Genomic DNA, 57,671 nt, shown 5'->3' with positions numbered 1-57,671 from the left:
CTTTTCAAAAAAGCCTTGCTTTGGCGGATGAAATCTTCCCAAAGCATTGAAAATATTACGTTGCACAGCTTTTGGCCAGCTTGAACCTTACCTTTGTTGTTCTAAAACAAGTTGGGTATGAGAACTTTTGTATTGATTTTACTTCTTCTTTCTGGTGTGATGGTGTTGGCGCAGGATGCAAAATCCTATACGCAAAAGGGAAGGGAGTTACTGGAAAAACAGGAATATGTTGAAGCGCTATTGAATTTAAATAAGGCTATTGAGCTTGATCCCAACAATGCAGCCGCCTATTACCTGCGCGGAAACATTAAAGCACAATTTGACGATCGTCATGGTGCGATGAAAGACTATAACACGGCATTGGAGAAAAATTCGAAGCTTACAGAAGCTTTCTTTTCAAGAGGCAACATTAAAATGAAACTTCAGGATTATTACGGGGCTATTGATGACTATACGGCCGCCATCGCCTTGAATGAGAATTACATTGATGCTTACTACAACCGCGGTAAAGCCAAACAGTTTTTGCAAGCCTATGAAGATGCGATTAACGATTGTTCAAAGATTATCGCTATCAATAAAAAGAATGTGGATGCCTACTACATGCGCGGTTTGTTGCGCATTGAGTTTGGTGACCTTAAAAATGGCTGTCTTGATTTGAGCAAAGCTGGTGAGTTAGGTGATTTGAAAGCCTACGAGATGATCAAGGAAAAGTGTAATCAAAAAGATCAGGTTAAGGATTAATGGCTTAGTGCATACATTTTTCCGGGAAGGGATTTTACAACTCCATTAAACTCCAACCCTAATAAAACCGAAGCCAACTGACTAACCGGTAGATTCGATTTCCAACTGAGTTCGTCAATCATGGCCGGACTCTTTTCCAATAATAAAGTAAGGATGGTTCGCTCTTCTTCCGAATAGCCATCCAGCGAGAAAGGCGTAACTTTTTTCTTTGTTACTGTTTTTGCGGCCTCCCAATTCATGATGTATTCCAGATCCTTAACTGACGTTATCAGGTGAGCCTTGTTTGTTTTGATCAGGTTGTTGCAACCAGCTGAGTAGGTAATGCCAACACTGCCAGGAAAAGCGAAGACGTCTTTATTGTAGCTATTGGCGATTTCAGCTGTGATCAGCGCGCCACCTTTTTCGGCTGCCTCAACAACAATCAACGCATCCGATAATCCCGCAATGATTCTGTTCCGTTCCGGAAAATTGTGTGCATCGGGCTTTGTTCCAAATTTGTTCTCTGTTAGTAACCCGCCATGCTCAAGCATTTTGGTGGCCGTTTCTTTATGTGCAGCAGGGTAGATCACATCCATGCCGCTGCCCATTATGCCAACGGTAGGTAACTTATGTTTCAATGCTTGCTTGTGCGCTTGTATGTCTATACCATACGCAAGTCCGCTTACAATCAATGCACCATGAGCCGTTAATCCTTCCGCTAGTTTTTCAACTTGCTCTTTTCCGTATGCAGTTGCTTGTCTGGTTCCGACAATGCCAACGGTTTTTGGATTTTCAAGGTCAACATTCCCCTTTACATAAAGCATGGAAGGTGCATCCGGAATTTGCTTCAATCGGGAGGGATATTTTTTATCGGTATAAAATAAAATCTCTACGGATTCTTTCTCGGCACGCCTGATTTCCTTTTCAGCTTTTTCAAATGGTTGTCCTTTGCTGATCGTTTCTGCAATTACTGGTCCAATGCCGGGTATCTTTAGTAGTTTGCCTTTTGGCGTTTTAAAAACTTTTTCAGCAGAGCCACAATAGCTTACCAACTGACGGATGGTGTAATCGCCAATGCCGGATACGAAATGAAGGGCTACAAGGGACAGTCTGTTTTGATCCATTTCAGGCTTAAAATGCAAAAAACTTCCTAAATCCTGACGGACGGAAACAATTTCTATATAAAGTACAGGGATTTTTACTGAATGCGTTCGCGCAGCTCAACCAAAAACCTGCGCACATTCTTCAGAGAATCAATCAGTTCGATTTTATCTTTAACGGAGTTGGAATCATTGCGCAACATTTCCTTGGCTCCCTGAAGGGTAAAGCCTTTCTCTTTCACCAAATGATAAATGGTGCGTACATTATCAATGTCTTCCTTGGTAAACTGGCGATTTCCCTTGCGGTTTTTCTTAGGTTTGATGAGGTCGAACTCAGATTCCCAGAAACGGATGAGGGAAGGAGCAACGTTGAAAATTTCAGCTACTTCTCCGATGGAGTAGTAGAGTTTCTCTATTTCTTTTTCCTTATACGCCATGTGATGAAGCAAAGTAAACAATTAATCCTTTCTGGCCAATACCTTTAGATAGGAAAATCTTCTATTCGTTAAGTGTTATTTTATACACCATAACTGAATGGCCACCACCCTTTTGGGCTTTACCCTGTGCAGTTACCATTAAATACTGATCGTCATCGGTAATTTCCATTCCAACCGGGAAGGAATCAGCCGGAATTTCGGCCACGCGCTTCATGGTTTGGCTGTTTACCACCACAATTTTGCTTTGATTATTCACGCAGGCAAAAATGTACTTTCCGGTTGAGGAGGCTACAATTGTGCGTGCACCACCGCCCACATAACTGCTTTCCCAAGCTGAATTGTCGCGGGTATTTTTGCCGGCATTGGCTAACCGGTTTTCAATAAACTCCTTCCAGTTGGTTTTTTGAATCTGCCCCAATGAGTTGCTGCTTACGACCAGGTCATCCCCAGCGATAATCAGGTGACGGATATTATAATAAGGACTGTAGGTAACGCCCAGGTATTTGTAGTCATTTTCCAGATCAAATACGGCAATACCGCCATCGCCCCCCATACGACCTACCAGTAGGTATTTCGAATCCGGGGTGAACACCGTGCCGCGCAGGCAGTAGCCGCAATTGCTGTCGCGATCCACTTTTACACCGGGTTCAAACTTCACTTCCAGGCGTTTATCCACAATGGCATGATTTACATACTTAAACTGCATCGGGTCGTCACCTTGCGTATCAATAATGCCCAATGTATTATCACCCCAATGTGTTACGGCTACATACCGGCTATCGGGTGAAGCCGCAATCATTTTGGGTAAAATACCGGTAGGCATTACCCGAACAATTTCATCCGTGTCGGTATCAATAATGGCCACAGCTGATGGACTTTCGGCATTGGCATCGTAGCTTCTGCGATAATACGTAACCCATAAAAACTTGCCGTTGTGTGAAAAACAGCTTTCAACCGGTTTACCACTAAAAATATTAAAATCACTTTTTCGGAAACGATATTGATAATCAAAAACGGTATGCTCGCCATCTTTAAAGAGATGTTGATTATCAGCATTGAAGGTATGGCGGATTACTTTCAGTTTTTCGAAAGTCTCTATGCTATACACTACGGTTTCCAATCCTTCCAGCGACTGCACATAGAATTTCTTTTTTTCGGGCAGGTAGTTTACCGACTTAGGTGAATTGATGTCGCGATCGTATTTGTCTTTCGGATGCTTGGTGTTGACCACACGATGTTGAAAACGGGCCACCAGTTCGAGCGAAACAGGAGCTTGTGCAGGCGTTGAGGTTACGCCTATGGTGTTATAAACCAGCTTTTCATCATCCTGCGCTTGAAGTGCTGTGGTGGAGATCAAAAACAGAAGACAAAGGAAAAGTCGCGTAAAATTCATACCAGCCATGTTTTTCAGGCGGCAAAACTACAAAAGAATGGGCGGGGTAGAAAACCGGATTTTTATTCAGCCGGTGCCTTGTACCGGGGGTGTTCAACCAGTTTCTGGTATTCTTTATGATCGAGATCGCGCTGGAAGAAATAAATGGGGTTCACTTGGGTACCGTTATGCAGTACTTCGTAGTGCAGGTGATAGGCTTCGCTTTGTCCGGTGGTACCCACATAGCCAACCAACTGGCCGCGCTTAACCTCCTGACCAAGTTTGAGTTCGTACTTATGCAAATGCGCATAACGTGTTTCATAACCGAAACCATGATCGAGATAAATCACCAGTCCATACGTGTCTGAATAATCCGCACGGGAAACCACACCATCGCCTGTTGCAAAAACAGGTGTTCCTTTTGGAGCTGTCATATCAAGCCCCCGGTGGTCGCGCCAGATGCGTAACAAGGGGTGGAAACGATTTCCAAACGTGGTATGCAGGCGAATCATATCACGATCATGGATGGGTAAGATTGCCGGCCGTGTTGCGCGTTTACTTAGTTGTACATCTGCCTTCAGGCTTAATTCTTCAAACGACTGCTGTTCAACCTGTATTTGGTGCTTTAGCTTCTCCACCCGTTCGTAACCCAATACTACGCGCGGGAATTCTGCTATCGCCTCGAGTTTACGATCTGTGCCCCCCACACCGGCTTCACGAATACTTTCAGAAAGGGGTTGCAGATCCAACAGGGTGCGGTAATATGCATCATCTTTATTGGTGAATACACGTAGGGTATTATAGCCTTCAGTAATTTTCTGCTCAAGTGCCGACCAACGGGCGTGCAGCGATTCATTTTGTTGCTTCAGGTATTGCTCTTCCAACGAAGAAAACTTTTGAAGATACCAATAGGTTAAGGGTAGTGCTGAGAACAATGCCAGAATAAAAAAGATACCGGCCCGTTTTAAAAACTTCTTGCCAGAAGGATAAATGCGCTCATACTGGCAGGTTTCGGGATTATATCGGTAATACAGGTTGGCCATCTTAATCGAGCGCTTGATTTTTTTGTTTGGCTAACTCCTTAAGTGCAGCATATTCGTTGCTGGTGAGTCCTTCAAAGAGGTAATCGATCGGATTTACATGTTTACCATCTTTTAACACCTCAAAATGTAAATGCGGTGAAACAGCTCCCCCCGTCATGCCCACAGTTCCAATCTCGCTGCCTTTGGTTACTGATTGTCCTTGCTTGATGCGGATTTCATCCAAATGATGGTAACGGGTTGTGTAACCATTCCCATGATCAATTTCAATAAAGTTACCCTTGCCCATTTGCAGGTCGCTGTATAACACCTGGCTAATTTTACCAGATGTGCTGGCCACTACAGACGTTCCGCGGGGCGCAACAAAGTCTATACCCGGATGAAGGTAGTTTGCTCCATGAAATGGATGCATGCGCTCCCCAAAACCAGAAGCCAGTCGGGTCAATTCTTTATTCGCTATTGGTTGGAGTGATGGAATGTTGGTGAGTAAGGCAAGACCTTCTTTGTCGACAGTAAGGTTGCTGGCCAGGATGAAATTTGTGTAACGTGCCTTCTTGAGTAAATCGGCAGACTCAGCTTGGGTTTCTTTGTACTGCTTTTTAAAGTTGGTGGTTTCTTGTTGACTGGGCTTGAAAGTAAAATTTTCAAGAAGCCCTGGATGATTGAGGTTACTGGCCAGTTTTTCGAACACCACTTCATCTGCCTGTTGCAGTTGAAACAACGAGGCTTGTACCGTGTTCAACTCGCGTGTCAGTTCTTTATGATGAACCTTTAATACTTTGTTTTCTTGTGCAAGTGCTTTTTCTGTTTCGGTGGTGAAGAGTGAACTATGCAGAAACAACAATCCTACAAACAACCCTCCCGTGAGGCAAAGGTATAGCAACGTTGCACCAAGAATGTTCCGGGTTCGCAGAGGAACCGGTTCATACCGGCAAGTTGTGGGGTTGTATCGGTATTTCAGTTGACGCATTGAGGGTTTAAAAAAATCACTGAAATAAGCGTGTTCTCATCTATTGCCTCTTAATTTTGTGGCCTTGCGGCCTAAAGGGGGCCAATATAGTAAATTAACCGTATTCAGACACGTTTTAGCCAGATGGACTCAGCAACGATCAGACGCCTGTTTTTGGAGTTTTTTGAGAAGAAGAATCACCTGATTGTGCCTTCCGCACCGCTTGTGCTCAAGAACGACCCGACTTTACTGTTCACCAACTCGGGTATGGTGCAGTTTAAGGATTATTTCCTGGGGCACGGCACCCCAAAAAGCAAACGCATTGCCGATACGCAAAAGTGTCTTCGCGTAAGCGGTAAGCACAACGATTTGGAAGAAGTGGGCATTGATACCTACCACCACACCATGTTTGAAATGCTGGGCAACTGGTCGTTTGGGGATTATTTTAAGAAGGAAGCGATTGAGTGGGCGTGGGAATTACTGACAGATGTATACAAACTTCCGAAAGACAGACTTTATGTTTCTGTGTTTGGTGGAGACAAAGGTGATAACCTTCCGGTTGATACCGATGCGATTGCGTATTGGAAAAACATTGTACCGGAAGACCGAATCATTCATGGTAAGAAGAAAGACAACTTCTGGGAGATGGGCGAGACCGGCCCGTGTGGTCCGTGTTCTGAAATTCACATCGACTTACGATCGGAAGCTGAAGTAAAAAAGACAAGCGGCAAAGAATTGGTGAACAACGATCACCCGCAGGTGATTGAAATCTGGAACCTCGTGTTCATGGAGTTTAACCGCAAAGCTGATGGTTCCCTTGAAAAGCTTCCTGCACAACATGTAGATACCGGTATGGGCTTCGAGCGGTTGTGCATGGCCATACAAGGCAAGACATCCACATACGATACCACCGTGTTCAAGCCGCTGATGGATTTTATTTCGGAAGCTGCCGGTGTGAAGTATGGAAGTAATGAAAAAACCGATATTGCCATTCGTGTGTTGGCTGATCACATTCGTGCGGTGGCGTTTGCTATTGCCGATGGCCAGTTGCCTTCGAATACCGGTGCCGGGTATGTCATTCGCAGAATTTTGAGAAGAGCGGTGCGTTATGGCTACACCTTTTTGGATTTCAAAGATCCGTTCCTCTACAAACTCGTTCCGATTTTAGCGGAGCAGATGAAGGATGTGTTTCCTGAATTGCATGGGCAATTAGATTATGTGACCAAGGTTATTCATGAAGAGGAGATTTCGTTTTTGAAAACGCTTGAACGCGGACTAAAGCGATTTGATGCGATTGAAAATGAGTTAAAGAACAAGATTGTTCCCGGTGAACTTGCCTTTGAATTGTACGATACCTTCGGTTTTCCTTTTGATCTTACCTCACTCATTGCACGCGAAAAAGGTTTCTCGGTTGATGAGAAAGGATTTCAGGTTGAGATGCAAAAACAAAAGGAACGCTCCAAAGCTGATGCAGCCAAAGAAACCGGTGACTGGATTTTGGTTGGCGAGGATGAGAAGACCGAATTTATCGGCTACGATTTTCTGGAAGCCGATGTGCGGATTGTGAAATACCGCAAGCTGGTTCAGAAAAATAAGGAACTGTATCAACTCGTGTTTGATCGCACACCTTTCTATGCTGAAAGTGGCGGTCAGGTTGGGGATATCGGATACATCCAACACGGAAGTGAGAAGATATCCGTCATTGATACCAAAAAGGAAAACGAACTGATTGTTCATTTTACTGATAAACTTCCAGCCGATTTATCGGCAGCATTTCATGCTGTGGTGAACGAACGAAAGCGCAAGCTCACCATGAACAATCACTCAGTAACTCATTTGCTGCATGCTGCCCTTCGTGAAGTGTTGGGCAAGCATGTGGAGCAGAAGGGATCCTTGGTGAATGAAAAAATTACCCGCTTTGATTTTTCGCACTTTGCGGCCATGACGCCTGAAGAAATTCAAAAAGTGGAAGATCGGGTGAATGCAAAAATCCGGGAAGACATTCATGCCGATATAAAACAAAATGTACCCATTGATGATGCAAAGAAATTGGGTGCTATGGCATTGTTCGGTGAAAAATATGGCGACTATGTTCGTGTAGTCACATTCGATCCGCAATTCTCGGTTGAACTTTGTGGAGGTACGCACGTACCCTCAACGGGAAACATTGGGTTGTTTAAAATTACTGCGGAAAGTTCGGTTGCTGCCGGTGTGCGTAGAATTGAAGCCATTACGGCAGAAACGGCAGAACAATACGTGCGCAATGAATTGAATCTGCTGGATAGTGTACGCGAGTTATTAAAAAATCCAAAGGATCTGGTAACAGCTGTTAAGAACCTGGCAGAGGAAAAACACACACTGGAGAAAAAGCTGGAGGCAGTAAATCAGGAAAGAGCCAATGCATTAAAAGATGAGTTGGCGAAAAAGGCTGTAGCCGTTAATGGTTCGCACTTAATTATTGAAAAAGTATCGGTACCTAATGCTGATGCGTTGAAGAATATTGCCTATGCTCTACGCAATCAATTTAACGACCTGTTATTGGTACTGGCTGCTGATGTGGACAGCAAACCACAGGTGGCGGTGATGATTGGGGAGAAGTTGATGGAAACAAAAAAGTATCACGCAGGTGAACTGGTAAAAGTGCTGGCAAAAGAAATTGAAGGGGGTGGAGGTGGACAGCCGTTCTTTGCCACCGCTGGTGGGAAAAATATTGCCGGCCTGGATGCCGTAATCATCAAAGCCAAAGAGTTGATTCGCTAGTTTTTAATTTTCAATCATCATCGCAGCAGCTGAAAAATATCAAGCCGTAATCGGATTGGAGGTCCATGCACAGTTATTGACGGCCAGTAAAATCTTCGCGGCAGATTCAACTGCTTATGGTAGTGAACCCAACACGCAAATCAGCGTGATAACATTGGCGCATCCGGGTACATTACCAAAGCTGAATCGCCAGGCAGTGGAACTTGCCGTGCGCATGGGCCTTGCCTGTAAATCGGAGATTGTACGGCACATGATCTTTGATCGCAAGAATTATTTCTATCCCGATCTGCCGAAAGGCTACCAGATTACACAAGACCGCACACCCATCTGCAAAGGCGGTTACATTACCATCGGTGAAGGAGCATCTCAAAAACAAATTGTACTAAACCGCATTCACCTGGAAGAAGATGCCGGAAAATCCATTCACATGGAAAATGAACCCGATACATTGGTGGATTTTAATCGCGCAGGCACCGCGTTGATTGAAATTGTAACAGAGCCCGTCATTCATTCATCTTCTGATGCATATGCCTTGCTAACCGAAATCCGAAAACTTGTGCGTTACCTCGATGTGTGCGATGGCAACATGGAAGAAGGATCGCTGCGTTGTGACGCAAACGTCTCCATCAGACCAAAGGGATCAACGATTTTAGGCAAGAAAGTGGAGATCAAAAACATGAACTCCATCCGTAACGTGCAACGTGCAATCGATTCAGAGATTGAACGGCAGATTGAATTGACGGAGAAAGGTGAGGAGATCATTTCTGAAACACGATTGTTTGATGCAACTTCTGGAAAGACGTACGGCATGCGCACCAAAGAAGAATTGAACGATTACCGTTACTTCCCCGATCCGGATTTAAGTCCGGTTGCACTTTCAGATGAATGGCTGACTGAAATCAAAGCAGCCATGCCTGCACTTCCATGGGAACTGGAGAAAAAATTTATAGAGCAATTCAACTTACCGGCATATGATGCGCGCCTGCTGACGGAAACAAAGGAGTTGGCTCAGTATTTTCTTGAGGTGTGTAATCATACGGATAATTTCAAGGCAGCTTCAAACTGGATTATGGGGCCGGTAAAATCGGCTTTGAATGAACTTACACTAACGGCAAACGATTTTCCTGTTAAGCCTGTTACTTTAGCGGAACTGATTAAACTGGTTGAATCTGGAAAGGTGAGTTTTTCGATTGCTTCGCAGCGAATATTTCCGGAGTTGTTGAAAAATTCAGCGCTGAATCCACTGGATGTGGCACAGCAATTGAATGTGGTGCAGACGAGTGATGAAGATTCCATTCTGCCTGTGATTGATGCGGTTTTGGCCGACTATCCAGATAAGGTGGCAGAATACAAAAAGGGCAAGAAGGGAATTATTGCTATGTTTATGGGCGAAGTGATGAAGCGTAGCAAGGGCAAGGCCGACCCGAAAGTGGCCAATCAATTATTAGTAAAGAAACTGGAAGAAAAATGAAGTATACAAGATTGAGTTTAAGTGTTGTTTTGGTGAGTGTGTTGTTACTGGTGGGCTGTTCCTCCAACGGTCAGCAAGCCAACAAAGGCGATGGCCAAACCGTGACCATACGGGGAAAGGTAGGTTTTCCGCAACAAGGTGGTACCATCACCATTATGGAGATAACGAAGACTGGTGCCGGCTGGCAGGATACCATTAACCTGAAAAGCAATTACACTTTCGAAAAGAAAGTTAAAGTTAAAGAACCGGGTTACTACAAATTGAATTTTTATAACCGTCAGGCGGTAGATCTGATCTTATATAAAAATGATCTTGAAATTAATGTAGATGGAAATGAAGCTTCTGGTTTTTTTGAAGTGAAGGGCTCTCCGGAGATTGAATTCATCAAGGAGGCGCAGCAAACACTGAATGGTGTTCAAAGCTCCCCGGAAGCGCAAAAGCTGATTGCCGATTTCAACAAGGCACAAGCTGCTAATGACCAGCAGTCGATTCTTGCCATTCAAAAGGCGTATCAGAAATTATTATCCGATGCCGGTAATCAGGTTGCAGAAAAGATAAAAAATAGTCCGCCCTCATTGGGTGTGATCAACGTGCTACAGGCGCAGATGCTGGATAAGGATGAATATTTTGATGTGTACTTGGCAACAGCAGAAAAATTAGAAAAAGAGTGGCCTGACTTTGTGCATGCAAAAGATTTTGTTTCGATGGTGGATAAGATGAAAGCACTTGCCATTGGCCAGGTGGCACCTGAAATTTCCTTACCCAACCCGGATGGTCAGGTTGTTCCGTTGTCATCGTTGCGGGGCAAATATGTGCTGGTGGATTTTTGGGCCAAGTGGTGCGGACCGTGCCGCAGGGAAAACCCGAACATTGTACGGGCTTATAATGAATATAAAGACAAAGGCTTCACCGTGTATGGTGTTTCACTCGATCGTTCAAAAGCAGATTGGTTACAAGGCATACAGGAAGATGGCCTTACGTGGACACACGTTTCTGATTTGAAATACTGGCAATCCGAAGCCGCTAAAACCTATAACATTACAGCCATACCTTTCTCCTTATTGCTTGATCCAAATGGTAAAATCATTGCCAAGAACCTGCGCGGTCAGGCATTGGATGAGAAGCTGGAGGAAGTTTTAGGAGGTAAATAATTTTGATGTCCTGCACTGTTGAAGTGCAGGACATCAATTTTTCAGGAGTTAATTAATCCTGACTTTTTGGGTTTCAAATCCAATAAACGAAAAAGAAAGTTCTCCTGAATTTTCTTCTAATGCTAGACTAAAGGTTCCGTCAGCCTTGGATACTGTTCCATACGTTTTACCACTGACTACAATGTTCATTCCTGGTATTGGTTTTCCGTCTTCAGTAGTGACTGTCCCATTTACTATGGTTTTACCATTTTGGTACGATACATCACTGGAGATGATCATCTTTTTTTCCTTGGGAATAACAGTTCCGGTTGAAGCATCATCTGACAGGGTAAATGTAATGGGAATTACGAATTTCTGACGCACAGCTACACCGCGCTGCTTACCAGGATTCCACTTTACGTTAGCTGCTTTGAGGGCTCTGACTGCTTCTTCATCGCATCCAGCACCAATACCTTTAAGAGGTCGGTGGTTAGATGTGCTACCATCAGGCTCAATTATTATCTCAACAAACACCTTTCCTTCAATACCCATTTTAACGGCTTGTTCAGGGAATTTAAGTTCACGATTGATAGCTTCGTACAAAGCGGTCATTCCTCCGATTGGTGAAGCATTCGCTTCAACAACGAGAAACACATCATCATCTGATTTAGTCATATCACCCAGTTGCGATATGGAGTCATCTGTTTTGATGATTAACTCAACACGCTCAGAAATTATATTACCCTTATCATCCATGTTGCGGGTATGGGATGTATGTAAAATCTTGTTTGGATTTAGACTCCGGATTTTTTCTTCGTTAATGGATTCAGCCTCAACATACATCAGTTTAATACCTGGGTTTTCTTTTTTGATCTGTTCAACAACTGGCAACAAATGATCAGGAAAATCTCCGGCAACGGTGGTGGTTTGTGAGAGTCCGTTCATTTCCGCAGCAATCTGATCCTGGCAGGCGATGCCCAGAAACAATACGCTTACAAACAGGAAAACAATCCCTGTTTTCCATTGCTTTACTTTTTGTTTTAAGGTTCGGATCATGGTAATTCGTTTTAAGGTTAGGGAATTATTAAAATGATTGGCCAATACGTATCCGGAAGATTCAATAGCCGAACGGGCCAGCAGGCTGCAGTATTGATCCTGATGTTCACTGCCTGAGGCGACTTCATCGGCTTCAAATTCATGTACCATGCTCATTTCCTTTTTGTAGTAGCTGAGCAATGGATTAAACCAGAACAGTATTCTGACTAGTTCAATCAGCACCATGTCAACCGAGTGCCATTTGCTAATGTGCACATGCTCGTGTTGCAGAATGCGTTGCTTGTCGGCTTCAGTTAGGTTAAAGGCTTTGCTGATGAAAACCAGCTTAAAAAAGGAAAAGGCAATGAATGAAGCGTTATCCACTTCGATAACAGGCTCGTCCGATTTTCCTTTTCGGGCTTCTTGCATCAGCATAATGATCTGATAGACAAACCGTAAAAACAGCAATGCGACTACAGCTCCGTATAACCAAAAGGCCAATTCCCAAAAATTAAAAGTAGGTTGAAGTGCCTCGGCTTGAGTTTGTTCAATGGTTGTGGGCAGCCAATGATCCGGTAAGGTTTCGCTAAGTGTGGGCACTACCTCAGCCGGGGTACCGATGGTGAGCCATGGGAAAAGCAGCGAGAGTAGGAGCGCACCCAATAAATAAAATCTGCGGTAGCTGAATTGGGTTTCCTTGCTTAACAGTGCTTTGTACAAGAGCAGAAACAGCAACAATCCGATGTTGGCTTCTACGATATAGTTTAGCCAGGTGTTCATGGGTTTATTTTTTGGTGTTGATTTCTTTTAATAACTCTTCCAGTTCTTTCGCACTCAGGTTATTCTCTTTGGCGAAAAAGGAAACCAGGTTTTGGAATGAGCCCCCGAAGTATCCTTTCAGCATGGTATTCAGGTAAAAGCGGGTGTACTTTTCCTTTGCAATTAATGGGTAGTATTCATGCGTTTTGCCGTACGCCTTATGTCCTACAAATCCTTTGGTTTCCAGAATACGAATGATAGTAGACACTGTGTTGTAGGCAGGCTTGGGATCGGGCAGGTGATCGATGATATCTTTTACAAAAGCTTTTTCAAGCTTCCACAAAATCTGCATGATCTGATCTTCGGCCTTGGTTAGTTCTCTCATGGTATATTTTTTATTTTTTATCAGCGTATTGAACAGGACTGCATTGTGCAAAATTTTTGGAGTTGGTAAGCGGAAACCGATAGGTCTTGATAAACTCACCCAATAGTTTTTCGAACACCTGTTCTTTTTCGGGATTAATTTCTCCGGGTTTGAAGTTGAACAGGAAATAGGCGATTACTCCATCTTTATTTATATAGATTCGATTGAAGCATCGGATTTGTTTTTCCCATTTGAAGTTGTTGTCGTGAAGAAAATCGCCTAAAGTCTGAAGCATGGAAATATATGCGTGCTGAAATTCTTGCTCTTGACCTGCAAACGCTGCCTGTAATGAATCGCTATGAAGGGCACTTTGGTACAACGAGTCCAATGTTGATATCGAGATACCTTGGTTTATGGCCTTTTGAAATGTTGTAGCCATTCCCTGGCCGAATGAAAATAGGGGGCACAGTAAAGCGAACACAAATAAGTATTGCGTATGAGGTTTCCTCATCATAGGTCAGGTTTTATACTATGTATTTAGGTATAAAACTAAAAATTTAGTTATAAAATCCAAAAGCTTTCCCCACATTTTTTGAAAGCCTGTTCATTAGAAAGCGTTGGTGAAGCAGTAAGCGATAATATTGGCACCCATTTGTAAAGCCTGTTCGTGTTTTTCTACAGGCGTGTTGTGGATGCGCCTGTCTTCCCAGCCGTTGCCGAGATCGCATTCATATGAATAGTAGACAACCAGTCGGCCTTCATAAATCAAGCCGAAACCTTGAGCAGGTTTTCCGTCATGTTCATGAATTTTGGGAAGCCCTTTTGGGAAGTTGAATTTCTGTTGGTAGATGGGATGATCGTACGGAAGTTCTTTTAATTCCAGTTCAGGAAACACTTTCTTGAGTTCTAGTCTAATGTATTTATCCAGTCCGTAGTTATCATCAATGTGTAAAAAGCCACCACCTATCAGGTAGTTTCTTAGGTTAGTCGCTTCCGAATCTGAAAACACCACATTGCCGTGGCCTGTCATGTACACATAAGGGTAGAGGTACAGGTCTTTATTGCCTACTTCAACAATGTCTTCTTCGGGAGCCAACGTGGTTCCGAGTTCACGATTACAAAAACTGATCAGGTTTGGCAATGCAGTTTTATTAGCATACCAATCGCCACCGCCATTGTATTTGAGTTTGGCGATTTTTAGGGATTGGCTAAAACTTTGGAAGCCAATAGCCAGAAGACAGATAATAGCAGTAGCTAATCTCATGAAAAGTAATTGGTGAAAATTACAATCTACAAGTTATTTACTTTATACCTCTTGTCAAATTTCCTGGCGTATTTCCGAAAGGAACTGTCAACCCTAGTATAGGAAAAGCAAATAATTCTCCGCCTGTATCACTGGGTATAACAAGTGCGAAATCAATACCCACCCGCTTAACAATTCGTCTGCCACCAATTGAAAATAGAACGAAAGTTTCATCTCCAGCACCAATGAAATAATTTTCTGTTACAATATACCCGCGTTCACCGGTTCGAATCATTCCGCTGAGTGTGACAGTCGGGGAATTAGACCATTCTCCACCTGCATAGCCGTATCCTAGTCCCAAGGATAAGTTTCTATCTCTTGAACCAAAAGTTGTTACTCCATAGGCGATTCCAAATCCTGTTTCTGGTTCACCCAATACTGTCCCCATTAATGCCCCTGCACCAATATTGAACTTGTCTTCTACAACTGGTATTGAAAATCTAGGTGTTACCCACGCAGGTGTTGGTGCTCCAGCAAATAAAAACAACGGTACAATTCCAGCGCCTATACTAAAATGATCGGATACCCCCAAGCTTACCTGATTAAAGAAAATCCAAATATTCTGATAATAGGCTTCACCTTTTTTTAGGCCATAGCCGTTTGGTTGCCAGAAATACCGTGTTGATTGAGGATTATCAAGCCAGTATTTTCCATCCTTGGAGCGGCCCTTGAGTAGGACTACCATGCTTTTGATGTCAATTTTTTGAATAGTGATTTCGCCTAGTTTTTCAGTTTTCAGTCGTAAGGCTGTTTGGTCCTGATAAGTAATTTGACCGATGTATTCATTTCCATCGCGGGTTTCAATTCTGTATTGTGTTGTATCGGGCAACTCCTGAGCAAATGAGACACAGGATATGCATAAATTGATGGCGATTAAGAAGAGGGTTTTGTTGATTTTCATATGAAAATGGGGGTTGAAACCAAAAATTAGCTAAAAATATGCCAGTTGCATTAAACTAATTACTAAAAGGTTAATCTAAGGGTTGTTTTGAATAGAAATAACCTAATTAATAACTCCTTATGAAAACAACTTCATTCTTTAAAAAAGCATTGACCCTGGTAGCCATCGTCTCACTGGGTGCTGTGATCTCGTGTACGGAAGATGATCTGGCCTTGCAACAAGAGGCAGCTGATGTGGCCGAAGATGCCATTACCGATTATTTCTTTGAAGATGCTGATGATATGACTGGCCTTGTAATGGTGGCTGACAACGGCAGCTATGAGTATGAAGGAGGTCGTATCGCTTCTTCCAGAACCATCCAGATTCAGGGGGATTCCAGAATATGTAATGGTGTGACTATCACAGTCACGATCGATGAGGGATCAACAAATGAGAATCCGTCAGGTACCATTACCATTGATTTTGGCGATGGTTGTCAGGATGTTTTAGGAAATGTCAGGAAAGGAAAAATCATCATTACCTTCTCGGGTAAGAAGTTTTTACCGGGTTCAACTATTGTCACAACTTTCGATGGCTACTCGATCAATGATATCCAGTTAAGCGGTATTCGCACCTTGACTAATATTACAGATAGCAATGTGAGTGCTCCTAAGTTCCGGGTTGAACTTGAAAATGGAAAGGCTATTTGGCCTGATGCAACTGAGGCTACCCGTGAACATTGCTTTGTGAGAACCTGGCAACGCGGTGGCAATCCATCATTAGATGCCATGGTTGTTGATAAGTGCACAAATAATGATAGCTGGCCACATGACTATACTGCAGCTGGTGAAAACCGGAGAGGAAGAGCGTATACCATGACTATACTTGAACCGTTAGTGTACAAGCGTGGTTGTCCGATAGCTGTAGAAGGAGTGAAGCAGTTTGTGGATGTGGCTACCGGTAAAGTGGTAACAGTTGATTATGGTGATGGTGCTTGCGACAGAATCATAACCATTTCAGTTGATGGAAATTCCCGCTCTGTTAACGTAGGAAGAAGAGGCTAATGTGGGTTGGTTTTTAGTGAAAAGTCCTGATCCTGGTCATAGGGATCAGGACTTTTTCTTTTATTTGCTTTTGAAAACCACTGCCATGCAAAACTACCTTGATTTGATGAAGGACATCCTGGAAACAGGTGCCCTGAAGACCGACAGAACCGGAACGGGAACCTATTCTGTGTTTGGTCGTCAGTTAAGGTTTGATTTGAGTGAAGGGTTTCCACTCGTAACCACAAAAAAGCTGCATCTGCGCTCTATTATTTATGAGTTATTGTGGTTTTTGAATGGTGATACCAACATTAAGTACCTGAACGACAATGGCGTAACCATTTGGGATGAATGGGCAGATGAAAACGGAGATCTCGGACCGGTTTACGGACACCAATGGCGTAGCTGGCCTGCACCCGATGGAACGACTATCGATCAGATTTCGAAAGTGATTGATCAAATCAAAAACAAACCCGATTCGCGCAGGCACATTGTTTCAGCCTGGAATCCTGCCGAGGTAGACAAGATGGCCTTACCGCCTTGTCATGCCATGTTTCAGTTTTATGTAGCCGATGGAAAGTTATCCTGTCAGCTCTACCAGCGCTCCGCTGATTATTTTTTGGGCGTGCCTTTTAATATTGCCTCATATGCATTGCTTACCTATATGTTCGCCCAACAATGTGATCTGGAGCCGGGCGAATTTGTTTGGACGGGCGGAGATGTGCATTTGTATACCAACCACATTGAGCAGGCTAAACTTCAACTAACCCGTGAGCCATACCCGTTGCCCAAACTCATTATTAAACGTAAACCTGCCAACATTTTCGACTATGCTTTTGAGGATTTTGAGATCGTCAATTATCAATCTCATCCGGGGATTAAGGCACCCATTGCTGTTTGAGTGAGCCAATACTGCCAATTTTTGAAAAAATACCTCTGTTTGTAATAATTATACCGCAGTAGCGACAAATGGCGTATTCAAACCCGGTATGCACGAGAAAAGCAGTGTTTTTGATATGATTGGTCCCGTTATGATCGGGCCTTCCAGTTCGCATACAGCGGGTGTGGTGCGCATTGCCCGCACGGCCATCCGGCTGCTGGGCGACATGCCCGATGAGGCCCAGATCATCTTTTATAATTCCTTTGCCCGAACCTATGAAGGCCACGGGAGTGACCGGGCCATTATTGCCGGGTTACTGGATTTTAAAACAGATGATAAGCGAATTAAAGAATCGCTTCAATTAGCCAAAGAGAAGGGGTTGAAGTACCAATTCAAATCCATCGGCAACGCCTCAACCATGCACCCCAATACCATCCGACTTATTTTAAAAAAGGGCGATCGGGAAATTGAAGTACTAGGAGAAAGCAAGGGGGGAGGCATTATTAATATTGCCGAAGTAGATGGCTTCAAGGCAGATTTCAGTGCAAGCCTGCATACGCTTGTAATTTTTGCAGATGATGTAAAGGGCAGCATTGCCTTTATCGCCAATATATTGGCTCACGATGATTGTAACATAGCCACCATGTCGGTTTCCCGTAAGGGTAAACATGACGAAGCGTGCCTCGTAATTGAAATGGATTCGGGCATTAAGCCTGTAACATTGGATTACCTGCGGAGTCTAAGGTGGGTTAAGGAAGTGATTTATATACCGGATATTGATTTATAAATATGAGAGGAATTTTATTAGCTGTATTGGTAATGTCAAGTCTGTTTTCATTCAGTCAGCAGACAAAAAAAGTATGGACGTTACGTGAGTTGGTCGACTATGCCGTATCCAGTAACCTAACGGTTAAGCGAGGCAACTATGGTGTGCGCACGGGTGAAATAAACTATCTTCAGTCAAAGATGGCCATGTTGCCTTCGTTGAATGCAAATGGAAACTACGGTTTCAATTGGGGTAGAAATATTGACCCTACTACAAACTTGTTCGTAGAGCAACGAATTAATTCGATCAATGCCAATATCAGCAGTTCATTGTTATTGTGGAATGGCTTTAGGCTATTTTATTCCATGAAGCAAAATGAGGTTGAACTTGAAGCTGTTAATCAAGATTTGATTAAAGCGCGCAACGATGTAATTCTGAATGTGATTACACTTTACCTCACGGTTGTTTTTAATAAAGAGCTCTATGCCAATGCGGAGTATCAATTGAATTCAACAAACGAGCAACTTGAGCGAACCAAAAAGCTTGTCGAAGCCGGGTCTTTACCAAAGTCGGATGCCCTAAACCTGGAGGCACAGCATGCTACCAATGAGTTGAATTTAATTCAGCGCGAAAATGCACTCAACTTATCTTTCCTTCAGTTAAAGCAGGCACTTCAATTGCCAGCGTCTACGGAAATGGATGTTGAATTATTGAATGTTGACCTTAATGATCCGAATATTAATAAATCGGCAGATGAGATTTTTGAAATTGCTGTGTTATCGATGCCTGAAATTCAGGCTGCAAGATTACGGCAAAGAAGCTCGGCATTTGCACTTAAATCGACACGTGGTAATTATTATCCCCGCTTAACATTAAGTGGTTCACTTTCTACACTTTATTCTTCAGCCAGGCAAGAGGCAATTCTGGAAGGGTCAGCAGTTATTCCGAGAGAAATAGGCTATTTGCAAAGCAATCCTGCTGAGTTAGTATTTACCGATGTTGAGGTGAATCAATTTTCATTTCAAACTGTAGGATATGAAGAGCAATTTAGAAACAACCTTGGTAAAGGGCTCGGCTTCAATTTGCAAATACCCATTTTTAATGGCTTGCAAACACGCTCAGCGGTACAGCGGGCAGCCATCAATCGCGAATTAGCGGACATCACGTTGCTTGAAAATGAGAACAGGTTAAGGCAATCTGTTGAGACAGCCTATAACGATGCACTGGCGGCTTCTAAAACATACCAATCGGCACAAAAACAAGTAAGTGCACGGGACGAAGCTTTTCGTATGACCAAGCAACGGTTTGAATTAGGAGCAGTAAATTTTGTTGAATACCAGGTTGCCGAAAATGATTTGTTTCAGGCGCAGTCTGATTTACTGCGAGCCAAATACGATTTCATCTTTAAAAAGAAAATCCTTGATTTCTATCAAGGTCTTCCACTCGAATTTTAATAACCACTACGTTAACGCATAAAGTACATGGCCAAACAAAAGAAAAAGTCAAACAAACTTATCTATATCCTTATCGGAGCAGTAGTTGTACTGTTGTTATTCATAATTATTGGCAGATCGCAAGGCTGGATTGGCAAACCAAAAGATTTGGAGGTTGAGCTTACCAAAGCCAAGCGTACAACCATTGTTGAAAAAGTTAGCGCTTCCGGAACAGTGCAACCGGTTACGGAGGTAAAGTTAGCTCCGGAAGTTTCAGGCGAAATTCGTGAGTTGCACATTGAAGATGGTGATTCAGTTACCCGTGGTGATATGCTTGTTAAGATTCGCCCCGATACATGGCTTTCACAGTTGGAGCGAGCTGAAGCATCACTCAATCAACAGCGGGCCAACCTGGTAGCCTCTGAGGCTGCTTTGTCACGCGCAGAAGCAACCTTTATCAGGGCAGAGCAGGACTTTGAACGTCAGAAAAAATTGTGGAATGAAAAAGTGATATCCGAAGCCGACTGGCAATTGGCGCAACAGAACTTTAAAATAGCTGAAAATGACTTGAAGTCAGCTCGTCAAAATGTTCAGGCAGCCAAGTTTATTGTACGAAGCAGCGAGGCAACCGTAAATGAAGCGCGTGAAAATGTTCGCTTAACCAGTGTGGTAGCACCCATGAATGGTCACGTTTCAAAACTGAATGTAAAGAAAGGTGAACGCGTAGTGGGTACGGCTCAAATGCAAGGAACAGAAATGCTCCGTATTGCTGATTTAAGTGTAATGGAAGTGCGTGTGGATGTTAATGAAAACGATATTATCCGTGTGCACATTGGGGATACCGCGTTAATCGATGTAGATGCATATGCAAACGCTAACCGCCAGTTTAAAGGTTTGGTAACGCACATTGCGAATACAGCAAAGGACAAGGTTTCAACCGATGCGATTACAGAGTTTGAGGTTCGCATACTTATTTTGAATTCATCTTATCAGGATTTGATTGACTCCGGAAAACCCTATCCTTTCCGTCCGGGAATGACTGCCAGCGTTGAAATTCTGGCTAATCGGAAGGAGAATGTTATCTCTGTTCCATTGGCGGCTGTGACCACGCGTGCGAATGAAGAAAATAAGCGCCCTTCGGAGTCGCCTGCAGCCGGAACAAATACACCAAAGCCTGCTGAGAAAAAGCAGGATAAGGTGGTTGTGTTTGTAAATGAAAATGGTGTAGCTAAAATGATTGAAGTGAAGACCGGAATAAGTGATTATGATAATATCGAAATACTTGAAGGTGTAAGTGACAGCACCGAAGTAGTAACCGGTCCATTCCTGGTGGTTTCCAAACGATTGAAGGATGGTGATAAGATCCGTCAGGCTGAAAAGAATAATGCACCTAAGAAGGAAGAAGAAAAGTCTGAATAACAAATTTGGCTTTTATAATTGATATGAACTCCCGGCTTATAGTCGGGAGTTTTTTTATTACCTTTCTGTAAAGGAACGATTATGGTACAGCATCCCTGGCATGAGGTTTCGGTTGGTGTTCATCCACCGGAGCTGGTAAATGGCATTATTGAAATTCCCCGTGGATCACGGGCAAAATATGAAATTGATAAAGATAGCGGTTTGATTAAGCTCGATCGGGTATTGTATGCATCCATGTATTACCCGCTTAACTACGGCTTCATTCCACAAACATTGGGGGAAGATCATGATCCGTTGGATATTGTTGTGTTAACACAAGTATCGGTTGTGCCGCGCTGCATGATACCCTCAAAGGTTATTGGTGTGATGCGGATGATTGATCAAGGCGAGGCGGATGATAAAATTATTGCGGTTGCCGAACAGGATGCCAGTGTAAGTCATATACGGGATGTAAGTGAGTTGCCTGATTTTTTTCGCGTTGAACTAAAGCACTTTTTTGAAAACTATAAAACCCTTGAAAATAAGAAAGTGGTAATTGATGAGTTTCTTGGAAAGTCGCAAGCGTTACCCATTATTGAACGCAGTATTCAGTTGTACAAAGAAACCTATCCTAAAAAATAATTAAGTAGAACGCGAGGGTCAGACTTGATTTTAGTTGAAAAGTTTCTGCAAATAGGCAATTGCCTCCATCATCCACGCGATTCCAACATGAACTAGAATTCCACCCCAGATGCTTCTGGTTTGCAGGGCAATCACACCCAGTATATATCCGCCAAAAATTGAGCTGATCGCTTCGGGCATGGGTTTTCCAAAATGAAGAAAACAATACAGACTGGCCATGGGTAGGATGGCTGATCGGCCAAGTACCGTGGCCATTCCGATGACCAAAAATCCACGATAGAAAAATTCAATACTGACAAAGTTTAGTGCGTAGGCTGTCTCATACATGGTAACCGTAACCCATTCCTGAACATGTAGATACGTGTGTGCGAGGGTAGATGCATACATGGGGTACTGCTTTTGAAAACCCGGAAGAAAGGATGCCGCTACAAGGATAGGCAGCATAATCAGCAGCAATGTGAAATAGGGTTTCAGATCGGGTACGTTTTTGGAGAGCCCATAAAAATTATGTTCATGCTTGTCGTGGAGCACGTAAAACAAAAATAGAGGAAGAATGATATAAATAAGCCCTGATAAGTTGTTCAAAATTTTATATGCTAAAAATGATACCTGGTGGTGAAAGAATTCGTACACCCATTGTTCGAGCAGGAAATTACTTCGGTCAAAACTAATTAGCGTCAGTAGAAGAGAAGATCGTAGCCAAAACGCTGACGTTAGCTTCAGGCTCTTTCCTGAAAGAAAGCGTATCAGGAAAACCGGAATCAGGTAGGCGACTGCATGTGTGAGGAGGTAATACAGAAATTTGGAAAACCCAGTCTGTAAATCGAGAAAGCTATCTTCAAAGTCAAAAGTGTAGTTGAGGACAATGCAAATGGCAAGGAATATGGCAATGGATGTGTATTCAGCCAACCGGAAATCTTCCTGCACATGCTCGCGCAGGTACTGCCATATTTTTTTCATGTCCAGCTTTTGAGGTGCTCGTATACTTTGTGAATCGGTAATCCCATCACATTAAAATATGAGCCTTTAATTTCTTCAATGGCAATCATGCCAATAAAATCCTGTGCGCCATAGGCACCCGCTTTATCGTAGGGTTTGTATTGGTCAACGTAGAACTCAATTTCTTCCTGCTTCAGGTTTCTGAAAGTTACCTCCGTAGTATCGTCAAAACTTTCTTCTCGCTCAGCCGATAAAATACAGACTCCAGTCATGACCAAATGAGTTTTGCCACTTAGCCGCGAGAGCATGGTAATGGCTTCTTTTCGGTCAGCGGGCTTATTCATGATTTCTCCATCAAGAATAACAACCGTGTCAGCGGTAACAATAATCTGGTTGTGAAGCTCTTTCCGGAAGTATTCGGCTTTTTTATTCGCGAGGTATCGCGCAACTTGTTCAACCGGAAGCTCTTCGGGAAAGGATTCCTCTACATCAGGCTTTTCAACAGTGAAAGTAAAACCAGCTTCGCGCATCAGGTATTGTCTGCGTGGAGAGCTGGATGCAAGTACAAGTGGGTGTTTCATAGTAGTTCACTTGAAAATATGTCAAGTAAATATTGAAGCGCTTTTACCCTTTCCTTTGGATGAAATTCTGATTCTTACTTTGTAGCAATCTTTTCCCAACGAAATTCCTGCCCTTGGGTTCGCTTCAAGTAGTAGCTTGAGTTTTTTTAAATCTGATACTAAAGATGGGTATTTCTTGACTAGTTGCTTGACCTGTTTGCCAAAGTTTGTGGTGGAGAGAACTTTATAACTCATTTAGAAGCTGGTCAAGCGTTTTGAGTTTTGATTTACCTCTCTGATGCAACTTCACTTCTTCAAAGGACTCGATTAGTTCACGCATGAATTTCGCTTTTTGCGGATTATCTACCGATTTCACAATCTCCACAAAGTCCAATTGCTTCATCAATTCAAGAAAGAAAACTTTCTTTTTCTTATCCTTTAAGCGCACAACAAATTGTTCCATACCACTTTGTTTACAGGTAAAAATACAGAATTTTTAATTTTCAAAGGGCGAGTATTCAGGAGTTCTGAACTCGTCTTCCTTAATAGAGCTAAACAAAAAGCCACAAATCACCTTCGGATAAAAATAGGTTGACTTTTGCGGCATGGTAGCGCCACTGGCGCAAACTTTCTTTACATCTTCAATGGACACTTCATTAGTGATAACGGCCAGCTGTGCTTCTCCTTTCAATACCTTCTGAAGACAATCAGAGAAACTTCGGTCAAATTGAATGCGCTCACTCTGTCGCTGGTCTTTACCCACAATTCCAAGTGCCTTTTCAATAATGAAATAGTGCATCACCGTTAGGTCCAGACGTTTCACCTCTTCGGGAAATGGCCATGGCATTCGTGATAGCGCCTCGGGTTTCAGGCGCACTTTGTAGTTGCTTTCCGGAAACATCAATCCGAATGCCCACGGCTTACCGAGGATGATTTCATTTAAGGTGTCCGCATCTTCAACAGGCTTAATGATAAAATCATCTTCTAACTTTTTCAGAATCGTATGTTCATCCAGATTTTTCAATCCGTTAATCAGCCGATGGGTGGGGAGTATCCGCAAATCATCTGACTCGGTGTTGGTTAAATACATCAGGTGAAAATTATAACCTTCTTTTCCGGTGTGATTCGGATTGATGCGTTGCATTTTATGCTTGAGTAGCAAGGAACCTTCGTAACGGTGGTGCCCATCAGCCAAAATAATTTTCTTTTCTGTCATCACCTTCATGAACTTATGAATAACGGAAGCATCGTGAATAACAGCCAGTACATCGCGAACCCCCTGGTAATCCTCCGTTTCATAAATCGGAGTTTGAATAGCCTCGTCCATGAGTTTTTCAAGCTGATGCTGCTCATCAGTATACAACCCATGTGTTGCGCTGGCATGAAGCTGTGTTTTTTCAAGCAGCTCAACCCGATCGTTTACGGCTTTCGGAATGGTATTTTCATGACGCAGAATTATCTCCTCATCCCAATCGTACGTACGGATGTGGCAGACAAAACCTTTGCGGCAATATTCGCGCGGTGAGCCTGCCAGTTTAAAGTATTGATAATACACATAGATGGCAGGCAAATTATCCTGAATCACTACGCCCTCTGCTTTCCAACGGTTAAGTAAATTGTTCGCTTCTTCAGCTGTACCTCGGGGTACAGAAAGGTGAATGCTGTTAAATGGATTTTGATACAGTTTTTTGCGTTGTTTTTCAGAAACTACATCGAACAAAGGTGAGGTTAACGACTCAATATCTTTAGTAAACTCCGGGTTGTACCGCCACGCGCGAATGGGTTTTATTTCTGCCACAAGGATTTGCTTTGTATTTTGGGTTAACTATTTACGGGCAAGTCGGTTTCGTTTCCATTTGCTTTCTGTGGCAGCAGTTGTATGGGTTGATGTGTTGGCTGACGTTGGTTTAGCCATGCGTGTGCTAAGAACCGCGGCCAATAATTCTTCATCAGGTTCTGGAACTGCATTCAATACTTCAGGCTTGAAATATTTTTCTACAAACTTGGTATCGAAATTTCCACTTCGGAATGCTTCATGTTGCATCACATACTTGCAAAAGCCGAGCGTTGTTTCAACTCCGGTAATTTCATATTCCTCAATCGCGCGGATCATTTTATCCATGGCCAGTTCGCGGGTTTCGGCATGGCAGATCAATTTGGAAATCATCGGATCATAATAGAAAGGAATACTCATGCCTTGTTCAAAACCATCGTCCACGCGAATGCCGTTGCCTTGCGGCCGTTGATAGGTTTTCAACGTACCGATATCGGGAAGAAAGTTATTGGCCGGGTCTTCAGCATACACGCGCACTTCAATGGCATGACCATGCAGACGTAAATCGTTTTGTGCAAATGGAAGCTTTTCTCCTTCGGCAATTTTGATCTGAAGTTTTACCAAATCAATACCGGTTACCATTTCCGTAACCGGGTGTTCCACCTGCAGGCGGGTATTCATCTCCAGGAAATAGAAATTCAGTTTTTCATCCAGGATAAATTCAACTGTGCCTGCTCCGTAATAGTCGCACGAGCGCGCCACATTAACCGCAGCTTCGCCCATTGCTTTGCGCAGTTCAGGAGTTAATACCGATGAAGGCGCTTCTTCTACTACTTTTTGGTGCCTGCGTTGAATGGAGCACTCGCGTTCAAACAGGTGAATCACATTTCCATGCTTGTCGCCAAAAATCTGGAATTCAATATGACGCGGTTGGGTAACGTATTTTTCAATGAATACGGATCCATCGCCAAACGCAGAAGTGGCCTCGCTTACTGCACGTTCCATTTGCTCCTGAAACTCTCCATCCTTTTCTACAATGCGCATGCCCTTACCGCCACCACCGGCACTGGCTTTGATCAAAATCGGGTAGCCAATCTCTTTCGCTATTTTTCTGGCTTTGCTTACATCATCAATTGGCTCAGATGTACCGGGTACAAGCGGAACATTAAACTTGGCTACTGCTTCCTTAGCAGCGAGTTTGCTGCCCATCAATTCAATTGATTTGGCAGATGGTCCTACGAATATCAATCCGGCTTTTTCAACCTTATGGGCGAAGTCTTCATTCTCAGATAAAAAGCCGTAGCCCGGGTGAATCGCATCGGCTTTTGTTTGTTTGGCTACTTCAATGAGTGTATCCATTTTCAGGTAGGACTCGCTTGAAGGCGGAGGCCCAATACACACGGCCTCATCGGCAAACCGCACATGCAAGGCATTTCGGTCAGCTTCACTGAAAACTGCTACGGTTTTAATACCCATTTCGCGCGCACTGCGCATGATGCGCAAAGCAATTTCGCCCCGATTGGCGACCAGTAACTTGTTGATTTTTCCCATGAAATCGCTCAAAATGCAATGCTAATGAATAAATGGCGTTAGGCCAACCCCTGATAATAATTGAAGGCCTATTGATATTGAAGACTTGCCTATGCGCATTTTTCGTTATTTTTGCCGCAATTTTTAACAACAAACACGCAATGGTCGACTTATTTGAAAAGCTTAAGATGGAAGCCGGTCCGCTGGCCAAATATTCACATTTACCTGACGATTACTTCTTTTTCCCCAAGCTGGAGGGTGATATAGGCCCACACATGAAGTTTAACGGGAAGGATGTGTTGAACTGGAGTTTGAACAACTACCTCGGTTTAGCCAATCACCCGGAAGTTCGCAAGGTTGATGCGGAAGCAGCGGCTCAGTACGGCATGGGCCATCCTATGGGCGCCCGCATGATGTCGGGTAACTCGGTGCATCACATCGCTTTGGAGAAGCAATTGGCTGAATTTATCGGCAAGCAGGATGTGATGTTGCTGAACTACGGCTACCAGGGTGTGGTGTCTATCATTGATGCTATCGTTGATCGTAAAGATGTGATCGTATACGATGCGGAATCGCATGCATGTATTATAGATGGTGTTCGCCTGCATATGGGCAAGCGCTTTGTATATCAGCATAACGATATGGAAAGCCTGGATAAGCAACTGCAACGCGCCACCAAGCTGGCCAACGAAACCGGTGGTGGTATCCTGGTTATCACCGAAGGCGTTTTCGGCATGTCGGGTAAGCAGGGCAACCTGAAAGGCGTTGTTGAGCTGAAGAAGAAATACAATTTCAGACTATTTGTTGATGATGCGCACGGCTTCGGTACCATGGGTAAAACTGGTGCCGGAACAGGCGAGGAGCAAGGTGTTCAGGATCAAATCGACCTGTACTTCTCAACGTTTGCCAAATCGATGGCCAGCATTGGTGCCTTTGTTGGCGGTGATGCCCGCATCATTAAGTTTTTACGTTACTCCATGCGCTCGCAAATCTATGCGAAGAGCTTGCCGATGCCTTTGGTTATTGGAGCCATCAAGCGCCTGGAATTATTACGTACCCGTCCGGAGTTGAAGGATAACCTCTGGAAGATTGTAAATGCCATGCAAAACGGGTTAAAGGAGCGTGGCTTCAACATTGGCACCACTACCTCTCCCGTTACCCCAGTGCTCTTTAAGGGCGGGGTAGGCGAGGCCGCCAATATGGCTATGGACCTGCGTGAGAACTTCAATATTTTCTGCTCTGTGGTGATATATCCCGTTGTGCCTAAGGATGTTATCATGTTTAGGATAATCCCTACTGCGGTGCATACCATGGAGGATGTGGAGCGTACGTTAACCGCGTTTTCGGTGCTGAAAGAGAAGCTGGATAGCGGATTTTACCGCAACGAAGAGCTGGTTGCCGTTACCAAAGTTTAAAAAAGATGCCTTTTCGGCTTGATTTTTAAGGTTTTTAGTTAAATTGGCAATAGAATTTTAACTCGTAACTCTTAAACTCATAGAAAATGCAAAAATTCAATGACCTCAAAAACCTCATTGCTTCATTAGAAGGTGATGCTGACAAGTTCTACGCTAAGGGCAATAGCGCAGCCGGTACCCGCCTGAGAAAAGGTATGCAGGAGCTTAAAAACATGGCTCAGTTGATCAGGTCCGAGGTTCAGGAACTGAAGAACAAAGCTTCTTAAGGATTTACTTCCTGTATAGATTATTTTGGAAAAGGATAGCCTTTCGGGTTATCCTTTTCTGTTTTTGAAACCTTCGTAAGCTTTGGTGATTTTCTTCTTCAAACCTTCCGAAGCCGGTATCAACGGCAACCGCACATGATTTCCACAAACGCCTAATTCGCTTAATAGCTGCTTTATACCTACCGGATTACTCTCCTCATACATCGGCCCGTTTATATCCAGCAATGAAAACTGGTGCTGACTGGCCTTCGCATAGTCTCCGGCAAAGGCGAATTCTTTCATTTTCTTAAAAGGGATTGGCAAGGCATTGGCCAAAACAGAAATCACGCCTTTGCCACCAATCGCGTAGAGCGGAACAGTTAACAAATCATCTCCTGATATCAGCAGGAAATCCTTCGGCATCGATTTGGCAATGCGCATGCACTGCTCCAGGTTCCCTGAGGCCTCCTTAATACCGATGATGTTTTTGTGAGCAGCCAGGCGAAGTGTGGTTTCAGCCGTCAGATTGGATGCCGTACGACCGGGAACATTGTACAGGATGATCGGTAGCGGAGAGGCATCAGCAATGGCTTTAAAATGCTGATAGATGCCTTCCTGTGAGGGTTTGTTGTAGTACGGACTGACCGAAAGAATAGCATCAACGCCTTTTAAATCGGTACTGCGAATCGTATCCAATACAGCCTGCGTGTTGTTGCCACCAATGCCATACACAATAGGAAGTTTAGCGATATTGTTCTTCTTCACAAAGTTCAGCACTTCCAGCTTTTCAGCAGATGAAACGGTTACGGATTCACCGGTGGTACCCATAACTACATAATAATCGACACCTTTTGCAGTATGTGTTAACAGTTTTTTTAATGACTTATAATCAATACCGCCTGTCGAATCGAAAGGTGTTACAAGCGCAACACCGGTTCCGTATAGTTTTTTCATATCACTTCAGTTGTGTGGAGTATTTGTACATGCCATCAATGAGGCTTCTGGTTGTGGAAGTTTCGCTGAGCATGAATTCAAAATAGGGTTGACCATTTTCCCAGTATCCACCCATGCGGCAGCGCGCTTTGCTGCGTGCCAGTATATTCAACATCATGGGATTGGGTTTGGTATCAAGGTAATACAGGTAGTCGAACGGTGTGTTGAAGAATTTCACGGCCGTTTCGGAGGTGAATGCTCCCCAAAAGGAGATTTCCTTTTGGGTGAAGAAATCAAACAGAAACTCGTAGTTGTCTTTGTTGGGTGGTAGATAGGCGATCACTTTCACCTTTTTTCCATCGCGTTCAAGGCGGTGAATGAAATCTTTGATTTCATCATGCTTTTTCTTGTCTTCAATGCTAAACAAAATGCCCACTGTCTGCACCTGGGTATAGGGGATGGAAGCCCGAACAGTTTTATTCCGTTTAAGCTGTGATTTGGTGCGCATGTTTAGAAAACCCATTTTCATTCCCCTTACAATTTTCCGCCCGAAAGTAAAACATTAAAATCAGCTTCTGAAATAATCGGTACACCAAGCTTTTCGGCTTTTTCGCGCTTGGCCGGCCCCATGTTATCGCCCGCCAGCAGGTAATCCAATTTGCCTGAAATGGAGGAGAGTACTTTGCCGCCATTCTTCAAAATGATGTCTTTCAGGTCGTCACGTTCATATTTCTCAAACACACCCGAAATCACGAAGGATTTACCTTCCAATACGTTGCTATCGAGCACCACCTCCTTAATCACCGCTTCAAGGTTGAGCCCAGCCTGTCGCAAGCGCTCAACTTCTTCCCGGTTTTCCGGGTTGCTGAAAAACAGGATCACGCTTTGTGCGATTTTTTCACCCACTTCAGGGGCTTCCAGCAATTGTTCGTAAGAAGCATCCATCAACCTGTCGATGGTTTTGAAATGACGGGCTAATTTTTCAGCCACGGTTTTTCCAACATAGCGTATGCCGATGGCAAACAACACGCTCTCAAATGGCGCCTGTTTGGATTCGCGTATGCCTTTCAGCATGTTCTCGGCCGACTTATCCTTAACCTTATCTAACTGAAGTAAATCTTCTTTTGTAAGAAAGTATAAATCAGATGGTCTGCGCACTAAACCAAGCTCATAGAGTTGTCGGATGGTCTGTTCGCCTAGCGAATCAATATCCATAGCCTTGCGCTGAATAAAATGCTCAATTCGCCCTTTTATTTGTGGCGCACAGCCGTTTATGTTTGGACAATAATGTGCAGCTTCACCTTCTTGTCGCACCAATGGTGTGTTGCACTCAGGGCAACGCGTTATGTAATGTATAGGGTGTGTTTTGCCTTTTCGTTTGGCATGATCCACACCGGTTACTTTGGGAATAATTTCTCCACCTTTTTCAACAAACACATAATCACCAATACGTAAATCCAGGCGATTGATTTCGTTGGCATTGTGCAGGGAAGCACGCTTTACCGTTGTTCCTGAAAGAAACACTGGCTCCAATTCGGCAACCGGGGTGATGGCACCGGTGCGACCAACCTGGTAGGTTACACCGTTTAGTCGTGTGCTGATGCTTTGTGCTTTGTATTTGTAGGCAATAGCCCATCGCGGACTTTTTGCTGTGAAGCCCAGACGTTCCTGTTGTTCCAGGCTGTTCACTTTAATAACAACACCATCGGTTTCAAGCGGTAGTTCTCCTCTTCGGTTTTCCCAATGATCAATGTATTCAAATACCTCTTTTAGCGATTTACATTTTTTATAGGTATCAGAAACATTGAATCGCCATTTCTCAAGATTATGGATTCCTTCTTCATGCGTTTCAATGCCAAGGTCTTCCCCCAACAGGTAATAAGCGAAGCAATCCAGTTTACGTTGCGCCACGATGGAGGAGTCCTGCATCTTCATTGTACCCGATGCCGTGTTGCGCGCGTTGGCATAACGTTCTTCACCAATGTCCTCGCGTTCTTTATTGAGTTGAATAAAAACATCTTTTGGTAGAAACACTTCACCACGCACTTCAAAGCTTTGTGGGATGTTCTTTCCACTTACTTTAAGCGGAATGTTACGGATGGTTTTAACATTGGCGGTAACATCATCGCCACGCACGCCATCGCCACGCGTTACTCCACGAACCAGTAAACCATTTTCATAAATCAAGCTGATGGAAACGCCATCAAATTTAAGCTCGCAAAAATATTCATATGGATCGCCATCCAATCCCTTTGCCACGCGACTATCAAAATCCGTAAGTTCTTCCTGTGAATACGTATTCCCCAGTGATAGCATGGGGTATTTGTGATAAACCGTTTGGAACGCTTTGGTGATCGTTCCGCCCACTCGTTGTGTAGGGGAGTCGGGTTGTTTTAACTCCGGAAATTGTTGTTCAAGCTGCACAAGTTTTCCCAGAAGCTGATCAAACTCAAAATCACTTATTTCCGTCTTATGTTTTTGATAATATAAGTCGTTGTGATAATTAATCTCATCCGTGAGTTTTTGAATTTCCTTCCGGGCTTGGTCCGTTGTCATACGAAATGGCTAACGTCAGGTTATTTACGTGTGGGATCTTCGTAGGCTTTCATTTCAGCCGATAACTCCATCAGGTTATTCTTCCGGTTTATATCGGCCATGCGCATGGAAGGATCAACCTCAAGCTTTGCTATGGATTTTACAGGCTTATTAATCTTCAAGGTGTAGGTCGGGTTTACCCAAGGCCAGGTTTCCAACTCAACACGGGATTGAGTAGTACTTTCAGCTGGCTTATTACCCAGTGTTTCATTCATGGGGATGTAGAACAGCTCGGTTGTGCCATCGGTATACGTTACCAGTAAATCAATCGGCATTGGAAATTCACCAACACGTTCCAAGGTAACGAATGTGGCATCCGTATCACTCAACACATTTTTAATTCCGTAATCAATCCGCTTGGTGGTATTTACCCAGTAACTCAAGTACCATTTTAATTGCATACCGGAAGTTTTTTCCATTACACGGATGAAATCGATAGGCTCCGGATGGCGAAACTTCCACGTGTTGTAGTAGCGTAACATGCCTTTGTAAAAGTTGGCTTCACCGATAATGTATTTTAGTTGATGTAAAAACACAGCGCCCATGCTGTAGGCTGATGTTCCATAAGCGCGGTTGGTTGTAAAGTGATCGGAGTGCTGATTCATGGGTTCTTGCAGTCCGCTTCTTACCAACGCGAAATACCCGTTGTAGCTTCCTCCATGATCGTTCGGCTCGTTTAAAATACTGGCCATGGATTCGTCAGCTGAAAAATCGGTAAAGCCTTCATCAAACCAGGCATACAAGGATTCGTTTGAAGCCAACACACCCTGGTACCAGCTATGCGAAACTTCATGCGCCATTACGCCTACGAGACTGGAAAGTGAACGTTCACCTGTAATCAAGGTGCACATCGCATACTCCATTCCGCCATCACCTCCCTGAATTACGGAGTAAACTTCGTATGGATATTTTCCAAACGTTTTATTCATGAACTGAAAATGCTTGACGGTGTAGTCCTTAAGTCTTTTCCAGTTTTCAGTTGTTTTTTCTCCGGGCTGATAAAAGAAATGAACTTCAGGTCCATCAGGCACCTGCGAAATTTCATGAACATAATCCGGGTCAGCTGCCCAGGCAAAGTCGGTAACGTTTTTTGCGGTAAAATGCCAGGTTAATTCTCCAGAAGGCCGTGATACTTTTGTGCCTGCCTTTTCATATCCATGTCCGATCTTATCCGGGTTTTGTAGCTTACCGGTACCGCCAATTACAAATGCGGGATCAATCGTAATCTTCACATCAAAATCACCCCACACGCCATGAAACTCACGCGCTACGTATTGGTAGGCATGCCATCCCTGAAAATCGTATTCAGCCAATTTCGGATACCACTGTGTCATGGAGTAAGCAATTCCTTCGCGACTGTTTCTTCCGGATCTTCTGATCTGAACCGGCACTTGCGCTTCGAATTTCATGTCGAACGTGGTTTTGGTTTTGGGTAGAATGGGTTTTGCCAGTGTTACTTCTAAGATGGTTCCTTCCACATGGTAGTGGATGTCCTTGCCATCTTGTTTCAGACTTTGTACCCGTTGATACCCGATTTCGTCATCTTTTAATTTTGAAATGCGGTCGGTTACACGTCCATCCGGATCTGCAATATTTCTGGAACGAACATCCATCATGCTGCCCGGTTGAAAGGCATTGAAATACAGGTGGTAGTAAACCTTGTGTAAGGTATCGGGAGAGTTGTTATAATAAACCAGCTTTTGTGTGCCTGTTACTTTATGCGTTTTTACATCCAGGCGTACATCCATGGCATATTCGGCCCGTTGTTGCCAGCGGTAGTCTTGTGCAGATGTTACGGTAATAGAAAGTAGGGTGGCAAAGAGTAAAATCAGTCGGTACATGATTCGTGTGGTTTGATGGCAAAATATCCAAACCAACCGATTTTACAAAGGTGATTTTTTCGTGTTCAGGTTAATGAACCATGAGAGGGAAGCGCTGAGGAAACTGCTCTCAGCCAGGGTTAATGTTTCGCCTGGCAGGGCCTTGGGAATATTATAGGTGTAGCTGAATGAAAAATTCATTTGTTTGTGCCTGACATTCAAGGGGAGCATAATCGCATAGTTCATCACCCCAAAAACGTTACGTGTTTCGATGCGGTACCAGGGTAATCCTTGTCGCACGCGTATGTAGGCTGCAATCCATTCCGCACGTGTAGTAGGAAAAATAATTTCAGAAAAGGTTTCATTTCCCATCAGCATAAACACCGATGGCATGAACGACACTTTGTCGATTTTAAAGAGATTACTCTTCTCCAGCGTTACACCAACAGATGGCATAACCCGATGTACGGAACGTTCGCCAAAGTAGTATGTGTAATCCACACGAAAATTAACAGGATGAAATTCAAGAAAAGGAGAAAGTGTTACTGCATTGCTATAGGGAATGTATTCGTCTTCCAGATTATAAAAATACCGGTCGTAGCTGGCCATAGCCGAGAAGTGCCGGGAAAATGTATGCATGTAACCAGCCGACAGAATGGTGAGGTAGTAGTTGGGTTCGAAATCTTTGCTCCAGAAAAAGGACGCATCGGCAAACAAACCGGATTTATGATAGTAGGAGATACCGGGTGCCAGGCCAAACTGATCAATGCCCAATGTTCGTCCCGCCCATAACACATTGCTGTTGTAGCCTATCCGGAAAGCAAGCTGGGAGTAATCGTTCAATTCATCCAACGTGAGCAGGCTGTCGATAAGTTGGAAGATACTAAGCGAATCGCTGAAGGTTAGGAGTGAATCGGGTTTGGTTAAAAATGCGTCAGTGTCCTGCGCGAAAAGGTTACACGAGGACACTGAAATGATTACTGTACATAACCATAACCTGACGTTAGCCATGCATGTGTTGATCAGTTATTGCGTTGGCGCAAGCGTTGTTCGTTTCGTTCCTGCAACTGCTGTTTGCGTTGTTGTTGCAATTGCCGTTGTTGTATTTGCTGAATTAACAATCTGCGAAAATCATCTTCGGCTTTTTTGAGCGCCATTAGTTTTTGAGCGGGTATTACATCCAGTATTCGTTTGGAGTAATCTTTTTCCAGATCCAGTTCCTGTTGTTTCAACCTCAGCCCCAAATCAACGAGCTCCCGTTCAGTTTCCTCTTTTGGTTTTGAGGTGTTTGGGTTTTTGCGTGCCTGATCAAATTGTTGTTTCAATTCCATGCGTTTGTTCGAGAACTCACGATAGATTGGCCAGAAGCGCTCTGCTTCTTCAGGTGTTAATCCAAGACGATCCGTGATAAAGGCGATGCGTGCAGCCTTAATTTTTTCCTGCGCTCTTGGATCCATTTTGGCAACCTCTTCTTCCTGCGACCAGGCCGGTAGCGTGAAGAGCGCAATGATCATGATGGTGAATATTTTTTTCATAGCACGTTAAAATTCCTGTATGTATAAGTTTGTAAAGTCATCATTTTCCAAATCGAAATTGAAGTACACTTCTTGCTCAATGGCCTCAATGGTTTCGGCATCAAATTCAAAACTCTCGATCAACTCTTCTGTACTCAGTGCATTCATGTCCACCTCATCCAGGTAAGCCACCAGTTGCTCAGTGCTAACTGATGCAAGCATGTCTTCAACCGAGTTGTTTTTCGGCTTGAAAATGAAGATGGCTGCAACGACCACCAGCAGCACTACCGGCAAGGCATATTGTAAGGCGTACCGGAAGTAGGGTTTCGTTTCTGCCTTCGGATTTTTAGCACCAATGCGGGCTTGAATTTTTGAGGGCAGCTTGTCGAAATAGCCATCCGGAACGTCAAAAATGTTCTTTTTCGGTATGTTTTCGAGGTTTTTCATATTTGGTTCTTAGACTAATGTACCGGGTAAAAGTTTAATTCTCAGTCAGGAATTCTTCAATTTTCTTGACGGCATGGTGATAACTGGCCTTTAAGGCGCCCACACTGGTTTCCGTGATCTCCGAGATGTCCTCATACGACAAGTCATCAAAGTATTTCATGTTAAAAACCAGCCGTTGCTTTTCGGGTAATTTCAGGAGCGCTTTCTGAAGTTTCAGTTGAATTTCATCGCCAGAAATGTGTGCGCTGCTATCGAGTTTACCACCTAGTTCTCCCGCCACATCTCCAATAGGAAGAAAGAATCGTTTTTTCTTTTTATCCAGAAAACTCAGGCATTCGTTGGTGGCTATCCGGTAAATCCAGGTAAAAAGCTGGGAATCCTCACGGAAGTTATCAATATACCGATGGATTTTAATAAACACTTCCTGTGTCAGGTCGTCTGCATCATCGTGATCAATAACCATTTTGCGCACGTGCCAATATACCCGTTGCTGATAGGTGCGCACCAGCATGTTGAAGCCGTAGTTCCGCGTTTCCGGGTTTCGGATTTTCGACAAGAGGTCTTTGTCTTCCAAACGGGTTGTGGTTAGTGACGTGCGTTAGACAAAAATAAATGTTTAAGGTTTAAATCGGTTACCCTGAATATTTTGCCAAGGTATCAACCAATAATTCAAACTGTTCTTTGGAATGAGCCGGGAAATTGGCAAACCTTAACTGACTTGCTTTTACTTTTCCATAGCCATCACCGGGTGAGAGTCCGTGAGCTTCGAGAAAGATTTTAATTTTTTCTGTGTGTGTTCCGGTATCGGCAACAATAACCGTTTTCGATTGAAATGCTTTCTCTTGAACGAACGGCTTGATCAGTTCATGTTGTTGTAAAGCATGATACAGAATAGCCGCTTTGTATTCGGTTTCTTTACGGATCATATCAATCCCTCTACGGAGCATATCCTCAATAACTTTTCCCAACAGATATATACCCAACACGTTTGGCGTTTCAGGGGTTTGATTTTTTTTGGTGTGGGTTACCAGACTCGGGATGCTGTGATAGGTGCCAATGGAAATCCCTTTTGCGTGTATTTGTTCGGCTTTCGTCACGCAAGCATCATTCAAAATCCAAACACCAAGCCCTGCAGGTAAACCAAAACCCTTTTGCACAGAAAAATACAACGAATCAATTTTTGCAAAATCGAATTGGGGATAGGGGAGCGAGGATACAGCATCGACAGTGATCAATGAATCTGGATGAGTTTCCCTGAATGAATGAATAAAGTCCATAGGCAGCAACACACCGGTGCTGGTTTCATTATGCGTAATGGCAATCAGTTCGGTTTGCTGTCTATCAGCCGACTTAAATCTTTCGCCTTCCGGCACTTCGGTTTTTGTTGGTTTACGATTTAGTTGTAAAGCAATTTCATAAAAGCGTTTTGAAAAAGCGCCATTTACAAAATGATGACTTTTTTCTTCTACCAGGTTTTGAATGATTCGTTCCCAGATTTCGGTAGCCGATGAAGTGAAGACAATATGGAAATGATCAGGTATCCCCAGGATTTGCCTGATTCCACCGGCAGTATGTTGATAGATTCCTTCAAACGTTTTCGTGCGGTGTGACAGTGAAGGAATGCCCTCGCGAAAAGCCTGACGCATGTGATCTTCTACGGTGAAATAGAGTTGGGAAGGACCGGGTGTGAAATTAACTAAGCCTTTCATGGAAGTAACGCTGCTGCTGATTAGCAAAAAATAAGGTGTTTTTCAATATGGAGAAGCGTTAATCTTTTCCGTTTCTTTGAAGTGAAATCCACTCGGGTTTGGGACACGTTTGCTGAACCTAACAATATTAACAATACCGAGTGAAGCTTTCAGCCAAAATCAGGCCTCACCCCGTCCCGATAGCTATCGGGATCGGGGCCTCGCCCAAAAAGCAGGATAACAGAAGAAGGTTGCGGTTGGGGGCAGCTCAAAACTTGTCTTTTATGGGGTTCAGAAACACCTCACCAAATCGGGTGGATTTTTTTATAGTATCCCTTTTATCTTCTCTGGATCAGCTACAACTAGGTTGAATTCGTTTAGTAGCTGGCAAATATTATCCCAGTTTTTTCTGAAATATTCGTGAAGCTCTTTAAGATTCATGTTGCCAATCTCAAAATGGACAACTTTTGCTTTGTGTTTAGATGTGATGCTTCTATTGAAGAAATCTGAATCTTTTGTGAGAATCACTTTATTTGTTTTAATGGCCAGATTCCAGATTTCTGAATCCGTCATCCTGGGATCAATATCCATAACAAAACTGAATTCGGGCTTATTGAAGAAACTGAAATTTCTGGGCAGGTTAAGATCAACGAGATAGTTGAAATCCGACATTATTCGGTCAAAATGGATTTCCCTTTTTGATCAATGGAATTTGAAGCAAATTGAATGCAGGCCAGAATATCTTTTTCTTCAAGAACAGGATAGGCTTTTAAAAGACTTTCTTTTGTTTCTCCCGCTGCAAGAAAATCTAAAATCGTTTTTACAGTAAGCCGCATCCCTCTTATGGTTGGCTTGCCATTACAGATATCCGGATTAATTGTTATTCTGTCCAGCAGATTTTCCATAGTCAAAGATATTGATTTCTAAATAATGGTTTAACCGGTTTGGATAAGAAATAATTCCAGCCTAGTTAATCTCCCCACCACAATATTTGCAGTAAACCGCATCAATGTCGTGCCCTTCTTTCAGGCAATGCGGACAAACCTGTGTGGTTAAACGCTCTCTTCTTTTTAGGGAAATCATCTCTGACGAAACAATACCGGTAGGTACGGCAATGATTCCGTAACCCATAATCATGATAATGGACGCTAACGTTTGACCAAGTGTAGTCTGTGGTGCAATGTCGCCATAGCCTACGGTAGTCATGGTTACAATGGCCCAATAAATACTGAGTGGAATACTCGTGAAGCCGTGTTCGGGGCCCTCAATTAAATAAATCAACGTGCCAAAAATGATAACGGCTGTTATTACCGTTGTGAGAAAAACAATAATCTTAAAGCGGCTAGCCTTTAGTGCAAGCGTAAGGTTTTGACTTTCGCCAATGAACCGGGCCAGTTTAAAGATTCTGAAAATGCGTAGTAACCGTAAACTGCGGATTACCAACAGCGACTGCGCACCCGCAAAAAATATAGCGAGGTAAGTTGGAAGTACCGAGAGTAAATCGACCAATCCGAAAAAGGAGAAAATGTATTTTCGCTTATTAAGCACAACCCACAGCCGCGCCAGGTACTCGATGGTAAAAATTCCGGTAAAGAACCATTCAAGTCCGACTAGCCAATTACCCCAATCTGATTTTATATCCTGTACACTTTCAAGTAGTACAATAACCACGCTCAACACAATGCTCGAGAGCAGGATGATATCGAAGAGTCTTCCTTCTCGCGTATCCGACTCGAAAATGATTTCGTAAATCTTTAGTTTTAATCCCGTGAGCCTGTATTTTTCTTCCATGCTTAGTAGAGTACCCTGAATTTTATGGTGTTCTCAATCTGCCGAAGTTCTTTGATCACATCTTTGTTGTATTCTTTATCAATATCGGTAATTACGTAACCGATTAATTCGTTTGTCTTTAAATACTGTCCTACAATATTAATGTTATGATCCGCCAACACTTTATTAATTTTAGCCAGAATACCCGGTACGTTTTCGTGTATGTGTATTAGCCTGTGCGCATTATCCAGTGTAGGCAACACCAGGTTTGGAAAGTTAACACTATTTGAAGTGCTTCCGGTGTTAATGTAGTCCAAAAATTTTCCGGGCACAAAGTTGCCAATGTTTTCCTGTGCCTCTACGGTACTTCCGCCTATGTGTGGCGTGAGGATGGTGTTGGGTAATCCGCGTAACTCAGAAATAAACTCTTCCTGGTTGTTGGGTTCTTCCGGAAACACATCGAGCGCGCAACCGGCAACCTTTCCATTTTGAATGTTTATTTTTAATGCAGGAATATCCACCACGTGGCCGCGGCTTAGGTTAATGAAGATCACGCTTTTCTTCATCCAATTGAATTCGCGTTCGCTGATCAGGTTTTTGTTGGCAGCACGTCCGTCTACATGAAGGGAGATTACATCAGCGTGCTCCAATACTTCCTTCATGGTTTTACAACGAGTAGCGTTGCCAAGGGAAAGTTTTTCTTCTATATCATAATAGAGTACTTTCATACCCATCGATTCAGCCAGCACAGAAAGTTGTGCACCAATGTTTCCATATCCGATGAGTCCCAATTTCTTCCCACGGATTTCAAAACTGCCGGCAGCGGATTTATCCCACACACCTTTGTGCATTTTGTTCGACTTCTCTACGATTTTTCGCATGAGAATAATCATCTCAGCAACCACCAGTTCAACTACCGAACGTGTATTGCTGAAAGGCGCATTAAATACGGCAACACCTTTTTTTGTTGCAGCCTGTAAATCGATTTGATTGGTACCGATGCAAAAGGCGCCAATGGCCATCAGTTTATTGGCGTGTTCAAGCACCTTTGCTGTAACTTGTGTTTTTGAGCGGATACCTAGAACCGAAACGTTTTTAATTTTTTCGATCAGCTCTTTCTCCGATAGTGCAGCCGGATGAGTTTCTACCGTAAAACCTTCGGCTCGCATTAATTCAACTGCAACCGGGTGAACATTTTCCAACAGCAAAACGTGAATCCTGTTTTTAGGGTAGGAGATAGCCGTGTTCAGCTTGTTCAGGTAGAGAAATTCATCCAGACTCGGTGTGATGTGGTCGGCTTTTTCCATGATGTTTTCGCGCTCCACATTTTCAGTGAACGCAAAAAACTTGTTGGCCAGTCCTGCATGCTTGATTTCGTAATCGGTATACCCATCACCGATTACGTACACATCGCCTGGAAGGTTCAAGCGTTTCAATTGCTCAACCTTTCCGTTGTTGGCTGATAATGGATTGTCTTTGTCGAAACCAATTACCTTGCCTTGCTCATCGAAGTGAAAGCGGTTGGCTAAAATATTTTCAGGTTTGATGCCGAATTCGGTTACTACCGGATCAATGAACATGTGAAAGCCGTTGCTGATCACATAAATGTTATCGGCATATTTTTTAAAGAAGTCGCGGTTGCGTTTAAATGATTCTGAAACCTGTGATTTTAGTTTTTCGGCCAGTTGAAGTAAATGTGATTTGTTTGGGGCCAATAGTTCAACCCGTTGTTCCAGCGATTCGCGGAATGAGAGTTCACCGTTCATGCCCAGGTTGGTGATGTCGCGGATCTTTTTTTTACGTTCTTCGGCTTCGGGGTGCCCGTTCAGGCTGATCTCTGCCAACAGGTCAAACGCTTCCACCTTGGTAAAGGTGCTATCGAAATCGATTACGATGTACTTATTCAGCTTCATTTGAGATAAAAACAATCCCAAATGTAATTGATTTGATGGTTTGAATGCAGTTTAAGCTGAATTTGCTATGCCTTCTTTTGAATACAATTTTCGCTGCAACCAGAAGGCCACATTAACCAAAGCAATTAAGGCCGGCACTTCGACCAGTGGACCAATTACTCCTGCAAACGCCTGACCGCTATTGATGCCAAATACCCCAATGGCCACAGCAATAGCCAGCTCAAAATTGTTACCGGCTGCAGTGAATGATAATGCAGCATTTTGTGAGTAATCAGCACCCAATGATTTACCAAAGAAGAACGTGACCAGGAACATGATAACAAAGTAGATAAGCAATGGAATGGCAATGCGCACCACATCCATCGGAATGGCCACAATCAATTCACCCTTTAGGCTGAACATGGCCACAATGGTGAAAAGCAGCGCAATAAGCGTAATCGGGCTAATGAACGGGATAAATTTTTTCGTGTACCATTCATCGCCTTTTGCTTTACGCAGAAAGTATCGCGTTAAAAATCCGGCAAAAAAGGGAATGCCTAAGTAGATAAACACACTCTTGGCAATCTGCCCCATGCTGATGTTCACCTCGTAACCCACAATGCCCATGCGTGGTGGGAGCCAGGCAATGAAGAACCACGCAAATACACTATAGAATAAAACCTGGAAGATACTGTTGAAGGCTACCAATCCTGCGGCATATTCACGATTGCCATTCGCCAGTTCATTCCAAACAATTACCATGGCAATGCAACGCGCCAACCCAATCATGATGAGTCCGACCATGTACTCGGGATAGTCGTGTAAAAAGGTAATTGCCAAAATGAACATGAGCACCGGGCCGATAAGCCAGTTCATGATTAGTGATAGCGATAGAATCTTTACATTTTTAAAAACGCTTCCCAGTTCTTCGTAACGAACTTTAGCCAAAGGCGGATACATCATTAAAATTAACCCGATGGCAATGGGAATGTTGGTTGTGCCGCTTTGCAGGGAGTTGATGAACGTGGCAGACTCCGGTAGAAGATATCCTAGCGAAACACCAATACCCATCGCGAGGAAAATCCAGAGTGTGAGGTATCGGTCGAGAAAACTTAATTTTTTTCTTTCAGCAGGGGCGCACTGCATTGAACTCATGCGAAGTATTGGTTAGTAAATTCCTGAGAATAGTTTTTAATCATTTCGCGCACATCACGGAACGCCTGCCCGATTTCTTCTTCTGTACCGGTGGCTTTGGCCGGATCGGGAAAATTGTGATGCAGCACTTTTACTTTAGCCGGAAAGTACGGGCAATTTTCTTTCGCATTGTCGCATACGGTAATCACGTAATCAAATTCCATGTTGGTGTATTCATTTACATTATTGGAAGTATGATTTGAAATATCAATCCCGTCTTCCTTCATGGTGGCAATGGCACGTGGATTTACTCCATGCGTTTCAATGCCGGCACTGTAAACGTCTGCTTTTCCATTTACAAAATGGCGCAGGTATCCTTCTGCAATCTGACTACGACACGAGTTTCCGGTACACAGAACAAGAATTTTTGGTTTCATGAAATAGGTAAGGTTTAGTTAGTTGTAGTTTGAAATCTGAGTTAGCAACACGTTGAATCCGATCCGCAGCAAGTAGCCTTTCTCTCTTCAGCCAGTTGTTTAATGCGCTCAGCTCCAGGTTTCTCACCATACACGGTAATGCTGTAAATACCCAGTGCTCCGTTTTTATATTTTTCCATTTCCGAGTCGTTCAGGTATACTGAAAGAATATCTTCTGGAATGGTAATCTTTCTTTCCTTTTGCACCGTTACGTTTTCAAATCCTGCATCCTGAATCAATTGAATGTACTCATCCTGTTGAATGGCTCCAGCCACACAGCCGGCATACATCTCCGCGCTTTTCTGTAAGCCTGCAGGCAACTCACCTTGTAATACAATATCCGAAACACTGAAGTGACCACCGGGTTTAATTACCCGGAACATTTCGGCAAAAGCCTGTTTTTTGTTGGGTACGAGGTTAAGCACGCAATTGCTCACCACTACATCGGCAACATTAGCAGTAACAGGCATTTTCTCTATGTCGCCAAAGCGAAACTCAACGTTGTTGAAGCCAAGCTTTTCTGCGTTCGCACGTGCTTTATCAATCATCTTTTCGGTAAAGTCTATGCCGATTACTTTTCCCTTTTCGCCTGTAATGCTTCGGGCAACAAATGCATCATTGCCCGCACCCGAACCTAAATCAATAACCGTATCTCCTTCTTTGATCAAGGCAAATTCGGTAGGTAGTCCGCAGCCCAATCCCAAGTCGGCATCCGCTACATAACCTTTTAGTTTGGTGTAGTCTTCGGCCATGATGGTGTAATCAACAGTATCGCAACCACCGGCACCGCAACAGCTTGTTGCGTTTTGTGTATAACTCTGGTCGGCAATCTGGCCGTATTTTTCTTTTACCAGTTCTTTAAGCGATTCGGAAGTATCTTGCGTTTTCATAAGGATTTTATTTATATCGTAATATTGCGATGGGTTTGGACAAAAAATTTTAGCAACAGGTATTGGACTGATCAAAACTTTCAAACAAGCCACCAAGCATTTTTTCTGCTTTCTTCCAGACCTTTTCATCAATGCAATAGCAAACGCTGTTGCCGGAAATGTTTCCTTTAATGATGCCGGCCTCTTTTAATTCTTTCAGGTGCTGCGATACGGTTGATTGGGAGAGTGGGAGTTCATCTACGATATCTCCGCAGATGCAGCTCTTCGCATTGATGAGGTGTTTGATGATGGCAATTCGGGCAGGATGAGCCAGTGCTTTGGCCAATTCGGCCAATTCGATTTCGGTTTTACTAAAGCCAGCTGTTTTGGTTAATCCCATACCCGATTTGTTAATCGTAAAATTACGATTAAGGTTTCAGGGAGCATCGTTTTTACATTATTTTTTTCGTGCCAGTACTTTCTGAACCGCATCTACGATGTTTTCAGGTGCCAATCCGTACTTCTTTAATAATTGTGTAGGCGTACCACTTTCACCAAATGAATCATTTACGGCCACCATTTCAACAGGGGCGGGGTAATGTCGACTAAGCACCTGGGCGATGCTATCACCCAAGCCTCCGTTTATCTGGTGTTCTTCGCAAGTAACGGCACAACCTGTTTTTTGTACAGATTCCAGTACGGCCTGCACATCCAATGGCTTGATGGTGTGGATGTTTATCACCTCGGCACTGATTCCTTTTTCTGCCAGGGCTGCTTCAGCTTCTACTGCTTGCCAAACCATGTGGCCGCAGGCAAAAATGCTCACATCTTTACCATCAATGAGCTTATCGGCTTTACCGATGGTAAATGGCCGGTCAGGAGCCATAAAAATTGGCCATGAGGGTCGGCCAAAACGCAAGTAAGCCGGACCATGGTGATCGCCCAATGCCAGTGTTGCTGCTTTGGTTTGATTGTAATCGCAAGGCACGATCACCGTCATGCCCGGCAGCATCCTCATCATACCAATGTCTTCCAATATCTGGTGTGTGGCGCCATCTTCACCCAGCGTTACACCGGCATGTGAGGCGCAAATTTTTACGTTTTTATGAGAATACGCTATCGACTGACGGATTTGATCGTAAACGCGACCCGTTGAGAAGTTGGCAAAGGTTCCGGTAAACGGAATTTTGCCTCCAATCGTCATACCTGCAGCAAGGCCCATCATGTTGGCCTCGGCAATACCTACCTGAAAAAACCGATCCGGAAACTCCTTTTTAAAGGCATCCATTTTTAAAGAACCTGTAAGGTCTGCACAGAGGCCAACTACATTCGGGTTTTTACGGCCTAGTTCGTGTAAACCTACTCCAAAGCCGGAACGGGTGTCTTTTTTCTCGGTAAAGGTAAATTTGGTCATGCGGATGAAGGTTGCAGTGGTTGAAAAATTGAAAGCACAAGTATACAACTCCTTTTGAAAAGCTGAAATGTTAACGGCTTGTTAAAAGCCTGACCGTTTATCCTTTTTCGAAAACCTTCGCCCAGTACTTTCGTATTTGTGCTAGGTAATGGCCTCACGTATGGATAAGCATGACAAAAAGTTCCTGATCTGGTTTTTGATTGCGATAGCAATCGCGATTCTTCCGTGGTTTATTATTTAACCAGCATAGCCCTAGTCGGGAAGTTCTGCAAAATCGGTAATGTTTTTATTATAGAAAATAGTCAGGAAGGTTAGGAGTAAATTGCCATTGTTTGTTTTATCTGATGAGAAAAACCGATCAATGTCTTTAAATCCGGTTAGCGCTTCAACTTCATCGGTATCGTACAGTTGTTTAAACCCCATCGACCAATCCTTAAATGTGCGCTGTTCAGCATTTCCCTCCAACACCCGAATTACCCGGTTATGCCTTAAGTCTGAACTGATTTGGTCAAACAATTCCTGAACGGCTTTCTCTTCACCCTCCAATACCTGAATAAATTTGTCGTTTAAATAGAGCAACATACCCGTAATGTTTTTACTGGCATTATTCTCACGGCTGGTGCGAAGAATTTCAATCAGCTCAGATTCAGCAAGCGGTCTTGCTGCTTGACTTACGTAGATTAGATGATACATGATTTTAAAGATAATTAAATCTGATTTCAAATTCATGTAAGTCGAATGGATATGCATAAAAAAACACCGCCAGTCAGCGGTGTTTGAATAATTATCGGTGATCGATTACTTAAACTTTCATCGACTCTTTAATGGAGTCAATTCCCGTTTTTCCGTTACCGGCCAATGATTCCAGCTTTTTGTTATACGCTTTCTTCATACCATCATACGTTTCAGAAACACGGTCTGTTAATTCCTTCGATTTGCCCATCAGCTTTCTGCGGGTTTTCTTTCCACTGCTGGGGGCCATTAAAATGCCGGCTACTACGCCAACCGCTACTCCACTTAAAACTCCGATTGCTACTTTTCCTGCTGTATTCATATTTGTTTGGATTAAGGTTGTACGCTTTGATACCTTCAAAGCATTCCGGCAGTTGTTGAACAACTACACTTTTACAACGCATTGCGTACATCAATCGTTCAAAAAAATTCGAATATTTCCGATGAGAAAAGATGAGTTCCGATGAGTGAACAAATAAGCTGATAAAAATCATAATTCTTCTCCGGAATTTGGTGTGGGATTTTTTACACCAACCTGTAAGGAAAATTTTAACCATTCATTTTTTAACTCATTGTACTTTTCGGGCAGTTGGGTTTTAAGGTTTTGTTGCTCACCTAAATCTTTTGATAAGTTGTATAATTCAAAGTTGGCGGTGTCGAAAGGAAGTATATGGTTAACCAATTTCCATTCTCCTTTCCTGATCATGGCATGTCCACGGTGTTCGAGTCCAAATACGTAGTCAGTAGGGTGAATACGCTCTTCAATACCAGTTAAAACTGGATTTAACGATCGCCCCAAGAGTGGATACACTGCTTTTTCCTGATACTGCTCCGGATAGGATACGCCTGCCGCTTCATAAAAGGCTAGGTGCAATATCGAGTAAGGAGGTAAAACTGTGTTTGATCTTGTTAGTTTCTGAGACACCGCGCCCAGCAATAATCATGGGTGCGGTTATTCCCCCTTCGGTAGTCATGCCTTTGAAGTATCGAAATGGTGATGAACCCGCTTCGGCCCACTGCGGTCCGTAGGATACGAAGGACTGGTGTTGTCCCATAGAGTCGTAATGATTGGTATAGTGTTGCCGGATGAATGGTGCAAAATAGGGGTGGTTGTAGAAATCTTCTGCAGCAGCACCGTTGTCTGATATAAAAACAATGATCGTATTCTTGTACAGGTCATTCTCTTTCAGGAAATTGATTAATCGCCCGATGTTATAATCCAGGTTATCAACCATGCCTGCATACAATTCCATCTTTCTCGACTCATTTTTTTGTTCTTCAGCAGATAAGCTATCCCAAGGCTTTACACGAGGATGATTAGCGGGTAATGTGGCGTCACCTGGTATTATGCCAGCTTGCTTTAAACTTTCAAGTCGTTTAATTTTCAATACATCGTATCCTTCATCGTATCGTCCCTGATACTTTTTCCAGAATTGTTCATCCACTTGTAGTGGCCAATGTGGCGATGTGTATGCAACATATCCGAAGAAAGGCTTTTTATCTTCTTTATTGGCTTCGATGTAGGAAATCATTTTTTTAGTATAAACATCGGTAGAGTAGGAGCCATCCTTCCAAACAATCTTCTCACCATTCTCTGTGTATGGAGACTCTGGATGTTCGGGGTCAAAACCAACATTGGTGTAATGATTGCCTGCACCTTCGAGTAGGGCAAACGAATGTTCAAATCCTTTTCGACTTGGGTTCGCATCAGGGGTTAAGCCTAAGTGCCATTTTCCTGTCATGTATGTGTGATATCCGGCATCCTTGAGCAGTTGCGGTATCGTTACAATCCGATCCGATAGTTTGCCTTCGTACCCCGCAACTCCGGTTACCAGGCTCTGACTTCCCATTCCGGCAACATGACTATTATTCCCTGTAAGTAACATTGCCCGTGTAACCGCACAATAAGGAGCCGTATGAAATTGACTGAAGCGTGTACCGCGTTTGGCAAGCTCGTCCAGGTTGGGTGTTTCAATATCACCTCCATAACATCCCAGATCGGCATAGCCGAGATCGTCTGCCACAATAAGCAATATGTTGGGCTTCGTATTCTGCTCATTTGTTGGCACACAAGCCAGGCAACTGACGATCATAATCAACGTCCCTGATAGTTTTATTAATAAGAGAAGGGAGAATGCAGGTGTGTTGCCCATCGAGAAATGCACAAGGCTTTTGAAGAGGTTTCTTTTATTCATGGCAAATGGAACTGTGTGGAGGTATCCAAAGATAGGAACATGGCATTGCGTGTTTAATGATTTGATATGAATTGTTTTCTTAAGTGACGAGGAATTAAAAATTGTATTTCTGCTTTTTTATGATTAAATAGAGACTTACTTCAGCCACTAACCCTCTCCCTATGCCCTCAATTATTCAAGGCTTTGAGTATGATATTTTTGTTAGCTACAGGCATAACGATAACAAATATGATGGCTGGGTAACGGAGTTTGTAGAAAAACTCAATCAAGAATTGGACGCTACATTGAAAGATAAGCTGTCCATTTTTTTTGATAAAAACCCGAAGGAAGGTTTACAGGAAACGCACCATGTTGATCAATCGATCAATAATAAGATTAAGTCACTCATCTTTATTCCAATTATCTCACAAACTTATTGCGATACATCTTCTTTTGCGTGGAATCAGGAATTTAAAGTGTTTAAAAATGAATCTGAGTATGACAACATTGGTCGTATGGTTAAGCTGCCGAACGGAAATGTGGGTTCGCGCATACTTCCTGTAAAAATTCATGAAATAGAAATTGATGATACCAAGTTGCTTGAAACTGAATTGAATGGTGTGCTAAGGTCTATTGATTTCATTTATCGCGATGCAGGTGTAAACCGACCTTTGAGACCAGTGGATGATGAAATTAGTGTTACCGGTGGACGAATTCTGTATCGCAATCAAATAAATAAACTGGCAAATGCGATTAAGGAAATTGTACAAGGAATTAAGTTAAAGGAAAGGGGGGAACCTGTTGCCGCTTCGCATCAAGACATTACCGCCAGACAGATTATTCCAACCACGTTTACCACATCGCTACCCTCAGCTATAAAAGTACAGGTTATTGATCGCCAACGGCCCAGTGTCTACCTGGCCTGGACATCAACGGATTTGAAGGAGCAACGCGAAGAAATGGCCATTGTACTTCAAAAGGCTGGATTCAATGTATTACCATCTACCGATTGTCCTGCAGATGATGACACTTTTAAGCAGAAAGTTTCGGATGAATTGGCCAAATGTACCTGCTCGTTGCATATGCTAAGCGGAGAATTTGGAAGGAGATTTGAGTCTGATGATGAAGTCTCTTTTCCACAGTACCAGTTTCTGGAGGCAAAGCGGAGAATTGATTCAAACGATGAAAACTTTAATTCATTCATCTGGCTCTATCCAGAGGGTAGTACGGTTATTAAACCCGCACAACAGAATTTTATAAAATATATCCGGAATAACATTACGCGAAACATGATGTTCTCCAACAGCCAGGGGCCCATGCAACTGGTAGATGATATTCGTGTGGTGATGATGAAGCAAGATGTAGCCGTTTATGATTCGAAGGACACCGATATATTCTTCATCTTCAATCAGCAGGATGAAGTGGAGGCTAAAGTAATTACCGATATGCTTAGCCAGGAATACCCGGTGGAGATTATGAACATCATGCCCGATGGTGAGGATCAATATCGTGAAATCAGTACCCAGCAAATTCCAAGAAGCAAGTTGGCAGTTGTATATTTCAAATATGCAGCTGATTGGGCGCTACCCTTTATAAAACAAGTTTGGAAGCAGGTAGGCGGAGCATCATCACCAACACCCTTGTTTTTGGTAGGCGAGGATGATCCAAAGAGTAACCTCGCTCGTAATTTCAAAGCACCCAAAGTAGTTTCAACCATTGTGCCGAAGGACAAAGTACCTGCTGAGGTAAAGAAGGTTTATACAACAGTAATAGAACTAAAGTGATTGAAGGAGATATGAGAAAACTGAATCTAACGTCTGAAATCTAAAATCTTCAATCCGAAATGTTCGAAGAATACCAGATTTGTCCTTACACCGGTTTACGCTCCTTTACAGAGGAGGAGTCGCTGTATTTTAAGGGTAGGGAAGAGCATATCGAACAAGCTACTGAACAACTTCAACGCAATAAATTTCTTATGCTTACCGGAGCTTCCGGTGATGGTAAGTCTTCACTGGTATATGCGGGTATTATCCCAAATGCACGTGCCGGTTTCTTAAAATCAAAATACACGCAATGGAGTGTGGCCGATTTTCGGCCTGAACGTACACCATTTAAGAATCTATGTTCATCCTTGGCAAAACAATTAGACATTGCCAATCCGCATACAGTTGAATCCGAGTTGCACCATGGCTTTTCAGCATTGGTCGATTTATACAAGAATTCCAAACGTTTTATAGATATAGATTCTATTGAGTGGAGACAAGCTGATGATCAAGGTAAAGCGAAACTTAAGCGCGATGCCTCAAATCTTATTGTGCTGGTAGATCAGTTTGAAGAGTTTTTTACAAATCCCGAAAATTATCATCGCGGTGTACCCTCTAAAGATTCAAACCTTGTGCTCAATCTTTTGCTTGAAACCGCACGGATTGCGTTGGAGGAAGATCTTCCCATTTATATTGTCTTCACTATGCGCTCCGATTATATCGGACAATGTGCTGCCTTTAGGGGATTACCAGAATACATCGGGTTCAGCCAGTTTTTCGTACCGCGCTTAAATCGAGCACAACTTCAACAGGTTATTGAGGAGCCGGCAGTACTGAGTGGAAATAAGATTACAAGACGATTAACAGAAAGGTTGATACACGACATCACGGAGGGTGTTGATCAACTTCCTATTCTTCAGCATGCACTAAACCAGATATGGCATGCGGCCAACAATGGAAATGAAGAGATGGACTTAATCCATTATGCGATGGTGGGTGGGATGTCGGTTGAAGAATTGCCCGATGATCATACTGGGCGATTTAAACAATGGTTTGCTTCATTACCAGGTAAAATACAGGCGTGTTATCATAAGCCTGATTTACAGAATGTATTGGATACCCACACCAATAAATTGTATGAAGAGGCGGCTGTTTATTATAAAAATAAAACCGGGAAAGTTATTGCCGATGCAGATGTCAAGGCTATTATAAAAAATGCGTTTATCTGCCTTACCAAAATTGACCAAAGTCGTGCGGTGCGTAACCGAATGACGTTGAAGGAGATTACGCAGATTTTGGGTAGACCCGAATTCGGAACAACAGAAGTGGGAGCAGTGCTGAATATTTTTCGGGAACCGGGCAATACATTTATTCGACCATTCATGCTGGATGAATCCGAAAATCTAAAACTTGAAGAGCATGATGTGTTAGACATCACCCACGAAAGTTTGATTCGGAATTGGGCATATCTTGGAGAATGGGCGGATGAAGAGTTTGACAATTACATGATCTCGCTCGACTTTGAACAACAGCTTAATCGTTGGGTGGAAAGCAAAAAGACGGGTGGATTCTTACTATCAATAGGTCAGCTAACTTATTTTGAAAATTGGTATAGTAAAGTTAAGCCCAACGTGCATTGGATTGCACGCTATTTGCCGGAGGATATTGCGCAAAGTAAAAAACTTTCACAAGCGCGTCAGGTGTTGGCTAACTCCAACGAATTTTTGCAGCGAAGTGCGCGAAAGCACACGGTAACACGTACAGTTATGCGGTATGGCCCGCGAAGAATTGCAGCGGTTTTTGGCGTTCTTCTGATTGTTACGTTGAGTTCTTTTGCGGTGCGCGATTATTTCAAGCGGCAGAATGATTACGTATTAAAGTCCATGCATGATGAAGCGTTGGCGCTGGCAGCGAATCCAAAGGTGACTTACGCTGACAGGATCAATTTGATCCTACAGGAAATAAAACTTGGGCAAACTACCACAAATGAAGTGGTAGAATATATTCCTGATCCAGCTGAAAAGCTTCACGTAGCTTCCGGTATAGCCACCCTTTTGGTTTTTCAAGGTATGGGCGAACCGAAAAGCGAAATTTCTAAAAGCCTCACAATTGCGGATAGTTTACTGAATACCTGGAAACCTGAGCAATTGAGTGCAGATAAACTTGCTAAAATTCTGCGTAGAATTAATGAATTCCGGGTTACCCTTGAGTATGCGTATTACTATAATCCCGATGAACAGATTAGCTCCTTTCGGAAACGCAATGCAGAGCGATCAGCTTTATGGGCTTCTTATATTCTTGAAAATCAACCAACTGATTTTCATGATATGCAGAATCTTAACCTGGCTATTGAAAACGCCATTAATCATAAGACTGTAAACCAAGAAGGACTTCAACGTTGGATTGGTCTGCTTTCACCTTTTGAAAATGAACAGCAAACCAATTGGTTCGAGTCAAATTATCATATTGATAAGCTATTGATCCGCGGTGCCCAAGATTATGGATTCAAGCACAATGGCCTGTACCAGCTATTGGCCTATTTATACGCCAGCCAGGGTAATAGCAATCGTGTGCTTCAGTGCATGGATACCTTATTGAGGCATAGTCAGCCAAATTATCAGAGTGATTATGCGGCTGGTGCTGATAATGCAGCCCAGATAGCCGCTGTTTACTTTACCTATAACAAAACTGGAAGTGAACTAGATAACTTTGTGACGGGCTATTGTAAACGGAAGGGCATTACCGAGGAGAATTTCTACTCCCGAATGTTGGGGCGAACATTACACGGATATTACGCAGCAGCCAGTAATATTCATATGTATAATTTTACAGATGCAAACTCTAATCTTGCACTTGTATTCTGCAACAGTGAAGAACTTAATTCTTATTTCAACAAGTACAGGTCAGTAGTTGAAAAACTACCTGAATCTGATGAGCGTAATTTCTTAATGGCATTGTCATACAAGAATGAAGGCATTTTTAAGTCCATGAGAAGAGAACTTGTTTCCGTGACTACGAGTTTTGATCGTGCTATGGGATATTTCAATAGTGTTAGCTCGAACTACTTGAACCAAGTAATCAGCGTACTGGCGATTTCCGGTTCAGAACAGATGATGATGCCTCGGAAGTTTCTCTTTGTTTACCCAGATGTGCGCTGGGAGTATCATCCTTTGGAACCTCGAAGCTTTATGTTCTTTTATTATTCGGATATATTTATCAACTATATCTTGAGTAGCGGATTGTTTAACAAGTTTTATCCTTCAAATGCTGAGTTGGCTTATTTCGGTATTTGGTTTCGCGACTACAATCAGAAAATTTGGGGCATGCATTATTTTGCCGGTACCCCAATCCGATATGAAATCTTTACTAAGCTTGAATCTGCGATTGCTGAGCGAAATGATGTGTCTAATGTTGATCTTAATTTTCTCCATTTGTATGCCGGGTATGAGGCGCAATTGAAAGGAGATACGTCTTCAATGGTAAGCTATTACCATAAAATAGACCCTTCTATTCTACTAAATATTTTACGTTCAAAAGAATTCCCATTTCAGGCAAATGGTCAGGCTTTCAGGATGATTGCCTATGCGGTTAAGGGCCTTACTGAACAAGGTCATTTTGAGAAAGCTTATCAGTTAATGTCCATTTTCAAAAAACCGATAAACCGATCATCACTGTATGCTTTTGCAGCCACCCGACTTCAACTTGAAAAAAAGGACGATGCAATGATTAAACGACTACTCGATTCAGCGTATGTTGAAATGGGCAGAGTCGAAAATCTGACTACTGGACAACCTCATCGTCAATTGATAGCACAAGGAATAATGCTGCAAGATCCCCAAAGCAGAGTGGCTGAAGCCAGTCTGCTGATTAAAAACCTCGGAGCAAAATCTATTGCGCAACAGCGTATGGCACATGCTTTTGGTTTCCATTCACTTTTGCACGCGGGACGTCAGAATTTTCCTCCACTCATTTCGGATACGGATCAGGCTATTTTTACCTGGTGGTTGCTGTACGGTTATCAAAATGGCACAGGGATTTCCGCTGATGGTTGGCAGAATTTCGACCGATACCAAATAAAAACAAATACCGAATGGACAAACTACATTGATGAAAACATCTGATTCACACATAATCTGCCCTTACACTGGTCTTCGGTCATTCACAGAAGAGGAGAGCCTTTATTTTAAGGGTCGCGATTACCAGGTTGATCAGATTACGTCTTTGCTTGAGCAAAACAAGTTCTTGATGGTAACAGGTGCTTCGGGTGAAGGTAAGTCGTCATTGATTTATGCCGGCTTAATACCCAATGCACGGGCCGGTTTCTTTAAAGCGCGTTACACCAACTGGGTGGTTGCTGATTTCAGGCCTGAACGCAGTCCGGTAAAGAATATGGCGAAGTCACTGGCTGAGCGATTTGACCGATCAGCTTCTACGATTGAAACAGAGTTGAAGCGCGGATTTTCATCATTGATTGATTTGTACACGAACTCAGCATTTTTTGCTGACGAAGAAGCACCAGAATGGAATCAGTTTTCGGATATAGAAAAGCGAGACAAGAAGCGGAAGGCGGCCAACCTGATGCTGATTGTGGATCAGTTTGAAGAGTTCTTTACCAATCCTGAGAATTATCACAACGAGGCTCCTTCGCAGGATTCACAGGTTGTTGTGAATCTTGTGTTGGAAACTGCCCGTATTGCCATCAAGCGAAATTTACCGGTGTACATTGTCTGCACCATGCGCTCTGATTATATCGGACAATGTTCGGCCTTCAGAGGGCTACCGGAGTATATTGGCTTTTCCCAATTCTTTGTCCCGCGTTTAAAGCGAAAAGATTTGAAGCAGGTCATTGAAGAACCGGCCATTCTTAGCGGTAACCGAATTTCGCAGCGCTTAATTGAGCGACTTGTTTATGATATTTCTGAAGGGGTTGACCAGTTGCCGATACTTCAGCATGCGTTAAGCCAGGTTTGGCTTGCCGCTGATCGAGGCCAACAGGAGATGGATCTCATTCACTACGCCATGGTGGGGGGTATGCCTGCTGATGAATTGCCGGACGAAGATCAACAGCGGTTTCGTACATGGTTCAACGAACTACCCGAAAGTCAGCGGCAATTCTATACTGAAACTGGCTTAGCCAAGATTATAGAAATTCATGCAAGCATTCTATATGAAAATGCCTGGGAGTATTACAACCGTAAGCACCCGGACCATCCATCAAGTCAGCATGATGCTAAACGTATCATTGTTAATGCATTTTGTTGCCTTACCAAGATTGATAACAGCCGGGCAGTTAGGAACCGGATGTCCATAGAAGAGATTACCGCGATCATCAATACACCGGAGTTTACGTCAAAAGTTGTGGGAGATGTAATTAATACGTTCCGTGAAGAAGGCAACTCGTTTATTCGCCCCTTTAAAACAGATGACCCCTCTACCCATGATCTTAAGCCTGACTCCGTTCTTGATATAACGCATGAGAGTTTAATTCGTAACTGGAGTAAGCTTAACAAATGGGCAAGTCGTGAATATGAGTTTTATTCAACCTTTCTCGATTTTAAAAAGCAAATGGATCGTTGGAAGCAAAGTGGAAAGAGTAGCGACTTCTTACTTCCGATTGGGCCTTTGACCTATTTTGAAAATTGGTATGATACCTGCAAGCCTAATGCTGCCTGGCTTACGCGCTACTCCGAGGTGCAGGATGATAAAATAAAAGCCAGGGCCCACGCTCATGAAACATTGGAGGATATCAAGCAATTTTTAAAACGCAGTGCACGGAAGGTTGCCGTAACAAAGGCTTTCATGAAATACGGACCTCAGCGTATCGCTACTTCATTAGCCATTGTTATTTTGATCACCTTGAGTGGATTTTACTGGTACGATGCCGAGCAGAAGAAAAATGATCGTGTGATTGAACGCGTGCGCAGCGAATCGATGAGTTTAATGAAGAGCGAGCAGGTTGATTTGCAAGCGAAGACTTTCTATTTACTAACAGAAGAACGTTATAAACCAGGTTCGCTGATTCCTTATTTGCAATCATTAGATACGAAAAGCCGATTGCAACAAGCTGTTGATGTTTACCGGATTCTCATGTATTTGGATAAACGATTTGATGGAGGGTTAAAGTCTGAATTAATCAAATTCATCGAAGAAAATTGTACGAACGCTTTGTTTATCGAGGATCCTGATTTTTTAATAACGCAACGAAATAAGTTTATTTTCATTCTGGCACGCGATCAATACTATGCTCCGGATGATTTTAAAGTAGGTGTATTAAGACGAGTACTTGAATTTAACCGTGAATTAGTACTCCAGTTTTATCGTAATCCTTCTATGTATCGCCCTGCTGTTCCGTTTGAGTTAAATGTTGCCCTTCAGTTTTGGCTTACTCTAGGTGATGTTAACAGTGATAAAATAAAGGAACTAGTCGAAATAATTTCGCCTCGCAATGATCAGACAAAAGTTGCATTTGTCACGTATTATCCCAAAGGGAGCTTCGAGCCAAACGGGCGTAGTCCTAGTGATTTTAATAATGGGTATCATACTCTGGCTTCGTTATATGCGGCACTGGGTGATATCAATGGAATTGAGTGGTGCTTTAATACCTTACTGGAACAAGATCAACGGAATTATTTTGAATTAGCCCGTTTATTCAATAATCATCAAAATATTATTGGGTTAATGTATCAATATGGTCATCGAAACCAGGTTGACCATGTCTTGACATGGATCGAAAATAATACTCAGGACAATCCACGTCTCACAGTTTACCGAAACATGATCTTAAGGGGCGGATACATCAGCCATTTATACCCCGAAGCCAATATCGAAAAAACGGTCTTTCGGTCGTATCGGGGGTATTTGTATCCAACGCTTTATTTCTGTGACCGCAATGTGTTCGATGAAATTATGGAGGATTATGAAGCGGTAATACGTGAGATAAAGGATCCGAACGAGCGCGAGTTTCAATTAGCGTTTAACAGTAAGCGAAAGGCTATGTATCGTCATAAGTACTGGTATGATCGCCAGTTGCCGGTAGATGAGGCGTTGCTGGATAAGTGGTTGCAAGAAGCATGGGTTCATTACCAAAAGGTAAGCCCACAACACCTGGAGGGTAAAGTATCATCTACTGTGCCTTATTTTACGGATGGGGTTCGTACCAGCGAAGTTTCACGAAAGGCTCAGTTTGTTTATCCTGATTACCGTGATGGCTGGTTTAGCTCCACCTATCACACAGATTATTTTTATAACTGGCTTCGTAAAACTGGTAATGCCTCTAAGCTTTTTCAATCGGGAGATGACCTTATGCTTATTCACGATTGGTTAGCGCGTGCTTTTTTTACCCGAACCTTTCCGCCACCGGGCGTTACAGATAATAACTATAAAGTAGAAGCAGGTGTATTGAAGGATATTCTTGCTTTTGTTGACCAGCATCCTCAGGGTAAGTTGTTTGATAGAAACTTGTTGTTGCTTATTCTGGCGAATCAGGCATTTGGAGATAAGAATTCTGAAGAAGGGTATTCTTATTTTAAACGTATTGACCCGAAATCATTGGAGGGTTCATCAAATCGGTATGAGTACATTGAAAAGATTTTCTTTTTAAACATGATGAAGCAGTTGGCTACTAACCTGGCAAGTTCTGGCTATGGACAGGATGCTATAACTATGACCGAACAATTTGTTAACAAAGAGGAACGGGTATACGCCTATTTATTTATGGCAGAGTCTGTTTATCAACAGGATGCAAACCCAGATGCTTTCATTTATCTTGATTCAGCTTTTTCATATGCTAATCGCATTGATTTCACTTCATTAAACTTTGGCTTAGATAGTCGTTATAATATGATCTTATTACTTTCCCGAATGGGGGGTAGTGAAATTAATTCTAAGGCTGTTGAAATACTTCGAGAAATTCCTGAGCAGGGAAAATTCGATGCCATTCTTGCGCGTGTTGTAGGTGTGGCCTATGAAGGAAATTACTTTCAGGCAAGAATGTCGATTCCGAATACGTTAACAGAAAGTCAGGATTTGGACTGTCGTACTCAGATTCTTCGGGAAGCATGTAAAAAACGGGATCAATTGATAAATGATAAGCGTTGGGAGTCAATGGATCGTTTTGATGCTTGGTTTTGGTATTATATAAACTACTTATCAATCTGATGAGCCGCTATAATCCATATTACTATTTGTTATTTGTGCTGTTAATTTTTGGAGCATTTGCTTCCATGGCACAAAATGATTACGGTATACAAATCTTGGGTTATGTGGCACTTGCGTTCTCAATTATTTTCTTATTACAATTCATTTTTGAAATAAGAAAAAAGCGTATGGATGTTATTACCGTTGTGGAACTTGGTAGTTTGGTTGTGCTATCTGTAATTCTTTTTATGCGCGTTTTTTATTTACGTTTTCCATTTGTAGAAGTATTGTTTGGAATGGCAGGCTTAGTACTCATTTCAAGTTACCTGATTAAGCTGGCGCTTACATGGAGTAGATTAAAGGCAAAAA

The 57,671-nt window shown here is 43.0% G+C and carries 54 protein-coding genes (2 of these 54 running past the window's edge); 17 read left to right on the top strand and 37 right to left on the bottom strand.

What is annotated here, in order from left to right; all coding sequences use genetic code 11:
• Positions 1-50: the end of a hydroxymethylglutaryl-CoA lyase gene (locus QY309_10005; protein ID WKZ58201.1), read on the top strand. 802 nt of this gene lie to the left of the window's left edge; 50 of the gene's 852 nt are visible here — the last part of the coding sequence; the start codon falls outside the window, past its left edge; it ends in the stop codon at positions 48-50.
• A 67-nt stretch (positions 51-117) separates the two neighbouring features.
• The gene (locus QY309_10000; protein WKZ58200.1) at positions 118-741 is read left to right on the top strand and encodes a tetratricopeptide repeat protein; all 624 of its coding nucleotides are present in this window, start codon (positions 118-120) and stop codon (positions 739-741) included.
• On the opposite strand, the gene dprA is transcribed toward QY309_10000, so the two are convergent.
• The 5 genes from dprA to QY309_09975 all read right to left on the bottom strand — a co-directional run bounded on the left by dprA (position 738) and on the right by QY309_09975 (position 5,639).
• Positions 738-1,844, bottom strand: coding sequence for a DNA-processing protein DprA (gene dprA, locus QY309_09995; protein ID WKZ58199.1), 1,107 nt, complete (start codon positions 1,842-1,844; stop codon positions 738-740). The genes QY309_10000 and dprA overlap by 4 nt on opposite strands.
• 74 nt (positions 1,845-1,918) lie before the next feature.
• Positions 1,919-2,257, bottom strand: coding sequence for a MerR family transcriptional regulator (locus QY309_09990; GenBank protein WKZ58198.1), 339 nt, complete (start codon positions 2,255-2,257; stop codon positions 1,919-1,921).
• A gap of 61 nt (positions 2,258-2,318) precedes the next feature.
• The gene (locus tag QY309_09985; protein WKZ58197.1) at positions 2,319-3,650 is read right to left on the bottom strand and encodes a hypothetical protein; all 1,332 of its coding nucleotides are present in this window, start codon (positions 3,648-3,650) and stop codon (positions 2,319-2,321) included.
• 62 nt (positions 3,651-3,712) lie between these two features.
• On the bottom strand, positions 3,713-4,672 hold the full coding sequence (locus QY309_09980; protein ID WKZ58196.1) for a M23 family metallopeptidase: 960 nt from the start codon (positions 4,670-4,672) through the stop codon (positions 3,713-3,715).
• A 1-nt stretch (position 4,673) separates the two neighbouring features.
• Positions 4,674-5,639: a M23 family metallopeptidase gene (locus QY309_09975; protein WKZ58195.1), complete on the bottom strand. Its 966-nt coding sequence runs from the start codon at positions 5,637-5,639 to the stop codon at positions 4,674-4,676.
• Between the two features lie 123 nt (positions 5,640-5,762).
• Here QY309_09975 and alaS point away from each other — a divergent pair, with 123 nt between their 5' ends.
• From alaS to QY309_09960, 3 genes are read left to right on the top strand one after another with little or no spacing between them, the layout of a single operon-like run.
• Positions 5,763-8,378, top strand: a complete 2,616-nt coding sequence (gene alaS / locus QY309_09970; protein WKZ58194.1) for an alanine--tRNA ligase — start codon at positions 5,763-5,765, stop codon at positions 8,376-8,378.
• Positions 8,379-8,397: 19 nt separating this feature from the next.
• On the top strand, positions 8,398-9,849 hold the full coding sequence (gene gatB / locus QY309_09965; protein ID WKZ61695.1) for an Asp-tRNA(Asn)/Glu-tRNA(Gln) amidotransferase subunit GatB: 1,452 nt from the start codon (positions 8,398-8,400) through the stop codon (positions 9,847-9,849).
• Positions 9,846-11,000, top strand: coding sequence for a redoxin domain-containing protein (locus tag QY309_09960; GenBank protein ID WKZ58193.1), 1,155 nt, complete (start codon positions 9,846-9,848; stop codon positions 10,998-11,000). Before gatB ends, QY309_09960 begins: the two co-directional genes overlap by 4 nt.
• Positions 11,001-11,048: 48 nt before the next feature.
• Here the strand turns inward: QY309_09960 and QY309_09955 are convergent, their stop codons facing one another.
• From QY309_09955 to QY309_09935, 5 genes are all read right to left on the bottom strand, one after another.
• Entirely contained in the window at positions 11,049-12,794 is a 1,746-nt protein-coding gene (locus tag QY309_09955; GenBank protein WKZ58192.1) for a TonB family protein, read from the bottom strand.
• Positions 12,795-12,798: 4 nt separating this feature from the next.
• A complete protein-coding gene (locus tag QY309_09950; GenBank protein ID WKZ58191.1) occupies positions 12,799-13,158 on the bottom strand; it encodes a BlaI/MecI/CopY family transcriptional regulator in 360 nt (119 codons plus the stop codon).
• A gap of 10 nt (positions 13,159-13,168) precedes the next feature.
• Positions 13,169-13,651, bottom strand: a complete 483-nt coding sequence (locus QY309_09945) for a hypothetical protein (GenBank protein ID WKZ58190.1) — start codon at positions 13,649-13,651, stop codon at positions 13,169-13,171.
• A 93-nt stretch (positions 13,652-13,744) separates the two neighbouring features.
• Positions 13,745-14,401, bottom strand: coding sequence for a DUF4159 domain-containing protein (locus tag QY309_09940; protein WKZ58189.1), 657 nt, complete (start codon positions 14,399-14,401; stop codon positions 13,745-13,747).
• Positions 14,402-14,438: 37 nt separating this feature from the next.
• Complete coding sequence (locus QY309_09935; GenBank protein ID WKZ58188.1) at positions 14,439-15,341, bottom strand: hypothetical protein; 903 nt, start codon at positions 15,339-15,341, stop codon at positions 14,439-14,441.
• A gap of 119 nt (positions 15,342-15,460) precedes the next feature.
• Between QY309_09935 and QY309_09930 the strand changes: the two genes are divergently transcribed.
• The 6 genes from QY309_09930 (at position 15,461) to QY309_09905 (ending at position 21,482) form a co-directional block, all read left to right on the top strand.
• Positions 15,461-16,384, top strand: a complete 924-nt coding sequence (locus QY309_09930; protein ID WKZ58187.1) for a hypothetical protein — start codon at positions 15,461-15,463, stop codon at positions 16,382-16,384.
• 85 nt (positions 16,385-16,469) lie between these two features.
• The gene (gene thyA, locus QY309_09925; protein WKZ58186.1) at positions 16,470-17,264 is read left to right on the top strand and encodes a thymidylate synthase; all 795 of its coding nucleotides are present in this window, start codon (positions 16,470-16,472) and stop codon (positions 17,262-17,264) included.
• Between the two features lie 88 nt (positions 17,265-17,352).
• Positions 17,353-18,030, top strand: a complete 678-nt coding sequence (gene sdaAB, locus QY309_09920; GenBank protein WKZ58185.1) for an L-serine ammonia-lyase, iron-sulfur-dependent subunit beta — start codon at positions 17,353-17,355, stop codon at positions 18,028-18,030.
• A gap of 2 nt (positions 18,031-18,032) precedes the next feature.
• A complete protein-coding gene (locus QY309_09915) occupies positions 18,033-19,463 on the top strand; it encodes a TolC family protein (protein WKZ58184.1) in 1,431 nt (476 codons plus the stop codon).
• Positions 19,464-19,490: 27 nt separating this feature from the next.
• Complete coding sequence (locus QY309_09910) at positions 19,491-20,861, top strand: efflux RND transporter periplasmic adaptor subunit (protein WKZ58183.1); 1,371 nt, start codon at positions 19,491-19,493, stop codon at positions 20,859-20,861.
• A gap of 81 nt (positions 20,862-20,942) precedes the next feature.
• A complete protein-coding gene (locus tag QY309_09905) occupies positions 20,943-21,482 on the top strand; it encodes an inorganic diphosphatase (protein ID WKZ58182.1) in 540 nt (179 codons plus the stop codon).
• A gap of 30 nt (positions 21,483-21,512) precedes the next feature.
• On the opposite strand, the gene QY309_09900 is transcribed toward QY309_09905, so the two are convergent.
• The 5 genes from QY309_09900 to accC form a co-directional block, all read right to left on the bottom strand.
• Complete coding sequence (locus QY309_09900; protein ID WKZ58181.1) at positions 21,513-22,442, bottom strand: CPBP family intramembrane metalloprotease; 930 nt, start codon at positions 22,440-22,442, stop codon at positions 21,513-21,515.
• Complete coding sequence (locus QY309_09895; GenBank protein ID WKZ58180.1) at positions 22,439-23,002, bottom strand: Maf family nucleotide pyrophosphatase; 564 nt, start codon at positions 23,000-23,002, stop codon at positions 22,439-22,441. The genes QY309_09900 and QY309_09895 overlap by 4 nt, the downstream gene beginning before the upstream one ends.
• A 223-nt stretch (positions 23,003-23,225) precedes the next feature.
• Positions 23,226-23,444, bottom strand: a complete 219-nt coding sequence (locus tag QY309_09890; GenBank protein ID WKZ58179.1) for a hypothetical protein — start codon at positions 23,442-23,444, stop codon at positions 23,226-23,228.
• A 33-nt stretch (positions 23,445-23,477) separates the two neighbouring features.
• Entirely contained in the window at positions 23,478-24,779 is a 1,302-nt protein-coding gene (locus QY309_09885; protein WKZ58178.1) for a DUF1015 domain-containing protein, read from the bottom strand.
• A 27-nt stretch (positions 24,780-24,806) separates the two neighbouring features.
• On the bottom strand, positions 24,807-26,306 hold the full coding sequence (gene accC / locus QY309_09880) for an acetyl-CoA carboxylase biotin carboxylase subunit (GenBank protein ID WKZ58177.1): 1,500 nt from the start codon (positions 26,304-26,306) through the stop codon (positions 24,807-24,809).
• 140 nt (positions 26,307-26,446) lie between these two features.
• Here accC and QY309_09875 point away from each other — a divergent pair, with 140 nt between their 5' ends.
• Together QY309_09875 and QY309_09870 are read left to right on the top strand one after the other, a co-directional pair.
• On the top strand, positions 26,447-27,700 hold the full coding sequence (locus QY309_09875) for an aminotransferase class I/II-fold pyridoxal phosphate-dependent enzyme (GenBank protein ID WKZ58176.1): 1,254 nt from the start codon (positions 26,447-26,449) through the stop codon (positions 27,698-27,700).
• Between the two features lie 86 nt (positions 27,701-27,786).
• Positions 27,787-27,966 (top strand): histone H1, encoded by a 180-nt coding sequence (locus tag QY309_09870; protein ID WKZ58175.1) that lies wholly within the window; start codon positions 27,787-27,789, stop codon positions 27,964-27,966.
• A gap of 48 nt (positions 27,967-28,014) precedes the next feature.
• On the opposite strand, the gene dapA is transcribed toward QY309_09870, so the two are convergent.
• The 22 genes from dapA to QY309_09760 all read right to left on the bottom strand — a co-directional run bounded on the left by dapA (position 28,015) and on the right by QY309_09760 (position 47,424).
• Positions 28,015-28,899, bottom strand: coding sequence for a 4-hydroxy-tetrahydrodipicolinate synthase (gene dapA, locus QY309_09865; GenBank protein ID WKZ58174.1), 885 nt, complete (start codon positions 28,897-28,899; stop codon positions 28,015-28,017).
• 1 nt (position 28,900) lies between these two features.
• A complete protein-coding gene (locus QY309_09860) occupies positions 28,901-29,386 on the bottom strand; it encodes a hypothetical protein (protein ID WKZ58173.1) in 486 nt (161 codons plus the stop codon).
• Positions 29,387-29,412: 26 nt separating this feature from the next.
• Entirely contained in the window at positions 29,413-31,434 is a 2,022-nt protein-coding gene (ligA, locus tag QY309_09855) for an NAD-dependent DNA ligase LigA (protein ID WKZ58172.1), read from the bottom strand.
• 20 nt (positions 31,435-31,454) lie between these two features.
• Entirely contained in the window at positions 31,455-33,314 is a 1,860-nt protein-coding gene (locus tag QY309_09850; GenBank protein WKZ58171.1) for a M1 family metallopeptidase, read from the bottom strand.
• A gap of 42 nt (positions 33,315-33,356) precedes the next feature.
• On the bottom strand, positions 33,357-34,262 hold the full coding sequence (locus QY309_09845; protein WKZ58170.1) for a hypothetical protein: 906 nt from the start codon (positions 34,260-34,262) through the stop codon (positions 33,357-33,359).
• Positions 34,263-34,315: 53 nt separating this feature from the next.
• Positions 34,316-34,828 (bottom strand): hypothetical protein, encoded by a 513-nt coding sequence (locus tag QY309_09840; protein ID WKZ58169.1) that lies wholly within the window; start codon positions 34,826-34,828, stop codon positions 34,316-34,318.
• Positions 34,829-34,834: 6 nt separating this feature from the next.
• Positions 34,835-35,254, bottom strand: a complete 420-nt coding sequence (locus tag QY309_09835; GenBank protein WKZ58168.1) for a hypothetical protein — start codon at positions 35,252-35,254, stop codon at positions 34,835-34,837.
• A 34-nt stretch (positions 35,255-35,288) separates the two neighbouring features.
• The gene (locus QY309_09830; GenBank protein ID WKZ58167.1) at positions 35,289-35,828 is read right to left on the bottom strand and encodes an RNA polymerase sigma factor; all 540 of its coding nucleotides are present in this window, start codon (positions 35,826-35,828) and stop codon (positions 35,289-35,291) included.
• A gap of 58 nt (positions 35,829-35,886) precedes the next feature.
• Complete coding sequence (locus QY309_09825; protein ID WKZ58166.1) at positions 35,887-36,963, bottom strand: aminotransferase class V-fold PLP-dependent enzyme; 1,077 nt, start codon at positions 36,961-36,963, stop codon at positions 35,887-35,889.
• Positions 36,964-37,266: 303 nt separating this feature from the next.
• Positions 37,267-37,614, bottom strand: a complete 348-nt coding sequence (locus QY309_09820) for a DUF5615 family PIN-like protein (protein ID WKZ58165.1) — start codon at positions 37,612-37,614, stop codon at positions 37,267-37,269.
• The gene (locus QY309_09815) at positions 37,614-37,847 is read right to left on the bottom strand and encodes a DUF433 domain-containing protein (GenBank protein ID WKZ58164.1); all 234 of its coding nucleotides are present in this window, start codon (positions 37,845-37,847) and stop codon (positions 37,614-37,616) included. The genes QY309_09820 and QY309_09815 overlap by 1 nt, the downstream gene beginning before the upstream one ends.
• 61 nt (positions 37,848-37,908) lie before the next feature.
• On the bottom strand, positions 37,909-38,733 hold the full coding sequence (locus tag QY309_09810) for an ion transporter (protein ID WKZ58163.1): 825 nt from the start codon (positions 38,731-38,733) through the stop codon (positions 37,909-37,911).
• Positions 38,734-38,735: 2 nt separating this feature from the next.
• Positions 38,736-40,625: a phosphoglycerate dehydrogenase gene (gene serA / locus QY309_09805; GenBank protein ID WKZ58162.1), complete on the bottom strand. Its 1,890-nt coding sequence runs from the start codon at positions 40,623-40,625 to the stop codon at positions 38,736-38,738.
• A gap of 51 nt (positions 40,626-40,676) precedes the next feature.
• Positions 40,677-41,759, bottom strand: coding sequence for an ACR3 family arsenite efflux transporter (gene arsB / locus QY309_09800; protein WKZ58161.1), 1,083 nt, complete (start codon positions 41,757-41,759; stop codon positions 40,677-40,679).
• Entirely contained in the window at positions 41,756-42,175 is a 420-nt protein-coding gene (locus QY309_09795; GenBank protein WKZ58160.1) for an arsenate reductase ArsC, read from the bottom strand. Before QY309_09795 ends, arsB begins: the two co-directional genes overlap by 4 nt.
• A 41-nt stretch (positions 42,176-42,216) precedes the next feature.
• Entirely contained in the window at positions 42,217-43,104 is an 888-nt protein-coding gene (locus tag QY309_09790) for an arsenite methyltransferase (GenBank protein ID WKZ58159.1), read from the bottom strand.
• Positions 43,105-43,153: 49 nt separating this feature from the next.
• Positions 43,154-43,483 carry a metalloregulator ArsR/SmtB family transcription factor gene (locus tag QY309_09785; protein WKZ58158.1) on the bottom strand — a complete coding sequence of 110 codons (330 nt, stop codon included), beginning with the start codon at positions 43,481-43,483 and terminating at the stop codon, positions 43,154-43,156.
• Between the two features lie 57 nt (positions 43,484-43,540).
• On the bottom strand, positions 43,541-44,497 hold the full coding sequence (locus tag QY309_09780; GenBank protein ID WKZ58157.1) for a transketolase C-terminal domain-containing protein: 957 nt from the start codon (positions 44,495-44,497) through the stop codon (positions 43,541-43,543).
• A gap of 252 nt (positions 44,498-44,749) precedes the next feature.
• The gene (locus tag QY309_09775) at positions 44,750-45,190 is read right to left on the bottom strand and encodes a BLUF domain-containing protein (GenBank protein ID WKZ58156.1); all 441 of its coding nucleotides are present in this window, start codon (positions 45,188-45,190) and stop codon (positions 44,750-44,752) included.
• A gap of 109 nt (positions 45,191-45,299) precedes the next feature.
• Entirely contained in the window at positions 45,300-45,551 is a 252-nt protein-coding gene (locus QY309_09770; GenBank protein ID WKZ58155.1) for a YtxH domain-containing protein, read from the bottom strand.
• A gap of 168 nt (positions 45,552-45,719) precedes the next feature.
• Positions 45,720-46,103, bottom strand: coding sequence for a hypothetical protein (locus QY309_09765; GenBank protein ID WKZ58154.1), 384 nt, complete (start codon positions 46,101-46,103; stop codon positions 45,720-45,722).
• Positions 46,084-47,424, bottom strand: a complete 1,341-nt coding sequence (locus tag QY309_09760; protein WKZ58153.1) for an arylsulfatase — start codon at positions 47,422-47,424, stop codon at positions 46,084-46,086. The genes QY309_09765 and QY309_09760 overlap by 20 nt, the downstream gene beginning before the upstream one ends.
• 161 nt (positions 47,425-47,585) lie before the next feature.
• Here QY309_09760 and QY309_09755 point away from each other — a divergent pair, with 161 nt between their 5' ends.
• The 4 genes in view from QY309_09755 to QY309_09740 are tightly spaced (at most 59 nt apart) and all read left to right on the top strand, a layout consistent with a single transcriptional unit that may run on beyond the window.
• On the top strand, positions 47,586-49,187 hold the full coding sequence (locus tag QY309_09755) for a hypothetical protein (GenBank protein ID WKZ58152.1): 1,602 nt from the start codon (positions 47,586-47,588) through the stop codon (positions 49,185-49,187).
• Between the two features lie 59 nt (positions 49,188-49,246).
• A complete protein-coding gene (locus QY309_09750; GenBank protein WKZ58151.1) occupies positions 49,247-53,287 on the top strand; it encodes an ATP-binding protein in 4,041 nt (1,346 codons plus the stop codon).
• Positions 53,274-57,323: a hypothetical protein gene (locus QY309_09745; protein ID WKZ58150.1), complete on the top strand. Its 4,050-nt coding sequence runs from the start codon at positions 53,274-53,276 to the stop codon at positions 57,321-57,323. Before QY309_09750 ends, QY309_09745 begins: the two co-directional genes overlap by 14 nt.
• On the top strand, positions 57,323-57,671 hold the 5' portion of the coding sequence (locus tag QY309_09740; protein WKZ58149.1) for a hypothetical protein. It continues 455 nt past the right edge of the window; 349 of the gene's 804 nt are visible here — the first part of the coding sequence; its start codon is at positions 57,323-57,325; its stop codon lies off the right edge, out of view. Before QY309_09745 ends, QY309_09740 begins: the two co-directional genes overlap by 1 nt.

It is taken from the genome of Cyclobacteriaceae bacterium, from assembly GCA_030584025.1.
GTDB lineage: Bacteria > Bacteroidota > Bacteroidia > Cytophagales > Cyclobacteriaceae > UBA2336.
Note: the sequence above shows the minus strand (reverse complement) of the source record. Positions and strands in the feature narration are given on the sequence as shown.

Bases quoted from the DNA above. Each gene is read 5' to 3' on its own strand.
- QY309_10000 (WKZ58200.1), top strand. From the start codon at position 118: ATGAGAACTTTTGTATTGATTTTACTTCTTCTTTCTGGTGTGATGGTG.
- dprA (WKZ58199.1), bottom strand. From the start codon at position 1,844: ATGGATCAAAACAGACTGTCCCTTGTAGCCCTTCATTTCGTATCCGGC.
- QY309_09990 (WKZ58198.1), bottom strand. From the start codon at position 2,257: ATGGCGTATAAGGAAAAAGAAATAGAGAAACTCTACTACTCCATCGGA.
- QY309_09985 (WKZ58197.1), bottom strand. From the start codon at position 3,650: ATGAATTTTACGCGACTTTTCCTTTGTCTTCTGTTTTTGATCTCCACC.
- QY309_09980 (WKZ58196.1), bottom strand. From the start codon at position 4,672: ATGGCCAACCTGTATTACCGATATAATCCCGAAACCTGCCAGTATGAG.
- QY309_09975 (WKZ58195.1), bottom strand. From the start codon at position 5,639: ATGCGTCAACTGAAATACCGATACAACCCCACAACTTGCCGGTATGAA.
- alaS (WKZ58194.1), top strand. From the start codon at position 5,763: ATGGACTCAGCAACGATCAGACGCCTGTTTTTGGAGTTTTTTGAGAAG.
- QY309_09960 (WKZ58193.1), top strand. From the start codon at position 9,846: ATGAAGTATACAAGATTGAGTTTAAGTGTTGTTTTGGTGAGTGTGTTG.
- QY309_09955 (WKZ58192.1), bottom strand. From the start codon at position 12,794: ATGAACACCTGGCTAAACTATATCGTAGAAGCCAACATCGGATTGTTG.
- QY309_09950 (WKZ58191.1), bottom strand. From the start codon at position 13,158: ATGAGAGAACTAACCAAGGCCGAAGATCAGATCATGCAGATTTTGTGG.
- QY309_09945 (WKZ58190.1), bottom strand. From the start codon at position 13,651: ATGATGAGGAAACCTCATACGCAATACTTATTTGTGTTCGCTTTACTG.
- QY309_09940 (WKZ58189.1), bottom strand. From the start codon at position 14,401: ATGAGATTAGCTACTGCTATTATCTGTCTTCTGGCTATTGGCTTCCAA.
- QY309_09935 (WKZ58188.1), bottom strand. From the start codon at position 15,341: ATGAAAATCAACAAAACCCTCTTCTTAATCGCCATCAATTTATGCATA.
- QY309_09930 (WKZ58187.1), top strand. From the start codon at position 15,461: ATGAAAACAACTTCATTCTTTAAAAAAGCATTGACCCTGGTAGCCATC.
- thyA (WKZ58186.1), top strand. From the start codon at position 16,470: ATGCAAAACTACCTTGATTTGATGAAGGACATCCTGGAAACAGGTGCC.
- sdaAB (WKZ58185.1), top strand. From the start codon at position 17,353: ATGCACGAGAAAAGCAGTGTTTTTGATATGATTGGTCCCGTTATGATC.
- QY309_09915 (WKZ58184.1), top strand. From the start codon at position 18,033: ATGAGAGGAATTTTATTAGCTGTATTGGTAATGTCAAGTCTGTTTTCA.
- QY309_09910 (WKZ58183.1), top strand. From the start codon at position 19,491: ATGGCCAAACAAAAGAAAAAGTCAAACAAACTTATCTATATCCTTATC.
- QY309_09905 (WKZ58182.1), top strand. From the start codon at position 20,943: ATGGTACAGCATCCCTGGCATGAGGTTTCGGTTGGTGTTCATCCACCG.
- QY309_09900 (WKZ58181.1), bottom strand. From the start codon at position 22,442: ATGAAAAAAATATGGCAGTACCTGCGCGAGCATGTGCAGGAAGATTTC.
- QY309_09895 (WKZ58180.1), bottom strand. From the start codon at position 23,002: ATGAAACACCCACTTGTACTTGCATCCAGCTCTCCACGCAGACAATAC.
- QY309_09890 (WKZ58179.1), bottom strand. From the start codon at position 23,444: ATGGAACAATTTGTTGTGCGCTTAAAGGATAAGAAAAAGAAAGTTTTC.
- accC (WKZ58177.1), bottom strand. From the start codon at position 26,306: ATGGGAAAAATCAACAAGTTACTGGTCGCCAATCGGGGCGAAATTGCT.
- QY309_09875 (WKZ58176.1), top strand. From the start codon at position 26,447: ATGGTCGACTTATTTGAAAAGCTTAAGATGGAAGCCGGTCCGCTGGCC.
- QY309_09870 (WKZ58175.1), top strand. From the start codon at position 27,787: ATGCAAAAATTCAATGACCTCAAAAACCTCATTGCTTCATTAGAAGGT.
- dapA (WKZ58174.1), bottom strand. From the start codon at position 28,899: ATGAAAAAACTATACGGAACCGGTGTTGCGCTTGTAACACCTTTCGAT.
- QY309_09860 (WKZ58173.1), bottom strand. From the start codon at position 29,386: ATGCGCACCAAATCACAGCTTAAACGGAATAAAACTGTTCGGGCTTCC.
- ligA (WKZ58172.1), bottom strand. From the start codon at position 31,434: ATGACAACGGACCAAGCCCGGAAGGAAATTCAAAAACTCACGGATGAG.
- QY309_09850 (WKZ58171.1), bottom strand. From the start codon at position 33,314: ATGTACCGACTGATTTTACTCTTTGCCACCCTACTTTCTATTACCGTA.
- QY309_09840 (WKZ58169.1), bottom strand. From the start codon at position 34,828: ATGAAAAAAATATTCACCATCATGATCATTGCGCTCTTCACGCTACCG.
- QY309_09835 (WKZ58168.1), bottom strand. From the start codon at position 35,254: ATGAAAAACCTCGAAAACATACCGAAAAAGAACATTTTTGACGTTCCG.
- QY309_09825 (WKZ58166.1), bottom strand. From the start codon at position 36,963: ATGAAAGGCTTAGTTAATTTCACACCCGGTCCTTCCCAACTCTATTTC.
- QY309_09820 (WKZ58165.1), bottom strand. From the start codon at position 37,614: ATGTCGGATTTCAACTATCTCGTTGATCTTAACCTGCCCAGAAATTTC.
- QY309_09815 (WKZ58164.1), bottom strand. From the start codon at position 37,847: ATGGAAAATCTGCTGGACAGAATAACAATTAATCCGGATATCTGTAAT.
- QY309_09810 (WKZ58163.1), bottom strand. From the start codon at position 38,733: ATGGAAGAAAAATACAGGCTCACGGGATTAAAACTAAAGATTTACGAA.
- serA (WKZ58162.1), bottom strand. From the start codon at position 40,625: ATGAAGCTGAATAAGTACATCGTAATCGATTTCGATAGCACCTTTACC.
- arsB (WKZ58161.1), bottom strand. From the start codon at position 41,759: ATGAGTTCAATGCAGTGCGCCCCTGCTGAAAGAAAAAAATTAAGTTTT.
- QY309_09795 (WKZ58160.1), bottom strand. From the start codon at position 42,175: ATGAAACCAAAAATTCTTGTTCTGTGTACCGGAAACTCGTGTCGTAGT.
- QY309_09790 (WKZ58159.1), bottom strand. From the start codon at position 43,104: ATGAAAACGCAAGATACTTCCGAATCGCTTAAAGAACTGGTAAAAGAA.
- QY309_09785 (WKZ58158.1), bottom strand. From the start codon at position 43,483: ATGGGATTAACCAAAACAGCTGGCTTTAGTAAAACCGAAATCGAATTG.
- QY309_09780 (WKZ58157.1), bottom strand. From the start codon at position 44,497: ATGACCAAATTTACCTTTACCGAGAAAAAAGACACCCGTTCCGGCTTT.
- QY309_09775 (WKZ58156.1), bottom strand. From the start codon at position 45,190: ATGTATCATCTAATCTACGTAAGTCAAGCAGCAAGACCGCTTGCTGAA.
- QY309_09770 (WKZ58155.1), bottom strand. From the start codon at position 45,551: ATGAATACAGCAGGAAAAGTAGCAATCGGAGTTTTAAGTGGAGTAGCG.
- QY309_09760 (WKZ58153.1), bottom strand. From the start codon at position 47,424: ATGAATAAAAGAAACCTCTTCAAAAGCCTTGTGCATTTCTCGATGGGC.
- QY309_09755 (WKZ58152.1), top strand. From the start codon at position 47,586: ATGCCCTCAATTATTCAAGGCTTTGAGTATGATATTTTTGTTAGCTAC.
- QY309_09750 (WKZ58151.1), top strand. From the start codon at position 49,247: ATGTTCGAAGAATACCAGATTTGTCCTTACACCGGTTTACGCTCCTTT.
- QY309_09745 (WKZ58150.1), top strand. From the start codon at position 53,274: ATGAAAACATCTGATTCACACATAATCTGCCCTTACACTGGTCTTCGG.